The sequence below is a fragment of the Rahnella sp. PD12R genome (assembly GCF_019200965.1).
In the GTDB taxonomy this organism is placed as follows: Bacteria; Pseudomonadota; Gammaproteobacteria; order Enterobacterales; family Enterobacteriaceae; genus Rahnella; species Rahnella laticis.
This window is the reverse complement of the sequence record NZ_JAHTMS010000006.1, coordinates 288,358-346,028: the sequence shown is the minus strand read 5'-3', so window position 1 is coordinate 346,028 and position 57,671 is coordinate 288,358. Positions and strand designations below refer to the sequence as shown.

General features: G+C 53.8%; 46 protein-coding genes and 1 riboswitch (2 of these 47 only partly in view). Of the genes, 18 read left to right on the top strand and 28 right to left on the bottom strand.

The features are described from left to right. The 18 genes from ftsQ to leuO form a co-directional block, all read right to left on the bottom strand. On the bottom strand, window positions 1-207 hold the beginning of the coding sequence (gene ftsQ, locus KWG64_RS14450; protein WP_152325126.1) for a cell division protein FtsQ. The gene continues 633 nt to the left of window position 1, outside the view; 207 of the gene's 840 nt are visible here — the first part of the coding sequence; it begins with the start codon at window positions 205-207; its stop codon lies off the left edge, out of view. A 1-nt stretch (window position 208) separates the two neighbouring features. Beyond that, a complete protein-coding gene (locus tag KWG64_RS14445) occupies window positions 209-1,129 on the bottom strand; it encodes a D-alanine--D-alanine ligase (RefSeq protein WP_217153850.1) in 921 nt (306 codons plus the stop codon). Continuing rightward, window positions 1,122-2,597: a UDP-N-acetylmuramate--L-alanine ligase gene (gene murC, locus KWG64_RS14440; protein ID WP_218522258.1), complete on the bottom strand. Its 1,476-nt coding sequence runs from the start codon at window positions 2,595-2,597 to the stop codon at window positions 1,122-1,124. Before murC ends, KWG64_RS14445 begins: the two co-directional genes overlap by 8 nt. Window positions 2,598-2,675: 78 nt before the next feature. Further along, window positions 2,676-3,743, bottom strand: a complete 1,068-nt coding sequence (gene murG / locus KWG64_RS14435; RefSeq protein ID WP_218522257.1) for an undecaprenyldiphospho-muramoylpentapeptide beta-N-acetylglucosaminyltransferase — start codon at window positions 3,741-3,743, stop codon at window positions 2,676-2,678. Further along, window positions 3,740-4,942 carry a cell division protein FtsW gene (gene ftsW, locus KWG64_RS14430; RefSeq protein ID WP_370530255.1) on the bottom strand — a complete coding sequence of 401 codons (1,203 nt, stop codon included), beginning with the start codon at window positions 4,940-4,942 and terminating at the stop codon, window positions 3,740-3,742. Before ftsW ends, murG begins: the two co-directional genes overlap by 4 nt. Window positions 4,943-4,947: 5 nt before the next feature. Continuing rightward, on the bottom strand, window positions 4,948-6,264 hold the full coding sequence (gene murD / locus KWG64_RS14425; RefSeq protein ID WP_218522256.1) for a UDP-N-acetylmuramoyl-L-alanine--D-glutamate ligase: 1,317 nt from the start codon (window positions 6,262-6,264) through the stop codon (window positions 4,948-4,950). A gap of 2 nt (window positions 6,265-6,266) precedes the next feature. Beyond that, window positions 6,267-7,349, bottom strand: coding sequence for a phospho-N-acetylmuramoyl-pentapeptide-transferase (gene mraY, locus KWG64_RS14420; protein ID WP_101075164.1), 1,083 nt, complete (start codon window positions 7,347-7,349; stop codon window positions 6,267-6,269). After that, entirely contained in the window at window positions 7,343-8,704 is a 1,362-nt protein-coding gene (gene murF / locus KWG64_RS14415) for a UDP-N-acetylmuramoyl-tripeptide--D-alanyl-D-alanine ligase (protein WP_218522255.1), read from the bottom strand. The genes mraY and murF overlap by 7 nt, the downstream gene beginning before the upstream one ends. After that, window positions 8,701-10,188 (bottom strand): UDP-N-acetylmuramoyl-L-alanyl-D-glutamate--2,6-diaminopimelate ligase, encoded by a 1,488-nt coding sequence (gene murE / locus KWG64_RS14410; protein ID WP_218522254.1) that lies wholly within the window; start codon window positions 10,186-10,188, stop codon window positions 8,701-8,703. Before murE ends, murF begins: the two co-directional genes overlap by 4 nt. Continuing rightward, window positions 10,175-11,938, bottom strand: coding sequence for a peptidoglycan glycosyltransferase FtsI (locus KWG64_RS14405; RefSeq protein WP_195823839.1), 1,764 nt, complete (start codon window positions 11,936-11,938; stop codon window positions 10,175-10,177). The genes murE and KWG64_RS14405 overlap by 14 nt, the downstream gene beginning before the upstream one ends. 27 nt (window positions 11,939-11,965) lie before the next feature. After that, window positions 11,966-12,286, bottom strand: a complete 321-nt coding sequence (ftsL, locus tag KWG64_RS14400; RefSeq protein WP_152325136.1) for a cell division protein FtsL — start codon at window positions 12,284-12,286, stop codon at window positions 11,966-11,968. Next, window positions 12,283-13,224: a 16S rRNA (cytosine(1402)-N(4))-methyltransferase RsmH gene (gene rsmH, locus KWG64_RS14395; protein ID WP_165058997.1), complete on the bottom strand. Its 942-nt coding sequence runs from the start codon at window positions 13,222-13,224 to the stop codon at window positions 12,283-12,285. Before rsmH ends, ftsL begins: the two co-directional genes overlap by 4 nt. 2 nt (window positions 13,225-13,226) lie before the next feature. Further along, complete coding sequence (gene mraZ, locus KWG64_RS14390) at window positions 13,227-13,685, bottom strand: division/cell wall cluster transcriptional repressor MraZ (RefSeq protein WP_104923345.1); 459 nt, start codon at window positions 13,683-13,685, stop codon at window positions 13,227-13,229. Between the two features lie 708 nt (window positions 13,686-14,393). Further along, entirely contained in the window at window positions 14,394-15,398 is a 1,005-nt protein-coding gene (cra, locus tag KWG64_RS14385) for a catabolite repressor/activator (RefSeq protein ID WP_195813719.1), read from the bottom strand. 167 nt (window positions 15,399-15,565) lie between these two features. Then, entirely contained in the window at window positions 15,566-16,057 is a 492-nt protein-coding gene (gene ilvN / locus KWG64_RS14380; protein WP_192938010.1) for an acetolactate synthase small subunit, read from the bottom strand. 2 nt (window positions 16,058-16,059) lie between these two features. After that, a complete protein-coding gene (gene ilvI, locus KWG64_RS14375) occupies window positions 16,060-17,778 on the bottom strand; it encodes an acetolactate synthase 3 large subunit (protein ID WP_195813718.1) in 1,719 nt (572 codons plus the stop codon). A gap of 419 nt (window positions 17,779-18,197) precedes the next feature. Then, the gene (locus KWG64_RS14370; RefSeq protein WP_218522253.1) at window positions 18,198-19,994 is read right to left on the bottom strand and encodes a long-chain fatty acid--CoA ligase; all 1,797 of its coding nucleotides are present in this window, start codon (window positions 19,992-19,994) and stop codon (window positions 18,198-18,200) included. 291 nt (window positions 19,995-20,285) lie between these two features. Beyond that, window positions 20,286-21,233 carry a transcriptional regulator LeuO gene (gene leuO / locus KWG64_RS14365; protein WP_195813716.1) on the bottom strand — a complete coding sequence of 316 codons (948 nt, stop codon included), beginning with the start codon at window positions 21,231-21,233 and terminating at the stop codon, window positions 20,286-20,288. A 748-nt stretch (window positions 21,234-21,981) separates the two neighbouring features. On the opposite strand from leuO, the gene leuA reads away from it, so the two are divergent. The 4 genes from leuA to leuD are packed head-to-tail and all read left to right on the top strand — an operon-like array spanning window position 21,982 to window position 26,680. Continuing rightward, on the top strand, window positions 21,982-23,571 hold the full coding sequence (gene leuA, locus KWG64_RS14355; RefSeq protein WP_218522252.1) for a 2-isopropylmalate synthase: 1,590 nt from the start codon (window positions 21,982-21,984) through the stop codon (window positions 23,569-23,571). Window positions 23,572-23,573: 2 nt separating this feature from the next. After that, a complete protein-coding gene (gene leuB, locus KWG64_RS14350) occupies window positions 23,574-24,665 on the top strand; it encodes a 3-isopropylmalate dehydrogenase (protein WP_218522251.1) in 1,092 nt (363 codons plus the stop codon). A gap of 1 nt (window position 24,666) precedes the next feature. After that, a complete protein-coding gene (gene leuC / locus KWG64_RS14345) occupies window positions 24,667-26,067 on the top strand; it encodes a 3-isopropylmalate dehydratase large subunit (protein ID WP_101075152.1) in 1,401 nt (466 codons plus the stop codon). Window positions 26,068-26,077: 10 nt separating this feature from the next. Next, window positions 26,078-26,680, top strand: coding sequence for a 3-isopropylmalate dehydratase small subunit (leuD, locus tag KWG64_RS14340; protein ID WP_195813714.1), 603 nt, complete (start codon window positions 26,078-26,080; stop codon window positions 26,678-26,680). A gap of 60 nt (window positions 26,681-26,740) precedes the next feature. Here the strand turns inward: leuD and KWG64_RS14335 are convergent, their stop codons facing one another. Next, the gene (locus KWG64_RS14335; protein WP_218522250.1) at window positions 26,741-27,904 is read right to left on the bottom strand and encodes an MFS transporter; all 1,164 of its coding nucleotides are present in this window, start codon (window positions 27,902-27,904) and stop codon (window positions 26,741-26,743) included. A 260-nt stretch (window positions 27,905-28,164) separates the two neighbouring features. Next, window positions 28,165-28,350, bottom strand: coding sequence for a glucose uptake inhibitor SgrT (gene sgrT, locus KWG64_RS14330; protein ID WP_218522249.1), 186 nt, complete (start codon window positions 28,348-28,350; stop codon window positions 28,165-28,167). A gap of 101 nt (window positions 28,351-28,451) precedes the next feature. Here sgrT and sgrR point away from each other — a divergent pair, with 101 nt between their 5' ends. From sgrR to thiQ, 4 genes are all read left to right on the top strand, one after another. Next, complete coding sequence (sgrR, locus tag KWG64_RS14325) at window positions 28,452-30,113, top strand: HTH-type transcriptional regulator SgrR (protein WP_218522248.1); 1,662 nt, start codon at window positions 28,452-28,454, stop codon at window positions 30,111-30,113. Window positions 30,114-30,153: 40 nt separating this feature from the next. Then, a riboswitch (TPP riboswitch) is annotated at window positions 30,154-30,408 on the top strand. A 43-nt stretch (window positions 30,409-30,451) separates the two neighbouring features. Continuing rightward, the gene (gene thiB / locus KWG64_RS14320) at window positions 30,452-31,435 is read left to right on the top strand and encodes a thiamine ABC transporter substrate binding subunit (protein ID WP_218522247.1); all 984 of its coding nucleotides are present in this window, start codon (window positions 30,452-30,454) and stop codon (window positions 31,433-31,435) included. Further along, a complete protein-coding gene (gene thiP, locus KWG64_RS14315) occupies window positions 31,411-33,021 on the top strand; it encodes a thiamine/thiamine pyrophosphate ABC transporter permease ThiP (RefSeq protein WP_218522246.1) in 1,611 nt (536 codons plus the stop codon). Before thiB ends, thiP begins: the two co-directional genes overlap by 25 nt. Beyond that, window positions 33,005-33,718 carry a thiamine ABC transporter ATP-binding protein ThiQ gene (gene thiQ / locus KWG64_RS14310; protein ID WP_195813709.1) on the top strand — a complete coding sequence of 238 codons (714 nt, stop codon included), beginning with the start codon at window positions 33,005-33,007 and terminating at the stop codon, window positions 33,716-33,718. Before thiP ends, thiQ begins: the two co-directional genes overlap by 17 nt. On the opposite strand, the gene KWG64_RS14305 is transcribed toward thiQ, so the two are convergent. From KWG64_RS14305 to KWG64_RS14295, 3 genes are all read right to left on the bottom strand, one after another. Continuing rightward, window positions 33,708-34,964 (bottom strand): nucleoside permease, encoded by a 1,257-nt coding sequence (locus tag KWG64_RS14305; protein ID WP_218522245.1) that lies wholly within the window; start codon window positions 34,962-34,964, stop codon window positions 33,708-33,710. The genes thiQ and KWG64_RS14305 overlap by 11 nt on opposite strands. 44 nt (window positions 34,965-35,008) lie before the next feature. Next, window positions 35,009-35,773, bottom strand: a complete 765-nt coding sequence (locus KWG64_RS14300; protein ID WP_195823848.1) for an outer membrane protein OmpK — start codon at window positions 35,771-35,773, stop codon at window positions 35,009-35,011. Between the two features lie 408 nt (window positions 35,774-36,181). After that, window positions 36,182-36,949, bottom strand: coding sequence for a DedA family protein (locus KWG64_RS14295; protein ID WP_195823849.1), 768 nt, complete (start codon window positions 36,947-36,949; stop codon window positions 36,182-36,184). 243 nt (window positions 36,950-37,192) lie between these two features. Between KWG64_RS14295 and KWG64_RS14290 the strand changes: the two genes are divergently transcribed. The 3 genes from KWG64_RS14290 (at window position 37,193) to rluA (ending at window position 43,489) form a co-directional block, all read left to right on the top strand. Then, a complete protein-coding gene (locus KWG64_RS14290) occupies window positions 37,193-39,598 on the top strand; it encodes a DNA polymerase II (RefSeq protein WP_218522278.1) in 2,406 nt (801 codons plus the stop codon). Window positions 39,599-39,821: 223 nt separating this feature from the next. Continuing rightward, a complete protein-coding gene (gene rapA, locus KWG64_RS14285) occupies window positions 39,822-42,719 on the top strand; it encodes an RNA polymerase-associated protein RapA (RefSeq protein WP_218522244.1) in 2,898 nt (965 codons plus the stop codon). A 68-nt stretch (window positions 42,720-42,787) separates the two neighbouring features. Then, window positions 42,788-43,489, top strand: coding sequence for a bifunctional tRNA pseudouridine(32) synthase/23S rRNA pseudouridine(746) synthase RluA (gene rluA / locus KWG64_RS14280; RefSeq protein WP_101075140.1), 702 nt, complete (start codon window positions 42,788-42,790; stop codon window positions 43,487-43,489). Between the two features lie 62 nt (window positions 43,490-43,551). Here the strand turns inward: rluA and djlA are convergent, their stop codons facing one another. Further along, window positions 43,552-44,373 carry a co-chaperone DjlA gene (gene djlA / locus KWG64_RS14275; RefSeq protein WP_195823852.1) on the bottom strand — a complete coding sequence of 274 codons (822 nt, stop codon included), beginning with the start codon at window positions 44,371-44,373 and terminating at the stop codon, window positions 43,552-43,554. 181 nt (window positions 44,374-44,554) lie between these two features. Here djlA and lptD point away from each other — a divergent pair, with 181 nt between their 5' ends. From lptD to apaH, 6 genes are all read left to right on the top strand, one after another. Beyond that, the gene (gene lptD / locus KWG64_RS14270; RefSeq protein WP_195823853.1) at window positions 44,555-46,930 is read left to right on the top strand and encodes an LPS assembly protein LptD; all 2,376 of its coding nucleotides are present in this window, start codon (window positions 44,555-44,557) and stop codon (window positions 46,928-46,930) included. Between the two features lie 85 nt (window positions 46,931-47,015). Further along, on the top strand, window positions 47,016-48,311 hold the full coding sequence (surA, locus tag KWG64_RS14265; protein WP_195823854.1) for a peptidylprolyl isomerase SurA: 1,296 nt from the start codon (window positions 47,016-47,018) through the stop codon (window positions 48,309-48,311). Further along, on the top strand, window positions 48,301-49,308 hold the full coding sequence (gene pdxA, locus KWG64_RS14260; protein ID WP_218522243.1) for a 4-hydroxythreonine-4-phosphate dehydrogenase PdxA: 1,008 nt from the start codon (window positions 48,301-48,303) through the stop codon (window positions 49,306-49,308). Before surA ends, pdxA begins: the two co-directional genes overlap by 11 nt. A 5-nt stretch (window positions 49,309-49,313) precedes the next feature. After that, window positions 49,314-50,141: a 16S rRNA (adenine(1518)-N(6)/adenine(1519)-N(6))-dimethyltransferase RsmA gene (gene rsmA, locus KWG64_RS14255; RefSeq protein ID WP_152325162.1), complete on the top strand. Its 828-nt coding sequence runs from the start codon at window positions 49,314-49,316 to the stop codon at window positions 50,139-50,141. Window positions 50,142-50,145: 4 nt separating this feature from the next. After that, window positions 50,146-50,523, top strand: a complete 378-nt coding sequence (gene apaG, locus KWG64_RS14250; RefSeq protein ID WP_152325163.1) for a Co2+/Mg2+ efflux protein ApaG — start codon at window positions 50,146-50,148, stop codon at window positions 50,521-50,523. Window positions 50,524-50,528: 5 nt separating this feature from the next. Continuing rightward, the gene (gene apaH / locus KWG64_RS14245; RefSeq protein ID WP_218522242.1) at window positions 50,529-51,383 is read left to right on the top strand and encodes a bis(5'-nucleosyl)-tetraphosphatase (symmetrical) ApaH; all 855 of its coding nucleotides are present in this window, start codon (window positions 50,529-50,531) and stop codon (window positions 51,381-51,383) included. Between the two features lie 72 nt (window positions 51,384-51,455). Here apaH and folA read toward each other — a convergent pair whose 3' ends face one another. After that, a complete protein-coding gene (gene folA / locus KWG64_RS14240; RefSeq protein WP_195813700.1) occupies window positions 51,456-51,941 on the bottom strand; it encodes a type 3 dihydrofolate reductase in 486 nt (161 codons plus the stop codon). A 416-nt stretch (window positions 51,942-52,357) separates the two neighbouring features. Here folA and KWG64_RS14235 point away from each other — a divergent pair, with 416 nt between their 5' ends. Beyond that, window positions 52,358-52,972, top strand: coding sequence for a LysE family translocator (locus KWG64_RS14235; RefSeq protein WP_195823856.1), 615 nt, complete (start codon window positions 52,358-52,360; stop codon window positions 52,970-52,972). Between the two features lie 57 nt (window positions 52,973-53,029). On the opposite strand, the gene kefC is transcribed toward KWG64_RS14235, so the two are convergent. From kefC to carB, 3 genes are all read right to left on the bottom strand, one after another. Then, window positions 53,030-54,880 (bottom strand): glutathione-regulated potassium-efflux system protein KefC, encoded by a 1,851-nt coding sequence (kefC, locus tag KWG64_RS14230; RefSeq protein WP_195813699.1) that lies wholly within the window; start codon window positions 54,878-54,880, stop codon window positions 53,030-53,032. Further along, window positions 54,873-55,427 carry a glutathione-regulated potassium-efflux system oxidoreductase KefF gene (kefF, locus tag KWG64_RS14225; protein ID WP_218522241.1) on the bottom strand — a complete coding sequence of 185 codons (555 nt, stop codon included), beginning with the start codon at window positions 55,425-55,427 and terminating at the stop codon, window positions 54,873-54,875. Before kefF ends, kefC begins: the two co-directional genes overlap by 8 nt. 125 nt (window positions 55,428-55,552) lie before the next feature. After that, on the bottom strand, window positions 55,553-57,671 hold the 3' portion of the coding sequence (gene carB / locus KWG64_RS14220) for a carbamoyl-phosphate synthase large subunit (protein WP_195813698.1). The gene runs 1,106 nt beyond the window's last position; 2,119 of the gene's 3,225 nt are visible here — the last part of the coding sequence; its start codon lies off the right edge, out of view; it ends in the stop codon at window positions 55,553-55,555.

Genomic DNA, 57,671 nt, shown 5'->3' with positions numbered 1-57,671 from the left:
ATGACGTTCTCCCGTAACCACAAGCTGGGATAACGGCAACCGGTTCGCATCCTGCATCCAGCCAATAACGGCCCACGCACTCCATAAAATAGTTCCTACCACCAACAGCAAGAACACAATCCCTGCCAGCTGGCCACCGTTACTGCGACGGCCGCTGTTGCTCTCGGCCGTCTCACGCTCTCGGGTATTCAGGGCGGCTTGAGACATATCAGTCAGCCAAAGCCAGAATACGGAAAACGAGTTGCGGGAAGCTCAGCCCGGAATGTTTAGCCGCCATCGGCACTAAGCTGTGGCTGGTCATTCCTGGCGAAGTATTCACTTCCAGCAAATTAAAACTGCCGTCACCGTCCTGCATCACGTCAACACGCCCCCAGCCACTGCAATCGAGTGCCTGATAAGCCTGCAAAGCCAGCGCAGATAACTGTTTTTCCTGCTCCTCGCTTAAACCGCTCGGGCAAAAATACTGTGTTTCGTCAGACAGATACTTCGCCTGATAGTCATAAAACGTTCCGGCTGGCTGGATACGGATTGATGGCATAACCTGATCGCCAACGATAGCTACCGTGTATTCCGGGCCACTTAACCATTTTTCAATCAGTACGTTATCGTCATGACGGAAGCCTTCCTGCAGTGCTGGCAACAACTCTTTTTCAGTTGTCACTTTGCTCATGCCAACGCTGGAACCTTCGCGGCTCGGTTTGACGATAACCGGCAGGCCTAACTCGGCGATTTTAGCCGCCAGAGCGCCCTGCCCTGCTTCTTCAATTTGTGAACGATGCAATGCCACGAACGGGGCAACTGGCAAACCCAGCGCCTGCCACACCAGCTTGGTGCGGAATTTATCCATGGTCAGCGCGGAAGCCATCACGCCGCTGCCGGTATACGGCAGGCCGATTTGCTCGAGCAGCCCTTGCAGCGTGCCGTCTTCACCGCCGCGGCCATGCAGCGCGATAAAGACTTTGCTGAACCCTTCTTCTTTAAGAAGCGCCACGTTAAATGTTTTGGTGTCGATGCCATGCGCATCCACACCTGATTCGCGTAAACCTGCCAGCACGGCAGCACCGGACTGCAATGACACATCGCGTTCTGCGGAAGTACCACCCAACAATACCGCTACTTTCTCAGACATGATGTTCTTCACCTTTTTTCACTGGCTGCAACTTTTGATCAGCCAATTTACGGGCCACTTTGCCAACGTTACCGGCACCCTGCACCAGCACTAAATCGTCACCTTCGAGGATCTGCGCCAGACTTTCAGGTACTGCGTCAATATCAGAAACCAGAATAGGATCCAGCTTGCCTCGCGCACGAATGGTGCGGCACAACGAGCGGCTGTCGGCCCCCGGGATTGGCGCTTCACCGGCCGGGTATACGTCAAGCATGATCAGCACATCGACCTGAGACAGCACATTCGCGAAGTCGTCGTACAAATCGCGGGTACGCGTGTAACGGTGAGGCTGGAAAATCATCACCAGACGCTTGTTCGCCCAGCCCGCACGCGCAGCTTTGATTGTCGCATCCACTTCTGTCGGATGGTGACCGTAGTCATCAACCAGCATTGCGCTTCCGGCTTTTCCGTTTACATTTTCCAGTGCGTAATCGCCCAGGAAATCAAAACGACGACCGGTTCCCTGGAAGCCTTCCAGCGCGCGCAAGATTGCGTCATCGCTGATACCTTCATCTGTCGCAACAGCAACGGCCGCAGCGGCATTCAGCGCGTTATGTCGGCCCGGTGCGTTCAAAGTTACGCTGATCAGCGGCAGATCCTGACGACGTATCGTAAAGTGCCCCTGCGCGCCAACCTGACGGTAATTCTCGATAATGACATCAGCGTCTTCGCTGAAACCGTAGGTCGTCATATGGCGGCCTACGCGTGGGATCAGCTCACGGATAACCGGATCATCAATGCACATCACCGCACGTCCGTAGAACGGCAGGTTGTGCAGGAAATTCACAAACGTCTGTTTCAGGTTTTCAAAATCGCCCTGATACGTATCCATATGGTCTGCTTCGATGTTGGTCACAATCGCCACCATCGGTTGCAGATGCAGGAACGACGCATCGCTTTCATCCGCTTCTGCAATCAGAAAACGGCTGGAACCCAGACGCGCATGCGTCCCCGCCGCTTTAACCAATCCGCCATTTACGAAAGTCGGATCCAGCCCGGCTTCTGCGTAAATGCTGGTGACCATCGCCGTGGTCGTGGTTTTACCGTGTGTCCCTGCCACGGCAATGCCATGACGAAAACGCATCAGCTCGGCAAGCATTTCCGCGCGACGGATAACCGGGATACGCGCTTCACGGGCAGCAACAATTTCCGGGTTATCGGAAGAGATTGCCGTCGAAACCACCACCACGCTGGCATCCAGCACATTCTCCGGGCGGTGATTGAAATAAATTGTCGCACCCAGTGCAGTCAGTTGCTGAGTGACCGCGTTCGGCGCTAAGTCAGAACCGCTAATCTGATAGCCTTCATTGGCCAACACTTCGGCGATACCACCCATGCCGGCACCACCGATGCCAACAAAGTGAATGTGCCGGACACGATGCATCTCGGGCACGAAGGTACGCAGTTTCGCCAATTGTTGTGTATTCACGTTTTTATTCACTATTTCAGGTTACTGATTAATCCGTTTCTTACGGCTGGGACCACGCTGCGCATGGCCCGTTCAATTTCATTTTTTGCTGACGGCGACCACTTCTGCGGCCACGCGCTCTGTCGCATCGGGAATAGCGGCTGCGCGTGCAGCGATAGCCATTTCCATCAGATGGGTTCTGTCCCATCCGGCCATCAGATCAGAGACGGCTGCGGCACTAAAATCTTTCTGCTCGATGATCTTCGCAGCACCGGCTTTTTCCAGCGGCAACGCATTCCAGTACTGCTGACGATCTTTATGCTGGAACGGCACGAAGATCGCCGGTAAACCCGCAGCGGCAATTTCGCTGACGGTCAGCGCACCGGAACGACAGACCACGACATCTGCCCAGGCATAAGCCTGTGCCATGTCATCAATAAATTCGGTGACCTTATGCTGAGTCTGACCGGCTTTTTCGTAAGCCTGATTCACCGACTCCAGCGCGCCTTTACCGACCTGATGCCACAACGTAATTTTTTCGCCCATCAGCGCCGCCACTTCCGGCATGGTCTGATTCAGCACCCGTGCGCCCTGACTTCCGCCAATGACCAGCACACGGATTGGACCTTCACGCCCGGCCAGACGGGTTTGCGGTAATTCCAGCGCCAGCACATCGGTGCGCACCGGATTACCGACCACGGCTGCATTCGGGAATGCGCCGGGAAACGCCTGTAATACTTTTTTGGCAATGTGCGACAAACCACGATTGGTCATGCCCGCAATACCATTTTGTTCATGCAGCACCACCGGAATACCCAGCGACCATGCCGCCAGACCGCCGGGGCCGGAAACGTAACCGCCCATACCTAAAACCACATCAGGCTGGAAGCTTTTCATGATGGCTTTCGCCTGGCGCCACGCATGATATATGCGAACAGGGGCAGTGAGTTGCGCTTTCAGACCTTTCCCACGTAATCCTGAGATTTTAATGAAATCAATCTCGATGCCATTTTTCGGCACCAAATCCGCTTCCATTCGATCTGCCGTGCCCAGCCAGCGAACTTCCCAGCCTTGCGCCATCAGATGATGTGCGACGGCCAGACCGGGGAAAACGTGCCCGCCGGTACCGCCTGCCATCACCATTAAACGCCGGGTATTGCCACTCATCGGGCGCTCCTTACAAACGCCTGGGCTTTTGCCAGACGCGTTTCAAAATCCACTCGCAGCAATAACACAATTGCCGTCGACATAATTAACAGACTCGAACCACCGTAACTGATGAGCGGTAAGGTCAGACCTTTCGTAGGTAACATCCCCGCCGCGGCCCCAACATTAACCAGCGCCTGGAAGCTGAACCACACGCCAATTGAGCAGGCCAAAAAGCCGGAAAAACGCTGGTCAATCTCCAGGGCGCGACGCCCGATGGACATGGCGCGAAAAGCGACGAAGAATACCATCAACAAAGCCAAAACCACACCGAAATACCCTAACTCTTCACCCAAAATGGAGAAGATAAAGTCGGTATGCGCTTCCGGTAAATACTCCAGTTTTTGCACCGAATTCCCGAGCCCCTGGCCCCAGAATTCCCCCCGACCAAATGCCATCAGTGACTGGGTTAACTGGTAGCCACTGCCAAACGGATCGGCCCATGGATTCCAGAAGGACGTTACGCGGCGCATACGGTACGGTTCAGCAAGAACCAGCAGCACAACGGCGAAAGCACCGGACCCGATGATGGCCAGGAACTGCCACATCTTTGCCCCCGCCAGGAACAACATCGCCAGCGTGGTAATAAACAGTACAACTACGGTACCGAGGTCAGGCTGAGCCAGCAGGAGAACCGCCAGAACCACCATTACGCCCATCGGTTTACAAAAGCCCCAGAAGTTACTCCGGACTTCATCGACCTTTCGCACCAGATAGCTGGCGAGATAACAAAACAGTGACAGCTTGGAAAACTCTGCGGGCTGAATACGCAATGGCCCCAGTGAAATCCAGCGCGATGCCCCGTTAACCGAACTCCCCACCACCAACACAACCAGCAACATCACCACGGAAAGCAGCAGCAGAACGTTACTGTATTTCTGCCAGATCGCCATTGGTACACGCAGCGTGACCAGCGAAAGTCCGAAGGCCAGTGCAAGGTAAATCGCATCGCGTTTAGCAAACAAAAACGGGTCATCAGCCAGACGCTGGCCGATCGGCATCGAAGCCGATGTCACCATCACGAAGCCGATAATCGCCAGACCAAAGGTCAGCCACAGCAGCGTCCGGTCATACAGCACCAGCGTCAGCGAGTCGTTTTCTTTCGACCCCATCACCCAGTCGTTAAATTTCCCGACGAGGCTCAGCCCCGGGATACGGATCCGCATCAACCCAGCTCCTTCGCCAGCGCAGTGAAAACATCACCGCGTTGTTCAAAACTGCGGAACTGATCAAGACTCGCGCAGGCCGGAGACAGTAAAACCATGTCGCCTGACGCCACACGCGTGCTGATATCACGCATCGCCTGTTCCATCGTTTCAAACAGAGAAGAAACTTCAGAACGTAAATCTGCCAGCTCCGCGCCGTCACGGCCAAAGCAGTAGATGCGCAGATTATCGCCCTGCAAATATTTCGTCAGCGGCGAGAAATCCGCAGATTTTCCGTCACCACCCAGAAGAAGATGCAATGTGCCTTCAACGTGCAGGCCGTTGAGGGCCGCTTCGGTGCTGCCCACGTTGGTCGCTTTGGAATCGTTGATCCAACGGACGCCATTGTGTTGCCACGCCACCTGAAAACGGTGTGCCAGACCGGTAAAGGTCGTCAGGGCTTTCAGGCCTGATGCATGAGGAATGCCCACGGCATCTGCCAGCGCCAGCGCAGCCAGCGCATTGGTATAATTGTGGCGGCCCGTCAGCGGCATTTCTTTGGTATTCAGAACTTTCTCGCCACGCACGCGCAGCCAGATATCGTCCTGCTGGCGTGTCAGGTGGTAATCGCCGACATCCACACCAAAACTCACACAACGCTTATCAGCGCCACGCACCGGCATTGTCAGCGCATCATCAGCGTTGACGACGCACAGCGCGGCGTTCTCATAAACTTTCAGTTTTGCCGCGCGGTACTGCTGCAAACCAAACGGATAGCGATCCATATGATCTTCGGTCACGTTGAGGATCGTCGCGGCCGCGGCGTGCAGGCTGTGCGTGGTTTCAAGCTGGAAGCTGGACAGTTCGAGCACAAACAAATCGTATTCATGATCAAGCATGGTCAGGACTGGCAGACCAATGTTACCGCCCACACCGACGCGCCATCCGGCAGCTTTCGCCATTTCGCCGACCAGCGTTGTGACAGTGCTTTTACCGTTAGAACCGGTGATCGCCACAATCGGCGTTTGCGTTTCGCGGCAGAACAGTTCGATATCACCGATTATTTCCACACCCGCATCGGCGGCAGCGCTCAGTGCAGGGGTGGCCAGCGCCATACCGGGGCTGGAGATAATCAGGTCCGCATCGAGCAACCAGTCTTCATTGAGCGAACCAAGATGACGCTCAATGTTATCCGCGAGTTTATCCAGTCCGGGCGGGCTGACGCGGGTATCAATAACACGCGGCGTCACGCCCCGTGCCACAAAGAAATCAACACAGGACAGGCCGGTCAGACCCAGCCCGATGATGACCACTTTTTTACCCTGATAGTCAGCCATAATTACCGCACCTTCAGCGTCGCCAGGCCAATCAGGACCAGCATCAGCGAAATGATCCAGAAGCGCACGATAACGCGCGGTTCCGGCCAGCCTTTAAGTTCGTAATGGTGATGGATCGGCGCCATACGGAAAATGCGCTGACCGCGTAACTTAAAGGACCCGACTTGCAAGATGACCGACAGCGTTTCAACCACGAACACACCGCCCATAATCACCAGTAAGAATTCCTGACGCAGCAACACGGCGATAGTCCCCAGCGCACCGCCCAGAGCCAGTGAACCGACATCGCCCATGAAGACTTGGGCCGGATAGGTGTTGAACCACAGGAAGCCAAGACCGGCGCCGACAATGGCGGTACACACGATCACCAGTTCACCCGCGTGGCGAAGGTAAGGAATGTGCAGGTAGCTGGCAAAATTCATGTTACCGGTCGCCCAGGCCACCAGCGCAAAACCGGCAGCGACGAACACGGTTGGCATAATCGCCAGACCATCCAGACCATCCGTCAGGTTGACTGCGTTACTGGTTCCGACAATCACGAAGTAGCTCAGCAGGATGTACAGCAGGCCAAGCTGCGGCATGATGTCTTTAAAGAACGGAACAACCAGCTCTGTGGCTGGCGTGTCTTTCCCGATGGCATACATCGTGAAGGCGGCGGCAAGTGCGATGACTGACTGCCAGAAGTATTTCCAGCGGGCGATCAGACCCTTGGTGTCTTTACGGACGACTTTGCGGTAGTCATCGATAAAACCGACAACACCGTAGCCCAGCAGAACAAACAGCACGCACCAGACATACGGATTAGACGGGTAAGCCCACATCAGGACGGAAATCGTGATGGAAGCCAGGATCATCAGGCCGCCCATCGTTGGCGTCCCGCGTTTACTGAAATGCGATTCAGGGCCGTCGTTACGGACAACCTGACCAAAAGACATTTTTTGCAGACGGGCAATCATCCGTGGTCCGATCCACAAAGACAGGAACAAAGCAGTCAGCAGGCTGACAATGGCGCGAAACGTCAGGTAGGAAAAGACGTTGAAGCCGGAATAATATTTGACCAAGTGTTCGGCCAGCCAAACTAGCATGTTGCATTCTCCTGTAACGCGCGTACTACCTGCTCCATTGCGGCACTACGTGAACCTTTAATCAAAACGGTAATTACCGCATGTTCAGACAGTAAGCTCGTTAAACGGGCCGTCAGGGCTGCCTTATCCTCTAAATGCTCACCACATCCGCTGGCATCGCTGATGATGCGGCTGTCGTGACCAATACTGAATACTTTATCGATACCTGCTGCCCGGATCGCTTCGCCGACCTGACGGTGACAGCTTTCGCTTTCAGCGCCCAGTTCAGCCATATCGCCGACGGCCATCACGCGGTAGCCCGGCATTTCTGACAGCACTTGTGCCGCTGCCGTCATTGAACCGACGTTCGCGTTATAGCTGTCATCGAGCAGGGTTTTGCCTTCGCTAAGGACAATCGGGAACAGACGCCCTTTGACGGATTGCAGGGTTTTCAGGCCAGCACGCACGTTTTCAAGCGAAGCGCCGACAGACAGCGCCAGCGCAGCCGCAGCCAAAGCGTTGGCAATGTTGTGGCGTCCCGGCACCGGCAACGAAACATCAATGCTGCCTTTTGGTGAATGAAGAGTGAAAGCGGTGTTCAGTGGGCTGAGTCTGACGTCGGTCGCGTTGAAATCGATGCCTTCATTTTGTGCAGAAGAGAACTGCCAGACGGTTTTTCCGGTCAGTTTGTGCTGCCAGTTTGGCCAGTCATTACTCTCAGCGTTGATCACGGCAATACCGTTTTCAGGCAATCCTTCAAAAATTTCGCCTTTTGCGCGGGCAACGCCAGCCAGAGAACCAAAACCTTCCAGATGGGCCGCAGAGAGGTTGTTGATCAGCGCCGTCTCAGGACGTGCCAGCGCGGTGGTATAGCCGATTTCGCCCGGATGGTTTGCGCCCATCTCAATGACGGCAAAATCATGCTCTGCGGACAGGCGCAGTAACGTCAGCGGTACGCCGATGTCGTTATTGAAATTGCCTGCGGTATACAGCACATTGCCGCACTCACGCAAAATTGCTGCGGTCATTTCTTTCACAGAGGTTTTGCCGGAAGAGCCGGTCAGGCCGACCACGCGGGCAGGAACCTGCTGGCGAACCCAGCCGCCGAGTTGCCCAAGCGCAATGCGGGTGTCAGCGACCACTAACTGAGGGACCTCCACCGGTAAGCGCTTACTCACCAGCAATGCCCCTGCACCGGCTTTAAAGGCGTCTGCCGCAAAATCGTGTGCATCGAATTTTTCGCCTTTCAGCGCCACAAACAGACAGCCGGAAGTGATCTGACGGGTATCCGTCGTCACGCTGTCAATTTGCGTATCCGCGCCGACAAGTTCAGCGTTGAGCGCGTCAGCCAGAGTTTGCAGAGAAACGCGGATCATGCGATCACCCCCAGCAAACGTGCGACAGTCACGCGATCGGAGTAATCAAGACGCTGATTTCCCACCAGCTGATAATCTTCATGGCCTTTACCGGCAATCAGAACGACGTCATCTTCCTTCGCCTGCATGATGGCGCTGGTCACCGCTTCCGCACGACCGTGGATTTCCTGCGCACGGCCTGCATCAAGCAATCCGGCAAGAATATCCGCCACGATGGCGCGAGGTTCTTCGCTGCGCGGGTTGTCATCGGTCACGATAACGCGATCGGCGAACTGTTCGGCGATCCCGCCCATCAGAGGACGTTTACCTTTATCGCGATCGCCACCGCAACCGAACACGCACCACAGTTGACCTTTGCAGTGCAAACGGGCAGCCGCCAACGCTTTTTCCAGCGCATCCGGCGTATGTGCGTAATCGACAACGGCGGTCGGTTTACCCGGCGCGTTGAAGACTTCCATACGCCCGCAAACCGGTTGTAACTGGGAACCCGTTGCCAGCAATTGTGCCAGCGGATAATCAAGGGAAAGCAGGGTCGCCAATGCAACCAGCAGATTGCTGACATTGAACGCGCCCATCAGGCGGCTCTCCAGCTTGCCTTCGCCCCAGCTTGAATCGATATTCACCGTCGCGCCGTTGTCGTGATAGTTCACGCTACGGGCAACCAGCCAGCGGCCTTTCCAGCCCGCCGGGAATTTGTCTTCCATGCTGACCGCAACGGAATCCGGTGTTTTCGCCAGCCAGCGGGCCCCGACTTCATCGTCAGCATTGATAATTTTCTGACCGACCGGATGCGAGGAGAAGAGCAGCCATTTGGCATCTTCGTAGCTCTGCATGTCACCGTGGTAATCCAGATGATCGCGGCTCAGGTTGGTAAACGCAGCGGCAGCAAACGGCAGCGCGGCGACACGATGCTGCACCAGCCCGTGGGAAGAGACTTCCATCGCGGCGAAGGTGGCACCCTGTTTTACTAAATCAGCCAGAATATGCTGGACCTGAACGGCAGAACCGGTGGTGTTTTCCGCCGGAACCACATTATCGAGCAGGCCATTCCCCACGGTTCCCATCACCGCGCTGGTTTCGCCCAGCAACTGACTCCACTGCGCCAGCAGTTGTGTGGTGGTGGTTTTACCGTTGGTGCCGGTCACGCCAACCAGACGCAATGATTTGCCTGGCTGCTGATAAAAACGTCCTGCCAGTTCGGAAAGCAAGACGTTCAGATCCTCAAGATAAATCACCGGTACACCATGCATCTGGCAGACCGTTCCGTGCTCTTGTTCACCTTTTGCTTCGGCCACGACGGCAGCGACGCCCTGGGCAATTGCCTGGGGAATAAAACGACGCCCATCACTGGTATGGCCTGAGACCGCGACAAACAGATCGCCGGCAGCCGCAAGCCGGCTGTCTAAGATCATGTCTTTTAGCGCTACTGCCGGGGCTTCACTCACCCAGGGCGCTAAGATGTCGCGCAAATTACGATCTGCCACCTGTTGCCTCTTTTTGATTATTTACTATGTCTGCATTTTCATCGGCAGTCAGCGCGTCAGGTTCAACGTTCATGGTGCGCAATACTCCGCCCATGATGGCGCCAAACACCGGTGCGGAAACGGCCCCACCGTAATACTTCCCTGCCTGCGGATCGTTAATCACGACCACCAGGGCAAATCTTGGGTTGCTTGCTGGCGCAACGCCGGCGGTATAAGCAATGTATTTATTAACGTATTTGCCGTCCGGACCGACTTTCTTCGCAGTACCGGTTTTAATCGCAATACGGTAACCCTTGATCGCGGCTTTCACGCCGCCGCCGCCCGGCAACGCAACGCTTTCCATCATATGAACGACAGTGCGCACCAGAGGTTCAGGGAACACGCGTTCGCCGGAAACCGGCGGATCAACACGTGTGATCGACAACGGACGATAAATGCCCATACTGCCGATCGTGGCATAGACTCGCGCTAACTGGAGAGGTGTCACCATTAGCCCGTAGCCGAAAGAGAAGGTGGCCCTCTCTATGTCAGACCACCGTTGTTTTTTAGGGTATAAGCCACTGCTTTCTCCAACCAGCCCCAAATTGGTTGGTTTTCCCAATCCGAATCGCGAGTAAGTGTCTACCAGCTCTGCGGATGGCATCGATAACGCCAGTCGTGAAACACCGACGTTACTCGACTTCTGCAAGATACCCGTCACGGAAAGCTCCGCGTAACGGGCCACATCTTTAATCTCATGGCCGTTGATCCGGTACGGCAGCGTATTGAGCACGCTGTTCTCACGAACCACGCCATTTTTCAACGCGGTCATGACGACCATCGGTTTAACGGTAGAACCCGGTTCGAAAATGTCAGTAATCGCGCGGTTACGCATCACGTCTTTCGGCGTATCCGGCATGTTGTTCGGGTTATAGGACGGACTGTTAGCCATCGCCAGCACTTCACCCGTTTGCACATCGACCAATACCGCAGTGCCGGATTCCGCTTTGTTGAAAGCCACGGCGTTATTCAGCTCGCGATACACCAGCGCTTGCAGACGTTCATCAATGCTCAGCGCCAGATTGTGTGCAGCCTGGCTGTCGACGGTGGAGATGTCTTCAATAACGCGGCCAAAACGGTCTTTACGGATGGTACGTTCACCCGGTTTACCGGTCAGCCAGCGGTCGAAACTCTTCTCAACGCCTTCGATGCCTTCGCCGTCAATGTTAGTGACGCCAATAACGTGCGACGTAACCTGCCCGGCCGGATAATAACGGCGGGATTCCTGACGCAGGGAAATGCCCGGCAGCTTGAGTTTATGGACATATTCGCCAACGGCCGGATTCACCTGACGCGCCAGATACACAAAGCGGCCTTTCGGATTCGCATTGATTCGGGCTGAAAGCTGATCCAGCGGCATGTTCAGCGCGTCGGCCAGTGCTTTCCATTTCGTATCAACCGTGATGCCACCGCGATCGTTAATTTCTTTCGGGTCGGCCCAGATCGCATTGACCGGGACGCTCACCGCCAGAGGACGGCCTGAACGGTCGGTGATCATGCCGCGAGATGTTGGGATGGTCTGGACGCGCAGGGAACGTAAATCCCCTTCTTTGACCAGTCTGTCAGGGTTAATAACTTGCAGATAAGCCACACGCAACATCAGGCCAACCAAAGCCAGAAGGATACAGGCGCACAACAACGCAAAACGCCAGCTGATAAAGCTGGCTTGATCTTCGGGACGCTTTAACTTCGCGGTGCGTGTTGCTTTCATTAGCTGCCTGTATTCTCCGTGCGCATTTTAAGGCTGAACCACAATAATTTCTTGAGATGGATCAACGTGCTGCATCTGCAATTTCTCCGTTGCGATGCGTTCTACCCGGCTGTGATCGCCGAGAGCGTTCTCTTCGAGGATCAGGTTGCGCCATTCAATGTCCAGCGCGTCCCTTTCCAGTACCAGTTGTTCACGCTGCGCCGTCAGTAAACGCGTGCGGTGCGCCGTGGTCACAACGAATATTGCGCTGACCAGAACGGCGATCAGCAGAATCATTGGGATCTTGCCGTTGCGAAGAATATCGCTGGCAATGACCCCCACCAGTCCGTGGCGTTCGTTGCCAATCACGCGCTCGTTCTCTCAGCAAAACGCAGAACAGAGCTGCGTGCCCGCGGATTCTCCGAAACTTCCGCTTCGGACGGCATCATTTTTCCAACAGATTTCAGGGAACGTCCGCCGAGTTCAGCGATCTGCGCTTCGGTCATCGGGATACCCGCCGGAACCTGAGCGCCACGACTGTGCTGGCGGATAAAGCGCTTCACGATACGGTCTTCCAGCGAGTGGAAGCTGATCACGGACAAACGCCCTTTTGGTGCCAGAATTTCCAGCGCGCCGTCCAGCGCACGTTCAATTTCTTCGAGCTCGCTGTTGATGTAGATACGGATCGCCTGGAAACTGCGCGTAGCCGGATGCTTATGCTTTTCACGAAACGGTGAGGCATTCGCAATCAAATCCGCCAGTTCTTTGGTACGGGTCATTGGCAATTCACGGTTACGCTCAACAATCGCGCGCGCAATACGCTTCGCGAAACGCTCTTCGCCAAACGTTTTCAATACCCAGGTGATGTCTTCTTCTTCCGCTTTCATCAGCCATTCTGCGGCTGAATAACCCCGGGTTGGATCCATACGCATATCCAGAGGCCCGTCGCGCATGAAAGAGAAGCCGCGTTCGGCGTCGTCCAGCTGCGGTGAAGAAACACCCAGATCCAGCAGCACGCCATCAATTTTGCCTTCAAGGCCACGATCGCGGACATACTCTGCAAGATCGGAAAACGGCCCGTGAACAATCGAGAACCGTGAGTCTTCAATAGCTTCTGCGGCTTTGATCGCCTGTGGATCGCGGTCAATCGCCAGCAAGCGTCCGTCCGGCCCAAGCTGGGACAGAATCAGACGTGAATGGCCACCACGGCCAAAAGTTCCGTCTATGTAAATGCCGTCCTGTCGAATGTTGAGGCCGTTGACGGCTTCATCCAGCAAAACGGAAGTGTGTTTGTAGTTTTCAACCATGCTTATAATGACAAGTCCTGTAATCTCTCAGAAAGCGGTTCCTGAGACGATTGTTCAGTGTCGATGTCTTCCTTAACTTGTTGATACCAGGTCTGTTCATCCCACAGTTCAAACTTGTTGAACTGTCCAACCAGCATCACTTCTTTTGCGAGCCCGGCGTGCTGACGCAGTGTGGTTGCAATCAGTAAACGTCCGGCATTATCCATCTGACATTCACTGGCATGCCCGAGTAAAAGGCGCTGAATGCGGCGCTCGACGGGATTCATGCTCGACAGACGGGACAATTTTTGTTCGATAACTTCCCATTCAGGGAGGGTGTAAAGGAGAAGACATGGGTGATGGAGGTCTATGGTGCACACCATTTGACCTTGCGATTCTTCGCTCAGCAAATCCCGATAACGGGTGGGTACGGCAAGTCGCCCTTTGCTGTCGAGGTTAACCATCGTCGCGCCACGAAACATGACCGATCTACCCCTCTATGACCCTTTTCACCACTTTCCCCCACAAATTCCCACAGAAAAGAGTTTACGGATGGTTTTAAAACCTTGTCAAGCCAGAGCAGAGGCGGTTTGGCAATATTTACGCAGGTAAACGAAAGTACTGCGCATTGTAGTGAGGTGTTTTAGAGGAGGGATAGAAAATAACGTCATGATTAGTTGAAGAAATTTCGCAGGGTTAATAATTTCGTTTAAAAAAAAACCAAACTGAACATTATTTAACTATTTATATTCTTCTGCTATCTAACTCTCATTTCTTGACCGGTTTGCCATAAAAAAAATCATTCTCAATTTTTTTCTGGCTATCACTGCTAAATCATCATCATTTTGTATGCCAGCCCGCATGGCATAAGCCTTTGAGGCGTTTTAAAAACCATCAGCGTTCTTCAAAACGCATGCTGAGGGAAATTAAGCGGGGAATTCTACAGCACTTTTGCAGGCAGCATTAACGTATTTTAGAAATTGATTGGGAGGTTTATATCGGCAACGGAAGCGCGAAAACATTTCTTAATAATTCAGTTGTCTGGGAATGCTCCTAAATTATCCATTCATCTACTATGGGAATTTTCATAATTGTATTATCCACAAGAATAAGTCGAATTAGCTGAAACACAGATTGGGACGTGCGGTGAGGAAAGTGACGGGCACTCAGGAAGAATGCCCGTTGGGGTTTTACTTGCGGCTCAGACGGCCACGGCGGAACAGATTACGGCGGATCCGCGTCAGTCCGGCTTTCGGTTTCTTCGGCTCATCAAGGCAAGCCAGCACCAGTTCAAGCACGCGTTCAGCCACGTCACGATGACGCTGAGCGACCGCCAGAACAGGACATTCAAGGAAATCGAGCAGCTCGTTATCGCCGAAAGTCGCAATCGCCAGATCCACCGGCAGACGCCCTTCGGTTTTCAGCGTCACATCCATCACGCCCTGCAACAGCTGGAACGATGTGGTGAACAACGCCTGCGGCATCGGGTTGGTTTTCAGCCACTCGGCGAAAACAACCGCCGCTGATTCACGATCGTACGCGTTGGCGTACAGATATTTTGGCTGGCGTGAATCTTCGGCCCACGCCTGGCGGAAGCCCTGCTCACGCAGGAAACTCACAGAAAGCTCAGGCAACGCGCCCAGATACAACACCGATTCAGCCGGGAATGTGCGCAGTTCCTGTGCCAGCATCAGAGCGTCGTCCTGATCAGCGCCCACGACGCTGATGAAATGCTCAGGATCCAGTGCGCGGTCGAGTGCAATGATCGGGAAATCATCGTTGGCCCAGCGCTGATAGAAAGGATGTTCCGGCGGTAAAGATGTGGAGATAATTATCGCATCGACCTGTCGCTGAAGCAGATGTTCGATGCAGCGCATCTCGTTATCCGGCTGATCTTCAGAACAGGCGATCAGCAGCTGATACCCGCGCTGTCTGGCCTGACGCTCAAGGAAATTTGCGATTTTGGTGTAGCTGGTGTTTTCCAGATCGGGGATCACCAGACCAATAGAACGTGTACGGCCGGCACGCAAACCGGCTGCCACCGCATTCGGGTGATAGTTATGTTCCTTCACAACAGCCATGACTTTTTCGACTGTCTTATCGCTGACACGATACTGTTTCGCCTTGCCGTTAATGACATAACTGGCCGTCGTACGCGAAACGCCCGCTAACCTCGCGATCTCATCCAGCTTCACTGAGAAAACCCCTTAATAAAGATAATGCTTTATCTAACCCCAGAAGCCATTGCCGGGCAAGGTGTTTTACCGAATCGCTTCACCTGGGGCGCAAAAAAGAAAGCCCAACGAAAAAGTTGGGCTTTTATGAGGCAGATAAATTTTACATCCTGCTGATTATTTACGCTTTAGCGCATGATTTTCTCACCGCGGGAAACGCCGACAACGCCGGAACGGGCAACTTCCACAATTTCAGCCACATCACGTATACTGGCTAAGAATGCATCAAGTTTATCGCTGGTTCCCGCCAGCTGAACGGTGTAAAGCGTTGCAGTAACATCCACGATTTGCCCGCGGAAAATCTCTGTCGAACGCTTCACTTCTTCACGGCCATAACCCGAAGCCTGCACCTTCACCAGCATGATTTCACGTTCAACGTGCGCGCCCTGGATCAGTTCGGTTACACGCAGTACGTCAACCAGCTTATGCAGCTGCTTTTCGATTTGCTCCAGCACTTTGGCGTCACCCACGGTCTGAATCGTCATGCGGGACAACGTCGGATCATCGGTCGGGGCCACGGTCAGGCTTTCAATGTTATAGCCACGCTGAGAGAACAGGCCGACTACGCGGGACAACGCGCCCGATTCGTTTTCCAGTAATACTGATAAAATCCGGCGCATGATCAGGTCCTCTCCGTTTTGCTTAACCACATTTCGTCCATCGCACCGCCACGGATGTGCATCGGGTAAACGTGTTCTGTTTCATCAATGCTGATATCAACAAATACCAGACGATTTTTCTGTTCCAGCGCCAGCGCCAGTTTGCTTTCCAGCTCTTCCGGTTTGCGGATAGCAATACCCACATGACCGTAAGCTTCCGCCAGTTTGACGAAATCAGGCAGGGACTGCATGTAAGACTGGGAATGGCGGCCGGAATAAATCATGTCCTGCCACTGTTTCACCATGCCGAGATAACCGTTGTTCAGGTTGACGACAATCACCGGCAAATCGTATTGCAGTGCGGTAGAAAGCTCCTGAATATTCATCTGGATACTGCCGTCGCCGGTCACACAAATCACCGTTTCGTCTGGCAGGCCCAGTTTCACACCCAGTGCGGCCGGTAAGCCGAAACCCATCGTGCCCAGACCGCCGGAGTTGATCCAGTGGCGCGGTTTGTCGAATTTGTAATACAGCGCAGCAAACATCTGGTGCTGGCCGACGTCAGACGTCACATACGCTTCGCCTTTGGTCAGACGATGCAGCGTTTCGATAACCGCCTGCGGTTTGATGGTGCCGGTATTTTTGTCATAGCTCAGGCACTCGCGCCCGCGCCAGTTCTCAATATTCTGCCACCAGTCGCGCAGCGCATCGAACTCCTGCTTCTCATCGCTTTGCGCCAGCAGTTCCAGCATCTGAACCAGCGTCTGCTTCGCATCGCCGACAATCGGGATGTCCGCATTGACTGTTTTGGAGATAGAAGTCGGGTCGATATCAATGTGCATGACCGTCGCATTCGGGCAGTACTTCGCCAGATTGTTGGTGGTCCGGTCATCGAAACGCACGCCCACACCGAAGATCAGATCGGCATTGTGCATCGCCATATTGGCTTCGTACGTACCGTGCATGCCAAGCATGCCGAGGCTCTGACGGTGCGTGCCCGGGAACGCACCCAGTCCCATCAGGGAACTGGTCACCGGCAGATTCAGTTTCTCGGCCAGTTGCAGTAACTCAGCATCACATTCAGAGTTGATCGCGCCGCCGCCGACATACAGCACCGGTTTTTTCGCACCCAGCAGAGTCTGAACCGCACGTTTGATTTGCCCGCGATGGCCCTGCACGGTCGGGTTATACGAACGCATCGTAACCTGCTCGGGATAGGCGTACGGCAGTTTGATTTGCGGGTTCACCACATCTTTAGGTAAATCGACCACCACCGGACCAGGTCGGCCGGTTGAGGCCAGATAAAACGCTTTTTTCAATACAGTCGGAATATCTTCCGCGCGTTTTACCAGAAAACTGTGTTTCACCACCGGGCGGGAAATCCCTACCATGTCGCATTCCTGGAACGCGTCATATCCAATGAGTGAACTGTGTACCTGGCCGGATAGCACCACAAGTGGAATGGAATCCATATAAGCCGTGGCAATACCGGTGATAGCATTGGTTGCGCCGGGACCGGAAGTCACCAGCACCACGCCCACATCGCCTGTGGCGCGCGCATAACCGTCAGCCATATGAACAGCACCCTGTTCATGTCTCACCAGCACATGATCAATCCCACCGACCGTATGCAGGGCATCATAGATATCCAACACCGCTCCGCCGGGATAACCGAATACGTGCTTAACGCCCTGGTCGATTAACGACCGGACGACCATCTCGGCTCCTGACAACATCTCCATGGTTTTGCCTCCAGGCTTTTTGCTTCTTTTATAGGATGACTTTTCTTTCAGCTAGCTGTTCTATCAGGCAACGATTTAATGATAAATCGCTGAATTTTAGGACTTTCTGTCGGGCTTAAAAAACCCTGCTGTTCTTATTGGCGTTCACGAATCTAACTCAGTACCTTAGCGTCAGAATCTGAGTCAGGCAAACGCCAAAAATTGTCCGGAACGGTTGTTTTTTTGCCTCACGCTGCCTTCATTCACCCGTTCGGGACAAAACACTGCCTGCGTGCGGGAACCAGTCAGAAATATCAGGAAGGTCGGAAAAATTACAGTATTAAATTATGTCCGGGGCTGACATAAAAATCAGGAAGAAACCGGCAAACGGGCGTCGGCCGGTATTTTTAGCAGAAAAGCAGCAAACGGCAGGTTCGCCGTTACTCGCGATAAAGCTGATCGATTTCCTGCTGATAGCGGCTGAAAATGATCTTCCGTCGCAGTTTGAGCGTTGGTGTCAGTTCACCGGCTTCCATCGTGAACGGTTTGGTCAGCAGCACGAACTTTTTCACCTGCTCAAAACCGGCCAGATCGTGCTGGATCTCACGCAACTGATGCGCAAAGAGCGACAGGATCTGTTCGTTTTTCACCAGCCCGGCGCGGTTGAAATAATCAATGTGATGCGCCTGCGCATACATGTTCAGCACATCAAAATCGGGCACGATCAGCGCGGAAACAAAATGCCGCTCATCGGCAATTACCGCCGCCTGTTCAATGTAACGATCCTGCACCAGCGTGCCTTCGATCCGTTGCGGCGCGATGTATTTCCCGCCCGACGTTTTCATCAGATCTTTGAGGCGTTCAGTGATGAATACGTTGCCCTGCTCGTCCATTTTCCCGGCATCGCCGGTTTTGAACCAGCCATCAGCGGTAAAACTGGCGGCAGTTTCTTCCGGCTTATTAAAGTAACCTCGCAGCAACGTCGGGCCACGCACCTGGATTTCATTTTCATCCCCGATGCGCACTTCTATCTCAGGTAACGCCGTTCCTACTGAGCCAAATCGAAAATCTTTTTCTTCCCAGCAGGTCACCGTGGCGCAGGTTTCCGTCAGACCATAACCGTATTTAATGTGCAGCCCGAGAGATTCGAAAAACAAAATGACATTGTCATCCAGGCTCGCACCGGCCGCAGGCAGAAAACGCAGATTACCGCCGAGCAGGCCACGTAGTTTTTTCAGCACCAGTTTGTCCGCCAGAAAATGAGCCGGAGAAAGCCAGAACGAATAACGTTCGCCGCGACGTTCCGTCAGATACTTTTCTTTGCCCTGCGCCACCGCCCAGTGGAAAAGCCGTTTTTTCAGCGAGCCAGAACGCGCAACTTTATCGTGGATCGCACTGAAGACTTTTTCATAGAAGCGCGGAACGGCGCACATGACCGTTGGTTTAACTGCCTGCAACGCATCGCGAACCAGATCGGTTTCCCGCAGGAAAACATTTTGCGCGCCGGAGTGGAGCACAAAAAAACTCCAGGCCCGTTCAAAAACGTGCGCCAGCGGCAGAAAACACAGTGAAACATCGCTGTCCGAAATGCTCAGGCGTTCTTCATGTTGCCGGAGTTGCGTCGCCATGCTGGTGTAATCGAGCATGACGCCTTTCGCCTCGCCGGTTGTGCCGGAGGTGTAAATCAGCGTGAACAAATCATCCAGATTACTGGCATTGACACGGACTTCACGTTCGGCTGCCAGCAGTCGGTCCTGCGGAACGAATTGGGAAACGTGCCGCGCCATCGCGATACCGCGCAGGTCAACGCTGCTGTCCAGCACCAGAATATGTTTCAGCTGCGGACACAAATCGCGTAGAGCAACCGCCGCGTCATACTGTTTCTGGCCCACAACAAACAGAATGCGGATATCGGCATCATTGAGCACATACGCCGACTGGGAAGGCGTATTCGTGGCATAAATGGGCACGGTCACGGCACGTAACTGGAGGATCGCCAGATCTGCAATGGCCCATGCCATGGAGTTATTTCCACAAATCGCGATGCGTTCCTGAACACTCACCTGTTCCTGCAATAACACGTCGGACAGGGCATCCACTTTTTCGCCAAGCTCACGCCAGGTCAGGGAGGTTTCTGCCGCAGGGGACCATTCACGGAAAGCAACTTGCTCAGCACGGGCACTGACTTGCTGGCGAAAACGGGTAATCAGATGATAGTTTTTTAAGGTTGGATTCATTGAGTGTTTGTACCGGCATCCAGCGTAATCAGGAAAGGAGGAGGATCTGACTGCATAGCGTCATTACAAAAATTTAACGCAGTCTACCGGCAAACCGTGCACGGTGAAATTAAATTGTGGGTGCGCAACGCGGTTTTGGAAAGGGGAACGGACGTTTTTTATTGCAAAAAAAAACCTGCCAGCTTTTAACGAGGTGAAAAAAACAGGCAGGATAAAAAACTCCAAAGAACTTCATAAACAGCCACTTTTACTTCAGCCTGAGCCTCAGTAAAAGTGTGATTCGTTGGCTTACTACAAGGACAGAACGCATTGGCTTAATAAAGATTTCATCCACATATTCCCTTTATCTTTGCTGGAAGATTCATGCCAGGAAAGGTAGCAGGTCAGATGATTTTTCATCCACGGCAAAGGGATCACGGATAAATTGAGCATTCCGGCATTTGATTGTGCCAGCCAGCGTGGAACCAGGGCGACCATATCGGTCTTCGATACAATTTCCATTACGCTGAAAAGATCGGTTCCCTGATAAGCAATCAGAGATTGCAACTCAGGATCGTCGTAATAAGCCGAACTGAATGAATAGAAACGATCCAGAACCATCACGGCGTGTTTTTCTTTCAGATATTTTTCATCTGACATATGCGGACTAATACGCGGATGATTTTTCGCGGCGACCAAAACGAGTTCGTCATTAAATAATGCCTGATTACAAAAATCGGCACGTTCAAATTTACGATAGCTGATCATAAATTCAATATTCTGATAACGCAGCTGGTGCTCGATATTATCATTGACGATGGTCTGCAATTTAATGCTGACACCGGTTGATAATGTATCAATGGCATTTAAAACCTGAGACGTCAGGCGCTTATCCAGCGGGCTGCAAATTGCCACATTAAACTGGCGCATGCTGATATTGGGATCAAAACCTGCACCCGGCAACTCATTCATGACCAGCTGCAAAGCCTGACGGACAGGTCCGAAGAGCTGACGGGCGCGCATGGTGGGCTGAATACCGCGGCCATAACGCACAAATAAATCATCATTGAACATCACTTTCAGCCGGGCTACGGCATTACTGACTGCGGGCTGGGACATTCCCAGCATATTGGCAGCGCGGGTAATATTCTGTAATTGCATTACAGCATCGAATACCGTCAGTAAATTCAAGTCCACATTACGAAGATGTGTTTCGGCTTCCGGCTGCTTAGTTTTAATTTCTGTAGTGATATCTGACATGAAGTTCTCCATCAAAATTACTCCAATAAAAGGAGTAATGACGTTAATAACTTTCTTTATAAAAACAGGACACGGAGGAATATCAGACCTGCAGAAACAATGACCGGTAATTCCGTGGAATTTCATCATGTTAATTAGGAAAGGATATAGAAACGCATTTCCTAATAATCATAAAGGGAAATATGAATCTCACTTCCCCCTTAAAAACTGATGATATAAGACAATAAAATAGTTGGGTAAACAACATGCGAAAAATGAATAATAAGTTAAGCAGAACTACATCATCCCTAATCACCTGTATTAGAAAGGTAATTTAGCTCGTTGTTTAAAAATGGTGTCTCTTTTTGACCTTTTTATATACGCAGAGTGAGGGAAAAACCCGCAAAAAGCTTTGCGCCGGACAGACTCCTGCAACCAGTTTTTTATGCTAAATGAGATAAAATATCATTTGCAAGGTTTTTAGCGATTTCCACACAGTGAAGGTTGACATACAAAGGACATTCCCGTATCACTTTAGGCACTGTTTGAACGATATCCGTTCTGACCACCCGATTATGAGAAGCTGAAAACATGTTCATGATTACCCGTCTCCTAGGCCTACTACTCAACGCAGAAAATTTGCGCGGTAAGCCTGTGGGCGAAAATCAGAACTGATTTCAACTTCCACAGACAATAAACCCGCGCCGATGCGCGGGTTTTTTTTTATCTCCCCGCAGGGCGCGAAAATAAAACAGACAAGGAATAACCCATGAGCGAGCAAGTCATTATTTTCGATACCACGCTGCGTGATGGTGAACAGGCGTTACAAGCCAGCCTGAGTGTTAAAGAGAAGATTCAAATTGCAATGGCGCTGGAAAGAATGGGCGTGGATGTCATGGAAGTCGGCTTCCCGGTCTCTTCTCCCGGCGATTTCGAGTCTGTACAAACCATCGCGCGCCAGATTAAAAACAGCCGCGTTTGCGGTCTGGCCCGTTGCGTAGACGGTGACATCGATGCCGCAGCCGAAGCGTTGCGCGTAGCTGAAGCGTTCCGTATCCACGTCTTTTTGGCAACCTCTACCCTGCACATTGAATCCAAACTGAAGCGTTCGTTTGATCAGGTGTTGGATATGGCGGTTCACTCGGTGAAACGCGCCCGTAATTATACCGATGACGTTGAATTCTCATGCGAAGATGCAGGCCGTACGCCGCTGGACAATCTGTGCCGCGTCGTGGAAGCCGCCATCAAAGCCGGTGCGACCACCATTAATATCCCCGACACCGTCGGTTACACCACGCCAGTTCAGTTCGGCGGCATCATTACTAACCTGTACGAACGCGTACCTAACATCGATAAAGCGATTATCTCCGTACACTGCCACGATGATTTGGGCATGGCGGTCGGTAACTCCATCGCCGCCATTCAGGCCGGTGCGCGTCAGGTAGAAGGCACGCTGAACGGTATCGGCGAACGCGCCGGGAATACCGCGCTGGAAGAAGTGATCATGGCAATCCGCACCCGTTCGGAATACATGAATGTTCACACCAACATCAATCACAAAGAAATCTACCGCACCAGCCAGATTGTCAGCCAGATCACCAACATGCCAATCCCGGGCAACAAAGCGATTGTCGGGTCTAACGCGTTCGCACACTCCTCCGGTATTCACCAGGACGGCGTGCTGAAAAACCGCGAAAACTACGAAATCATGACCCCGGAATCTATCGGTCTGAACCAGATTCAGCTGAACCTGACTTCCCGCTCCGGCCGCGCGGCCGTGAAGCATCGTATGGAAGAAATGGGCTATAAAGAATCCGATTACAACATGGATCATCTGTATACCGCATTCCTGAAGCTGGCCGACAAAAAAGGTCAGGTTTTCGACTACGATTTAGAAGCACTGGTCTTCATTAATAAGCAGCAGGAAGAGCCGGAATTCTACCGTCTGGATAACTTCAGCGTACAGTCAGGCTCCAAAATCACCGCAACGGCGTCTGTGAATCTGGTCTGTGGCGAAGAAATCATGACCGAAGCCGCCACCGGCAACGGCCCGGTTGATGCTGTCTATCAGGCCATCAACCGCATCACCGGCTACCAGATTGAGCTGGTCAAATACCAGCTGAGTGCAAAAGGCCAGGGCCGCGACGCACTGGGCCAGGTCGACGTTGTCGTCTCCTTTAATGGCCGCCGCTTCCACGGCGTGGGTCTGGCGACAGACATCGTTGAATCCTCCGCACAAGCGATGGTGCACGTACTGAACAACATCTGGCGCAGCAAACAAGTTGAGATTGAAAAACAACGCTTGCAGCAGGAAAGTCAGCAATACAACAACATTCAAAATAATCAGGAAACGGTGTGAACATGAGCAAGACCCATCATATTGCCGTCTTACCCGGAGACGGAATTGGCCCTGAAGTTATGGCCCAGGCCTATAAAGTTCTGGACGCAGTGCGTCAGCGTTTTGGCCTGAAAATTACGACCAGCGAATATGACGTCGGTGGCGCAGCCATCGATAAACACGGCAGCCCGTTGCCGGAAGCTACCGTTGCGGGTTGCGAACAAGCTGATGCCATTCTGTTTGGCTCCGTCGGCGGCCCGAAATGGGAACATTTGCCACCTAACGATCAGCCGGAGCGCGGCGCATTATTACCGCTGCGTAAACACTTCAAATTATTCAGTAACCTGCGCCCTGCCCGTCTTTATCAGGGTCTGGAAGAGTTTTGCCCGCTGCGTGCCGACATTGCCGCAAGAGGCTTCGACATTCTGTGCGTACGCGAACTGACTGGCGGTATCTACTTCGGTCAGCCGAAAGGCCGCGAAGGTCAGGGTCAGCACGAAAAAGCGTTTGATACCGAAGTCTATTACCGCTTTGAAATCGAACGTATTGCACGTATCGCGTTTGAATCTGCGCGTAAACGCCGCAGCAAAGTGACCTCCATCGATAAAGCCAACGTGTTGCAGACCTCGATTATGTGGCGCGAAGTGGTTAACGAAATCGCGAAAGATTACCCGGATGTCAGCCTGAGCCACATGTACATCGACAACGCGACGATGCAGCTGATTAAAGATCCTTCCCAGTTTGACGTGCTGCTGTGTTCCAACTTGTTCGGCGACATCCTGTCTGACGAATGCGCGATGATCACCGGTTCTATGGGCATGTTGCCTTCTGCCAGCATGAATGAGCAGGCGTTTGGTCTGTTCGAACCGGCAGGCGGTTCTGCACCGGATATCGCCGGTAAAAACATCGCTAACCCGATTGCACAAATCCTGTCTGCGGCCCTGTTACTGCGTTACAGCCTGGGCGCGGATGACGCGGCAAATGCAATCGAACAGGCCGTGAATAAAGCGCTGGAAGCAGGTCACCGCACCGGCGATCTGGCGAACGGCCAGCAGGCGTTGGGCACCAGTGAAATGGGCGACATTATTGCCCGCTTTGTGAAAGAAGGGGCATAACATGGCCAAGACTCTGTACCAAAAATTGTTTGATGCTCACGTGGTTTACGAAGCGCAAAACGAAACGCCATTGTTATATATAGACCGCCATCTGGTTCACGAAGTGACCTCTCCGCAGGCATTCGACGGCCTGCGCGCGATGGGTCGTCCTGTGCGCCAGCCGGGAAAAACCTTTGCGACCATGGATCACAACGTATCCACGCAAACCAAAGACATCAATGCGAGCGGCGAAATGGCGCGCATTCAGATGCAGGAATTAATCAAAAACTGTGCGGAATTTGGCGTGCAGTTGTATGACCTGAACCACCCGTTCCAGGGCATCGTTCACGTCATCGGCCCTGAGCAGGGTATGACATTGCCGGGCATGACCATCGTGTGCGGCGACTCCCATACCGCCACGCACGGCGCGTTCGGCTCACTGGCTTTCGGTATCGGCACCTCTGAAGTTGAGCACGTTCTGGCGACGCAAACCCTGAAACAGGGCCGCGCGAAAACCATGAAGATTGAAGTCACCGGCGAAGCCCCTGCGGGCATCACGGCGAAAGACATTGTGCTGGCAATTATCGGTAAAACCGGCAGTGCGGGTGGTACCGGCCACGTGGTGGAATTCTGCGGTAAAGCGATTGAAGCGCTGAGCATGGAAGGTCGTATGACCCTGTGCAATATGGCGATTGAAATGGGTGCAAAAGCCGGTCTGGTTGCGCCGGATGAAACCACGTTTGCTTATCTGAAAGGCCGCCAGTTTGCGCCGAAAGAGCAGAACTGGGACGCCGCGGTAGAATACTGGAAAACCCTGAAAACCGAAGACGGCGCGAAGTTCGACACCATCGTGACGCTGGACGCCTCTGAAATTGCCCCACAGGTGACCTGGGGCACCAACCCGGGCCAGGTGATGGCCGTTAATCAGGTGATCCCAAATCCTGCTTCATTTGCCGATCCGGTAGAACGCGCTTCCGCTGAAAAAGCGCTGGCGTATATGGATTTGCAGCCGGGCATTAAACTGACCGACGTCGCCATCGACAAAGTCTTTATCGGTTCCTGCACCAACTCACGTATCGAAGATTTACGCGCCGCCGCAGCTATTGCCAAAGGCCGCAAAGTAGCGACCGGCGTGCAGGCGATTGTGGTGCCAGGCTCCGGTCCGGTCAAAGCGCAGGCGGAAGAAGAAGGTCTGGATAAGATCTTCATCGAAGCCGGTTTTGAATGGCGTTTGCCGGGCTGCTCCATGTGTCTGGCGATGAACAACGACCGTCTGGAACCGGGCGAACGCTGCGCGTCTACCAGCAACCGTAACTTCGAAGGCCGTCAGGGCCGTGGCGGACGCACGCATCTGGTCAGCCCGGCAATGGCTGCCGCAGCAGCGGTCACCGGCCACTTCGCTGATATCCGTGAACTGAACTGAGGAAAACACCATGGCTAAATTTACCCAACACATCGGTCTGGTGGTTCCGCTGGATGCAGCAAACGTCGATACCGATGCGATTATCCCGAAACAGTTTTTGCAGAAAGTGACCCGCACCGGTTTCGGCCAGCATCTGTTCAATGACTGGCGTTTTCTGGACGACGCCGGTCAGGTGCCTAACCCGGATTTCGTGCTGAACAAACCGCGCTACAAAGGCGCGAGCATTCTTCTGGCACGCGAAAACTTCGGTTGCGGCTCGTCCCGTGAACATGCGCCGTGGGCACTGACCGACTACGGTTTCCACGCGGTCATCGCACCGAGCTTTGCCGATATCTTCTACGGTAACTCGTTCAATAACCAGTTGCTGCCCATCACGCTGAGCGAAGCGGAAGTTGACGAGCTTTTCCAGCTGGTGAAAGACAACGAAGGCATTCAGTTCGAAGTGGATCTGGAAGCGCAAACCGTGAAAGCCGGGGACAAAAGCTATCCGTTTGTCATCGACAGCTTCCGCCGTCACTGCATGATTAACGGTCTGGACAGCATCGGCCTGACCTTGCAGCACGAAGAGAACATCTCCGGCTACGAGAAAAATCAGCCTGCATTTATGCACTGATGACCATGTTTCAGGCGTAAAAAAACCCGCGAACTTCGCGGGTTTTTCTTTTCAGTGCGGTCAGACGTCTTTGACTTTACACATCAGGCCGAGCGCCAGAACCGCCAAAACGGTCGCCGCCCAATACACCGGATAATGGCCAAAGTTCTCCACGATCACGCCCTGAAGCAAACCTGCGCAAATCACGCCGGTCGAGATACTGTTGGTGAATAACGTGGTCGCCGAACCGGCGCGCCCCGGCATCAGATCCTGAAAATACAGCATCCCGATACCCGCCACGATACCAATGAAAATCGCGTTAAACAGTTGCAGGATCATCAGCGCGGCTTTGAACGGGAACGCCACCAGACCGGCATAGAAAATCACCCCGCTCGCCACCGCGTAAAGCATCAGTTTGCGTTTACCAAAACGTTTGACCAGATAGCCGGCCACCAGCATCGCCGGGATTTCCAGCCCTGCCGCCGTTCCCATCAGCAAGCCCGCCAGCCCTTCCGGCAAACCTAACTCGCTGGTGATATACAGCGGCATATCAATGATGTACATGATATTGCACGTCCACATCAGCAATGATGCGAAAAACAGCAGACGGACATCTTTGTTCCGCCACGCGCTGACCGGCACGACTTTTTCATCCACCGGCTGTTCGAGGCGTGGCACGGACGGCAGGAAAAACGCAATCATCAGTATGCTGCCGATAAACACCGCGGCCGCACTCAGATACATCGGCGTGAAACCGTAATTCAGCGCCAGCATAAATGACAGCGGCGGCCCCAGCACCCACGCCAGCGAGAGCATCGCACGCATCATTGAGCTGAACATGACGACTTCGCTGGATGAACGATCGGCGTGTTCGCGCGCCAGCGCAAACAGCTGCGGCATCGCCGCATTCCCGATGGCTGCCAGCAAAACCCCGACGGTAATCAGCACCAGATAATCACGGCTGAAAGCAAACACCAGAGTGTTGCCGATGGCCATCAGGCAGCAAAACATCAGCAACTTGCGGCGGTCGCCTTTGTTATCCGAACGATTCGCCAGCAGAAAGCTGATCGCAATCCCGGCAATCGCGTTGACGGTATAAAAGAAACCGACCCACATCGGCCGGACTTTCACTTCATTGGTCAGAAACAGGCTAAGCGTCGGCGCCTGCAACGCGCCCGCGACACCACACAGCAAGGACACCACCAGAAAGGTGACATAAATTGCATTAATACGAGGTTTAGACATAACGCCATCCCTGAGAAATGAAAGTCTTACAACGAAACATACAGTGTATACCCAAAACAATTCGAGTTGCAGGAAGGCGGCAATCGCGCGAATCCCGATGAGCTGACATGAGTCAGTGATTCGGGTGAGCAAGAGCGGCCAACGCATCTGCGGCTCGAAGTGTGAAGGGGATAATCAATAGAAAAAAACCAGTGAGTTACCCCACTGGCTGGTGACATTACACCATTACTCAGAAAATCGAATCTGGCCGCAACTGCGGGTTATAAATGACGGCGGTATTGTTCATCATCCTGCGAGGCGATGTCCCACTGCGTCAGGCGGGAGAGAATGTCTAAACGGTATTCCACCGGAACCCATGACAGCCAGTCAGCATGATTTCTGGCCGCATTTCTGCTGATGGCAGCAAAGTAGCGCTGGTAGAAACGGGCAGTTAGAGCGTTTTTCATGATGACCTCCTGACCTTCATGACTGGCTTTCGTTGGAGTTCAGTATCGGGGTAATATGAGGAAAGATAAATTGATGAGATTTCCTCCGGAGTTCCTCTTTTATGACCTCGTCCCGTTTGCAACAGCAGTTCATCAGATTGTGGCAAAGCTGCCACGGTGAAGAAACCGAAACCACTTTGCTGGCGTTATCGGAAATCCTGAACTGCTCGCGGCGGCATATGCGGTCTCTGCTCAGCACCATGCAGGATCAGGGCTGGCTCAGCTGGGATGCCGAAGCCGGTCGCGGTAAGCGGTCAAAGCTGACTTTTTTGTACACCGGCCTGGCGCTCCAGCAACAACGCGCCGAAGAACTGCTTGAACAGGACCGGATCGATCAGCTGGTACAGCTGGTTGGCGATAAAAGCATGGTGCGCCAGATGCTGTTATCCCAGCTGGGGCGCAGCTTCCGTCAGGGTAAACATATTCTGCGCGTGCTGTACTATCGCCCGCTGTTTAACCTGCTGCCTGGTACTATGTTACGCCGCTCGGAAACGCACATCGCGCGACAGATTTTCAGCGGACTGACGCGCATAAATGAGGAAAAAGGGGAAGTAGAAGGCGATCTGGCCCATCACTGGCAAGAAATATCTCCGCTGCACTGGCGGTTTTATCTGCGTCCGGCCATTCATTTTCATCATGGTCGTGAGCTGGAAATGGCCGATATTATTACCACCTTCGCGCGTCTCAAATCACACCGCTTATTCGGCAATATCGTCTCAGTGATCTCGCCGACGCCAAACGTCATCGACATCCATCTGAACGCGCCCGACCACTGGCTACCGTGGCTGTTCGGGAATATCCACGCAACAATCCTGCCGCAGGAATGGGAGTCATTGCCCGATTTTGCCCGCCATCCGGTGGGAACCGGGCCGTATGCCGTGGTACGAAATCAGAAAACGCAGCTGCGGATCCGTGCGTTTGACGAATATTTTGGATTCCGGGCGCTGATCGATGAGGTCAATATCTGGGTTTTACCTGAACTCAGCGAGGAACTGGTGCATTCCGGCGTCCAGCTTCAGGCTGACGAATCCGGCAAGAGTGAGCTTGAAAGCCGCCTTGAGGAAGGTTGTTATTTTCTGCTTTTCGACCAGCGTTCGCCGGTCGGCCAAAACGCACAAACGCGCCAGTGGCTGTGCGATTTGTTCAATCCGATTGCGCTGCTCAACGCCGCCGAGCCGGTTTACCAGCGTTACTGGTCACCGGCGTACGGCCTGTTGCCGCGCTGGCATCATAAAGCGCTGCTGCCTCGCCCGCCCAAACCTGACGGTCTCACGCAGGTCACGCTGACGTTTTATAACGAACATTCGGAACATCACGCCATCTGCAATGCACTGCGCCCGCTGCTGGCGGCAGAAGGCATTGAGCTGGTGATTCAGATTGTCGATTATGCGGTGTGGTATCGCGGCGGCGTTAAAACCGATCTGTGGCTGGGCAGTGCCAACTTCACGTTGCCGTTGGAGTTTTCGCTGTTTGCCTCGTTCTACGAACTGCCGCTGCTGGCGTATTGCTTCCCGCAAACAATGGATGAAGACGCCGCGTTATGGCACGCCGGAAAGCTCTCGATTGCCGACTGGAGTCAGAAGCAGATCGCCAGCCATCATATTCATCCGCTGTTCCATCACTGGCTGGTTTTGCAAGGCCAGCGCAGTATGCGCGGCGTGCGGATGAACACCCTCGGCTGGTTCGACTTCAAATCTGCCTGGTTCGCGCCGCCCGACAGCTAATCGGACTATCGCATTGCGCCGTTAATCTCTAGAATGACATCCGTTCTCAACGGGGTGCCCGAGTGACTTCTTTTGTAATAAAGAATGACCTCGATTTTTAAACGCCGCGAGCGCGTGTTCAGCGGGTGAAGTCCAGCGCACAGAAAGCGGAGCGTACACAAAGTACGTGAGCATTTCGGGCACTGCACGACGCCCGATCTACACACGCGCAGCACGTTTAAATATGGCTGAGACCTGATACCCGTCGAACCTGATCCGGTTAACCCCGGCGGAGGGATTTGAGACTGTGCAATGCTCACTCAAAATCCTTTGCCCCTTTTCTTTTTTGGAGCGCAAAGTTGAAAAAATTATTGTCCTGCCTGCTGTTACTTTCTGCACCTGCCTTTGCTGCAAAACCCGTTCTGACGGTTTATACCTACGATTCCTTCTCTGCCGACTGGGGCCCCGGCCCGGCGATCAAAAAAGCCTTTGAGGCACAGTGCGGCTGCGAACTGAAATATGTCGCGCTGGAAGATGGCGTATCTTTGCTGAACCGTCTGCGGATGGAAGGCAAAAACACGAAAGCGGACGTGGTGCTCGGTCTGGATAACAACCTGTTGCAGGCGGCTGAGCAAACCGGCCTGTTTGCCAAAGCACCGGAAACCGATGCTAAACTGACGGTGCCGGGTGGCTGGAATAACACGACGTTTGTGCCTTACGACTACGGTTATTTCGCGTTCGTGTATGACAAAAACAAACTGAAAAACCCGCCAAAAAGCCTTGATGAGCTGATCAACAGCGACCAGAAATGGAAAGTGATTTACGAAGATCCGCGCACCAGCACGCCGGGTCTCGGCCTGATGCTGTGGATGCAAAAAGTCTATGGCGACAAAGCGCCTGAAGCGTGGCAAAAACTGGCGGCGAAAACCGTGACCGTCACCAAAGGCTGGAGCGAGGCTTACGGCCTGTTCCTCAAAGGCGAAAGCGATCTGGTGCTGAGCTACACCACTTCTCCGGCGTATCACATTGTCGAAGAGAAGAAAGACAATTATGCCGCCGCTGACTTCACCGAAGGTCATTACATGCAGGTGGAAGTCGCGGGCCAACTGGCCAGCAGCAAACAGCCAAAACTGGCTGAACAGTTCATGAAATTCATCACTACTGAAGATTTCCAGAAAGTCATTCCGACCGGCAACTGGATGTATCCGGTGATCAGCACGCCACTGCCTGATGCCTTTAAACAGCTGACCGTACCGGCAAAATCCCTGCAATACAGCGCACAGGATGTGGCTTCTCACCGCAGCGAATGGATTCAGGCATGGCAGAACGCCGTCAGCCGTTGATCCCCCGCTGGCTCTGGCCGGGCGCGGTGGCGTCACTGGCGATGCTGCTGGTCGCCGCGCTGGCATTAGGCTCGCTGTGGCGTCATGCGCCACAAATGAGCGGTGCGTCCGCGTGGCAGGATCCGTATCTCTGGCACGTTATCCGCTTCACTTTCTGGCAGGCGCTGCTTTCGGCGCTCTGCTCGGTGCTGCCCGCCATTTTGCTGGCACGTGCCCTCTTCCGCCGCCGTTTTCCCGGCCGTCAGTTGTTATTACGATTGTGCGCGATGACGCTGGTATTGCCGGTTTTAGTCGCGGTGTTCGGCATTCTCAGCGTATACGGAAGACAGGGCTGGCTGTCGCAGATTTGCGGCTGGCTGGGCGTGGATTACCATTTTTCGCCGTACGGTTTACAGGGCATTTTGCTGGCGCACGTATTTTTCAATCTGCCGCTGGCAACCCGTCTTTTATTGCAGGCGCTGGAAAATATCGCAGTTGAGCAGCGTCAGCTGGCGGCTCAGTTGGGGATGAACGCGTGGCAGCAGTTTCGCTTTGTCGAATGGCCCGCGCTGCGTCGTCAGATTTTCCCGGCGGCGGCGCTGATTTTTATGCTCTGTTTCGCCAGCTTTGCGACCGTCCTTTCCCTTGGCGGCGGCCCGCAGGCGACCACCATTGAGCTGGCGATCTTTCAGGCGCTGAGTTACGACTACGATTTAGGCCGTGCCGCCACGCTGGCGCTGATCCAGCTGTTTTGCTGTCTGGCGCTGGTCTTGCTCAGTCAGAAACTGAGTCAGGCGCTGCCGGTCGGGCAAACGCAGGCTCAGCGCTGGCGCAATCCGGACGATTCCCCGCTGCGCCGCATTACCGACGGTCTGCTGATTGGTCTGGCTTTACTGCTGATCCTGCCGCCGCTGCTGGCCGTGGTTATCGATGGTATAAATCGCGCCGCCGTCAGCGTGCTGCAACAGCCCGCGCTGTGGCAGGCTTTATGGACGTCAGTCCGTATCGCGCTGGGCAGCGGATTATTGTGCGTGTTGATGACGATGATGTTGCTGTGGAGCAGCCGCGAGCTGCGTTTACGCCAGAAAAATGGCTGGGCGCAGGCAATGGATCTCAGCGGTATGCTGATCCTCGCGATGCCGGGCATCGTGCTGGCCACGGGCTTTTTCCTGCTGCTCGGTGACACCACCGGATTGCCGCAATCGCCGTGGCCGCTGGTCATTTTAACCAACGCACTGATGGCCGTGCCTTACGCTTTAAAAGTGCTGGATAACCCGATGCGCGACGTGGCCGAACGCTACAATCCGCTGTGCCTTTCGCTGGATATGCACGGCTGGCAGCGGTTGCGCCGCGTCGAACTCAGTGCGCTGAAACGCCCGATTGCGCAGGCACTGGCGTTCGCGTGCGTGCTGTCGTTCGGGGATTTCGGCGTAATAGCGCTGTTTGGCAATGAGAATTTCCGCACGTTGCCGTTTTATCTGTATCAGCAGATAGGTTCCTATCGCAGCCAGGACGGTGCGGTCACGGCGCTTTTACTCCTGCTGCTATGCTTCCTGTTATTTACCCTGATTGAGAAATTGCCGGGCCGCCATGCTGACGCTGAATAAACTGACCTACCTGTACGAGCATTTGCCGATGCGCTTTGATTTGCGCGTCGCGGCGGGTGAACGTGTGGCGATCCTCGGCCCGAGCGGCGCGGGGAAAAGTACCCTGCTCAGCCTGGTGGCGGGTTTTCTGACGCCGGTCAGCGGGCAAATTTTACTGAACGGTGCCGATCACAGCGCAACGCCCCCGGCGAAACGTCCGGTGTCGATGCTGTTTCAGGAAAACAATCTGTTCTCGCATCTGACCGTACGCCAGAACATGGGGCTGGGGCTGCATCCGGGGCTGAAACTCAGTGCACAGCAAAAGCAGGCATTAGAGGAAATCGCCCGGCAGGTCGGGCTGGAAGACTGTCTGGAGCGTCTGCCGTCGCAACTTTCAGGCGGGCAGCGTCAGCGCGTGGCACTGGCGCGTTGCCTGTTACGCAGTCAGCCGGTTTTGCTGCTCGACGAACCGTTTTCTGCGCTCGACCCTGCGCTGCGCAGCGAAATGCTGAGTTTGCTGGATAAAGTGTGCGGGCAGCGTAATCTCACGCTGCTGATGGTGTCGCACAATCTGGACGATGCGGCGCGGATTGCACCGCGCACCTTGCTGATTGTGGATGGCAGGATTTTCTACGATGGCCCGACGCAGGCGCTGGCTGACGGCACCGCGCCGGAAGCCAAAGTGCTGGGCATCCGGCGGCCGGATATCAGTGGCTGAGAACCGGTTTGGCGAATTCTGCCGGGTTATGTTTGTACTTAAACGTGAAGGCAAACACGATCACCAGAGCCACGGTATAAGCGGCAAAGGAAAGCCAGATACTTTGCCAGTCTTTCACGCCATCCACCGTAAAGTGATCAACTACATGCCCGCTGGCTATGGCGCCGACATACGCCCCGACGCCGTTCACCATCGTCATAAATAAGCCCTGAGCGCTGGCACGGATGTTATGCGCCACTTCTTTTTCAACAAAAATCGCCCCTGAAATATTGAAGAAGTCGAACGCGCAGCCGTACACCAGCATCGACAGCAACAGGAAAATCATCCCGCCAAACGACGGATCGCCGAAAGCGAACAGTGCGAAGCGCAGCGTCCAGGCCCCCATGCTGATCATCATGACCCGCTTGATCCCAAACCGGGACAGGAAGAACGGGATGGTCAGAATAAAGAAGACTTCGGCGATCTGGGACATCGACAACAGAATGGACGGATACTTCACCACCAGGCTGTCGTGGAACAGCGGATTGCGGTAGAAATCATGCATAAACGGGCTGGCAAATGTGTTGCTGATTTGCAGGGAAACACCCAGCAGCATGGCGAACAGGAAGAAAACGGCCATCTTCTTCTGGCGGAACAACACAAACGCGTCAAGCCCCAGCAAGCTCACCCACGAGCTGCCTTTTTTCACGCCGGACGTCGGGCAAGCCGGCAGCGTTAACGCGTACAGAGCCAGCGCCACCGAGATGCCCGACGCGATATACAGCTGAATATTGCTGAGCTCAAAACCGGAAAGGCTGATTACCCACATTGCAAAAATAAACCCGACCGTGCCAAACACGCGCACCAGAGGGAAGTTTTTCACCGTATCCAGCCCGGCTTTCTCAAGGCAAATATAGGAAATGGTATTGGATAACGCGATGGTCGGCATATACACCATGGCATTAAATAGCATCGCAAAGAACATCAGATGGGGATCAGCAATGCCGGCCGCCGTAAATAAGGCAACCGCACCGAAGAAATGACACAGCGCATACAGTTTATTGGCCTTTACCCAGCGGTCCGCAATAATACCGACGATGCCGGGCATAATAATACAGGCAATACCTTTAGCGCCGTAAACTAAACCCACCTGCGCTCCTGTAAAATGCAATGTGTTGATCATATAAGAACCCAGCGTCACCAGCCAGGAACCCCAGATAAAGAACTGAAGGAAGAACATAATTTTCAGCCGGATTTGTATTGTCATTTTATTTCCTTTCAGGAGAGCATGAACAATGCGATACGAGCAGATCAGAAGTTATATTTTATGGAGTAGATAATTCCGTCCTGGAGGAAACTTTCACCCAATTTATTATCCGCATAGCGATACTGTAATCCGACCGTCAGGCTGGGATTGGGCTTCCACCAGAAGCCTGCGCCACCGTTGACGCCTTCTTTACCGCCGTTGCCGGCAGCATATTGGTCGGCACGGTCAAACTCATATTCCGTCCAGTTGGTCAGGCTGAAATTCTCGCCCCACGCGGTGAAGTCATAACCGGCGGCCCAGCCAAATACATAGCCATTATCGCCGGTGTAATACGTCTGATCGGTATAACGTTTGGCGATAAAAGGCTTATACCAGAAGTTACCCGCCTTAATGTTGTAGCCTATTCCGTATAGCGCCATGACATCATGGAAATGCACGCCGAGTGGCGCGCCGTAGGTGCCATATAAATGGCCGTAAAGATTAAAACCTGAATTACCCAGATAGAACCGGTTGGTGCTTTTAAAGGTATAGCGCTGTTCATCTCCCGGCTGGTCATGTTCTTTATTCAGCGGATTTTCCAGATCGAAGAAACCGTAAGTTTCGCCCCAGGTAAATCCCGCACCGCCTTCCAATTCAAGATAGAAAAAGTCATCTTTATGCGATTTCATTCCGGTCCGGTGCGTGGTGTTTTGTGTCCAGTCCAGATAATGCAAACCGGTATCAAAGAAACCCCATAAATATTCAGCCTGAGCGCCAGGCGCTAAGAATGTTAATGTCAGAGGTAATGCATATTTAATTAATTTCTTCATCGCGCTTAATTCCCTTAGCCAGAAATGCACATTCCTGAACACAGTGCATGTAAGATTCAAATGTCAGAGCGCTGGGAGTATTCACGATGAGGAAAGGGCTAAACCAATATTGATTTGGCGGTGCATTTATAGCTTTTACCTATAAATACCCAAAAAAGGATTTTTATCTATACAAAACAATTAATTATAAAACCTAACAAAGCAGTGAAACTGAAAGGATAAATAAACTATCGGCCAGATATGAGAGTGAGTTCAAATTAAGGAAATAAAGTCAATATTAAACAGTAAAGCGAGAGGTTTACGGAGACACGTTATCACGAACAATTAGCAGACGATATTATTTTCACGCAAACCGAAATAATGCGGCAATATCCTGCACAAGACTTTTGCAGGATATTGCCGTTCCCGTCAGCGGGTAATCACTTTCCACAGCAAATGACCGTAGACCGGCATCATCGGCTGTTTGCTGAGCATCACGATGCTCACCGCCGTCGCGACCAGACTCAGCACGCAAACCACGCGCAGGCGCGGCAGCGGCAACCATTTTGTCATCGCGTCCGGCGCGGCTTTTCCGGCACGGAACCAGCGCCAGAGAAGCCAGGCGCTCAGCCAGATCAGCACGAAAGCCGCAAACAGCATCCATTTGAAGACCGCGCTGTTGTGGCCGGTCGGAATGTCGATCGCGACGCCGGCCAGAATTCCCGGCAGGAAGTAGACCGGCGGCCAGGTGATGCAGCCGATGATATTCGGCGGTGCAAATTTATACGGCGGCAGGTTGAGCATACCGGCAGCCAGCGGCACCAGCGGACGCGTCGGGCCAATGAAGCGGCCAATAATCACCGTTGCAAAGCTGTGGCGATCAAGCGCGTGCCCGGTTTTATCAAGCAATGACTGATAGCGTTGCAGGAATTTCCACTGATGCAGCGGTTCTTTAAAACGCCGCCCGATGAAGTAAGACGCCCAGTCGCCAAAGAAGCAACCGAGCCCGGCGGCCAGCCACGCTTCGTACAAGCCGACCTGACCGCTGCCGATCAGCGTCCCGAGTGTCGCCATCATCACCGTGCCGGGCAGAATCAGCCCGACCAGCGCCAGCGATTCGAAAAAAGCTACTACGGCGACAATAATTAAAGCAAAGCCCACCGACTGAGCGACCAGATGTTGTAAATAGGCTTCCATAAATTCCCAGTAATTGTGACGCAAAAGGCATAGAGCATCAGTACGGATAAATAATGAGACTAGTGTCAGTTTTCTGAACTTTGATTGTAGTAAATACATCAAGCGGCTGAATTGTCAGCGCCTGAAGTATTGCCGTCAACCCAGTAATTGTATGCGTATTTGGCAGAATCCAGAGTCGTGGACAAAGACTGTATAAATAACCATACTCTGTCATTGATTTTTCATTCCGCTTGCGAGGCGCTTATTAACGCACAATCCACTCCCTCCGCCGCACACACCACTGACACCTCGCCGCGTCAGGGATTCGTGCTGACCCGCCACTGGCGCGACACGCCGCGTGGCACGGAAGTGGAACTGTGGCTGGCGACTGACGACGGCCCACAGAAAGTTCGTCTGCCGTTGCAGGAGTCGGTGGCCTTTATTCCGGCGGAACAGCGCGCGCAGGCTGAACGTCTGCTGGCCGATGAAAAAAATGTCAGTTTGCGCGAATTACCGTTGCAGGATTTCCATTCACGGCCGGTTCTCGGCCTGTATTGCCCGCAACACCGGCAGTTAATGCGCATTGAAAAGCAGTTAAAAGAGAATGGCGTCAGGGTGTATGAAGCGGATATCCGCCCGCCTGAACGTTTTCTGATGGAGCGTTATATCACCGCGCCGGTGTGGTTCAGTGGCAAACCGGGGCCGGGCAATCTGCTGCTCGACACGAAGATGAAACCGGCGCAGGAATACCGCCCGCCGCTGAAACTCTGTTCTCTGGATATCGAAACCAGCGGTAACGGCGAATTGTATTGCATCGGGCTGGAAGGCTGCGGGCAGCGCCACGTTTATATGCTCGGGCCGCCGAACGGTGACCCGGACAGTCAGTTCGATTTCAATCTGGAATACGTCGACAGCCGTCCGCAACTGCTGCAAAAGCTCAACGAATGGCTGGAAACTTACGATCCGGATGCGATTATCGGCTGGAGTGTCATACAGTTCGATCTGCGCGTTTTACAAAAGCATGCCGACCGCTACAAAATCCCGCTCAAATTCGGGCGTGGCGGCGGTGAGCTGGAATGGCGCGAGCACGGCTTCAAACAGGGGCATTTTTTTGCCGCCGCCGCAGGCCGCCTGATTATCGACGGCATTGAAGCCCTGAAATCCGCCTTCTGGAACTTCAATTCCTTCAGTCTTGAATTCGTCTCGCAAAGTTTATTAGGCGAAGGGAAATCCAGCGATAACCCGTATCAGCGTCTGGCCGAAATCGAACAACGTTTTCGTGAAAACAAACCCGCGCTGGCACGTTACAACCTGAAAGACTGCGAGCTGGTCACGCGTATTTTTGCCAAAACCGAGCTGATGCCGTTTCTTCTCGAACGCGCGTCGGTAACCGGGCTGGCCGCCGACCGCAGCGGCGGTTCAGTCGCCGCCTTTACCCACCTTTATTTACCGCGCATGCACCGCGCCGGTTATGTCGCGCCAAATCTGGGCGAACTGGAAGGTGAAATGAGCCCCGGCGGATTCGTGATGGATTCCCGCCCCGGCCTATACGATTCCGTGCTGGTGCTCGATTACAAAAGTCTGTATCCGTCGATTATCCGCACATTTCTGATCGACCCGGTCGGGCTGGTGGCCGGGCTGCAACAGCCGGACGATGAACATTCTGTTCCCGGCTACCGCAACGCCCGTTTTTCACGGGAAAAACATTGCCTGCCGGAAATCGTCAGCCAGATCTGGCAGGGGCGCGAAGCCGCGAAAAAACACAACAATAAACCGCTGTCGCAGGCGCTGAAAATCATCATGAACGCCTTTTATGGCGTGCTTGGCTCGAGCGGCTGCCGGTTCTTCGATCCGCGCCTGGCTTCTTCTATTACGCTGCGCGGGCACGACATCATGCGCCAGACCCGCGAGCTGATTGAGGCCGAAGGTTATCAGGTGATTTACGGCGATACGGATTCCACCTTTGTCTGGCTCAATAAAGCGCATACGCAGGAAGACGCCAATGTCATTGGCCGACGTCTGGTGGAGCAGGTGAACGCCTGGTGGAAACAGCATTTGCAGCAGGAATACGGGCTGGAAAGCGCGCTGGAGCTGGAATTCGAAACGCATTATCAACGCTTTCTGATGCCGACAATCCGCGGTTCCGAAACCGGCAGTAAAAAGCGTTATGCCGGGCTGGTGAAAGATGCCGGCGGCGAACACATCGTTTATAAGGGGCTGGAAACGGTGCGCACCGACTGGACGCCGCTGGCGCAGGAGTTTCAGCAGGAGCTGTATCAGCGGATTTTCCATCAGAAACCGTATCAGGATTATGTCCGCGATTATGTGGCGCGCACGCTCAACGGCGAGCTGGACGACAAGCTGGTGTACCGCAAACGCCTGCGCCGCAAGCTCAGTGATTATGAGAAAAATGTGCCGCCGCACGTCCGCGCCGCCCGGCTGGCGGATGAGTATAATGTGCAGCATGGCCGCGCAAAGCAGTACCAGAACGGCGGGTGGATAAGCTACGTGATGACCACCTCCGGGCCGGAACCGCTGGAGAACTGCCAGTCACCGGTCGATTACGATCACTACATCGAACGCCAGCTGGAACCGGTGGCCGATGGCATTTTGCCTTTCCTTCATGACGATTTTGCTACACTCATTACAGGTCAGATGGGGTTATTTTAAGCAAAAGAAGGCGCTGCGGATGTGATTCTAAGGTGACGAATCGCTTACCTTCCATTACCATAGCGCCCTTTCCCATTTCTGAATCATCCTCACACAGTGAATCACTTCCCGCCTGCTGACGGGAAAAGAAAACTATTGCCCAAGCATTATCAGAGGCATGGCGAGCAATGCGCAGTCGCTGCCGCAGTTGTCGTACACAGAGCAAATAACACAGAGAGAGATTATGCCGTTTACATTGGGTCAACGCTGGATAAGCGATACGGAAAGCGAATTAGGATTAGGAACCGTGGTTGCGCTGGATGTGCGCATGGTTACCCTGCTTTTCCCCGCCACCGGTGAAAACCGTTTGTATGCCCGAAATGATTCCCCGATCACCCGTGTGATGTTCAATCCCGGTGATACCATCAGTTGCCACGAAGGCTGGCAACTGCAAGTCGATGAAGTCATTGAAGACAAAGGTTTACTGACCTATATCGGTACCCGTCTGGATACAGAAGAAACCGGCGTTGCCATGCGTGAAGTGCTGCTCGACAGCAAACTGACATTCAGCAAACCTCAGGATCGTCTGTTCGCCGGTCAGATTGACCGCATGGATCGTTTTGCCCTGCGTTTCCGCGCACGTAAATATCAGCGCGAGCAGTTCCGTCTGGAATTCGGCGGTCTGCGCGGTATGCGCGCCAGCCTGATCCCGCACCAGTTGCACATCGCTTACGAAGTCGGCCAGCGTCATGCGCCGCGCGTTTTACTGGCCGATGAAGTCGGTCTGGGTAAAACCATCGAAGCCGGCATGATTATTCATCAGCAATTGCTGTCCGGCCGCGCCGAACGCGTGCTGATCGTGGTGCCTGAAACCCTGCAACATCAGTGGCTCGTTGAGATGCTGCGCCGCTTCAACCTGCGTTTCTCTCTGTTTGATGACGACCGCTATGCCGAATCCGTGCATGAAGCAACGAACCCTTTTGAAACCGAGCAACTGGTTATCTGTTCTCTTGATTTCGTGCGCCGCAATAAGTCCCGCCTCGAGCAGTTGTCCGATGCGTCCTGGGACATGCTGGTCGTCGACGAAGCGCACCATCTGGTGTGGAGCGAAGACGCGCCAAGCCGCGAATATCAGGTTATCGAGCAGCTTTCTCAGCAAATCCCGAGCGTCCTGCTGCTGACCGCCACGCCGGAGCAACTGGGCCAGGAAAGTCACTTTGCGCGTCTGCGCCTGCTGGATCCGGATCGTTTCCACGATTACGAAGAATTCATTGAAGAACAACAGCAATATCAGCCGGTCGCGGATGCCGTGACGCTGCTGCTTAATAAAGAGCCACTGACGCCGGAAGCGCTGGCCTTGCTGGGCGAAAGCGTTGGGAATGCAGACACCGGCGCGCTGCTGACCGCCGCCAATAAAGGTGATGAAGCCGCCGCGAAACAGCTGGTTTCCATGCTGATGGATCGCCACGGCACCAGCCGCGTGCTGTTCCGTAACACCCGTAACGGCGTAAAAGGTTTCCCGGAGCGCCATCTGCATTCGGTGAAACTGCCGCTGCCGACGCAATATCAGACCGCGATTAAAGTCTCCGGCATTATGGGCGCGAAGAAAACCGCCGAAGCCCGTGCGCACGACATGCTGTATCCGGAGCAGATTTATCAGGAATTCGAAGGCGAAAACGCCACCTGGTGGAACTTCGATCCGCGCGTGGAATGGCTGCTCGGTTATCTGACCGCCAACCGTGACGAAAAAGTGCTGGTGATTTGCGCCAAAGCCGCCACCGCGCTGCAACTGGAGCAGGTTCTGCGTGAACGCGAAGCGATCCGCGCCGCCGTGTTCCACGAAGGTTTGTCGATCATCGAACGTGACCGCGCCGCCGCGTACTTCGCTTCGCAGGAAGAAGGCGCGCAGGTTCTTCTGTGTTCTGAAATCGGCTCCGAAGGCCGTAACTTCCAGTTCGCCAGCAAGATGGTGATGTTCGATCTGCCGTTCAACCCGGATCTGCTTGAGCAGCGTATTGGCCGTCTGGACCGTATCGGCCAGCAAAACAATATCGACATCATGGTGCCTTACCTTGAGCAAACCGCGCAGTCCGTGCTGGTCCGCTGGTTCCATGAAGGTCTGGATGCGTTCGAACATACCTGTCCGACCGGCCGGACGATTTATGACAGCGCTTACGATCAGCTGATTACGTTCCTCGCCACACCGGCTGAGCAGGAAGGTCTGGACGACTTTATTCTCAAATGCCGCGCAGAACATGACGCGCTGAAAGAGAAGCTGGAAAATGGCCGCGACCGTCTGCTGGAGATGCATTCCAACGGCGGCGAACGTGCGCAGCAACTGGCGAAAGAAATTGGCGAGCAGGATAACGACGTCAATCTGGTGAATTTCGCACTGAATCTGTTCGATATCGTCGGCATCAATCAGGACGATCGCAGCGATAACCTGATCGTTCTGACGCCGTCCGATCACATGCTGGTGCCGGATTTCCCGGGCCTGCCGGAAGACGGTTGTACGGTGACGTTTGACCGTGAACAGGCGCTGTCGCGTGAAGATGCACAGTTCATCAGTTGGGAACATCCGATCGTACGCAACGGTCTGGATCTGATCCTGTCCGGTGATACCGGCAGCTGTGCGGTGTCGATCCTGAAAAACAAAGCGCTGCCGGTCGGTACGCTGCTGGCAGAGCTGATTTACGTGGTCGAATGTCAGGCGCCGAAACACCTGCAACTGACCCGCTTCCTGCCGCCAACACCGGTGCGCATGCTGATGGATCGCAAAGGCACTAACCTTGCCGCGCAGGTAGAATTCGAGAGCTTTAACCGCCAGCTTAACGCCATCAACCGTCATAACTCCAGCAAGCTGGTGAATGCCGTGCAGCAGGACGTTCACGCCATGTTGCAACAGGCTGAAGCGGAAATTGCTGAGCAGGCGCGTGCGCTGATTGAAGCGGCGAAAGTTGAAGCGGACGAGCAACTGACGAAAGAGCTGGATCGTCTGAAAGCGCTGAAAGAAGTGAACCCGAACATTCGCGATGACGAACTGGAATCGGTAGACTCAAACCGTAAGCAGGTGCTGGCCAATCTGAACGACGCCAGCTGGCGTCTGGATGCGATCCGTCTGGTGGTCGTCAGCCACCAGTAAGCCTGTCGGGATGCAGCCGCTTCTGCATCCCTTCTTTTATTTCACCCTGAATGCAGACTGAAACCGCTATGAGCGAACATCAACCGACAATGCCTGAACCGTCCAAAACCCGGCCGCTGGAGAATTACAATCCGCCGACCGATCCCTGGTTGCAGGTGATTTTCCAGGATGAACACATCATGGTGGTCAATAAACCAAGCGGGTTGCTTTCAGTGCCGGGGAAATTAGCCGAGCATCAGGACAGCCTGATGACGCGCATTCAGCAGCAATATCCGGAAGCGGAATCGGTGCATCGTCTGGATATGTCGACCAGTGGCGTGATTGTGGTGGCGCTGACCAAAGAAGCTGAGCGTGAGCTTAAACGCCAGTTCCGCGAACGCGAAACCAAGAAAGTGTATATCGCGCGCGTCTGGGGACGGGTCGAAGAAGATTACGGCATTATTGATTTGCCGCTGATTTGCGATTACCCCAACCGGCCTAAGCAGAAAGTTTGCCATGAGACCGGGAAGAAAGCGCTGACGCAGTATGAAGTGATGTCCTGGGATGAAGACGGCACGACGCGCGTCAAACTCCGGCCGATTACCGGGCGTTCGCACCAGCTGCGCGTGCACTTACTGGCCCTCGGGCATCCGATTCTGGGCGATAAGTTTTACGCACATCCGCAGGCGCTGGCCGCCGCTGACCGTCTGCAACTGCATGCGCAGGAGCTGTCGTTTTACCATCCGATCACTGATGCGCCTCTGGTATTTAACTGCGAGCCGGATTTTTAAGTTTCCGGAAGACACAAAAAAGGCGCTGAATTCAGCGCCTTTTACTTTTGCGTCGGAGAAGATTACTTAAAACCTTTCTCTCTTTTGATCAGGTCATACGCGGCCTGAATCGACTGCGCTTTCTCTTTCGCCATTTCCATCATTTCCGGCGGCAAACCTTTCGCAACCAATTTGTCCGGGTGATGTTCGCCCATCAGTTTGCGGTACGCCCGTTTGATGGTGGTCGCGTCATCCGTGGCATTCACGCCCAGCACTTTACAGGCATCGGCCAGCGTCGGGCCTTGCTGTGTCTGGTGATAACCGCCGCGATAAGAGTGACCGCCCTGCTGATTTCCGCCGAACTGTTGTCCGCCTTCCATCATGCGCAGGAACTGATCGAACTGCATGCGGGAGATCCCGAGTTCCTCGGCAATCACATACAGCACTTCGCGCTCGTTCGGGTGCAAAGAGCCGTCGGCATACGCCGCCTGGATCTGGATTTCCAGAAAAGTCCGGATCAGATCAAAGCGGCCAAAACATGCAGTACGCAATGCCCGCATTTTTTCCCGCAACGGGTAATTCGCATCTTTCCCGTCGCGAAAGGCGCGCTGGGCGGCTTCACGCTGCTCACCGTGCAACTGCATACGTTCCATGTAAAGACTGGCGATTTGTATATCCGCCTCGGTCACTCTGCCTTTTGATTTAGTCAGATTCCCCATCACTTCAAATGTGGTGCGGAAAAAGATGGTTTGACGTGTCTGTTGATCGGCGAAATATCCCCGGCGTTTCGCGGAACGCGCGGTATCAAACATATGCCCTATCAACACCCCTGAAACAATTCCCCAGAAGCCTAAACCGGACCATAAGCCCAGGATAAGTCCGAGCAGTTTTCCCCAATACTGCATATACTCCTCAATTCGCCATGCCGTCGCTTAAAAATTGCTTTATCATAACCGGCATTTATCGTTGTGCCTAACGGCGGCAACGTAATAGGTTGGATTTAACACTAGCGCAACCATGATGAGTGAGATAGTCTCTGACCGTTTGCCGGCATGATGCCTCTGATGACGGAACACCATTTTACGTATGAAAAACAGACGTCTGAAAACACGCTTACCCACAGTGCTGGCTGCCACAATCTGGTCAGTATTGTACAGTCACGGCGCAATGGCCGACCTCGCGCAACAATGTATGCTCGGCGTTCCGACCTATGACAAACCTTTGGTGCAGGGTGATCCTAATTCACTGCCTGTGACCATCAATGCCGACAAGGCCACCGGAAATTATCCTGACAGCGCGCTTTTCAGCGGCAACGTGAATATCGTTCAGGGTAACAGTACGCTCGATGCCGATCATGTTCAGCTCAACCAAATTGCCAACCCGAATCAGCCCACTCCGACCCGTACCGCCACGGCGACCGGGAACGTGCGTTATAACGATAATCAGATCAAGCTGAACGGGCCAAAAGGCTTTGCAAACCTGACCACCAAAGATACCGATGTTCAGAACGGTGATTACCAGATGGTAGGCCGTCAGGGCCGCGGTAATGCCGACAAGATGAAGCAGCGTGACAACAACCGCTACACCATCATGGATAACGGCACTTTCACAACCTGTCTGCCTGGTGATAACAGCTGGAGCGTGGTGGGTTCAGAAGTGATTCAGGATCGCCAGGAAGAAGTGGCTGAAATCTGGAACGCGCGTTTCCATATTGGCCCGGTTCCGGTGTTCTACAGCCCGTATATGCAGTTGCCGATCGGTGATAAACGCCGCTCGGGCTTCCTTATTCCGAACGCCAAATACAGCAGCAACAATGGCTTCGGCCTGACCGTTCCCTGGTACTGGAACATCGCGCCAAACTACGATGCCACGATCACGCCGAACTACATGAGCAACCGTGGTCTGCAATTGCAGAACGAATTCCGCTATCTGACCGTGGCCGGTGCAGGTCTGATGGAGTTCGATTATCTGGGCAACGATAAGAAAATCGATCAGCAGTACGTGGATGATGAGAACCGGACCAGCGATAAGACTAAGCGCTGGATGTACTACTGGCGCCATGCCGGTGTATACGATCAGGTGTGGCGCTTCAACGTCGACTACACCAAGGTCAGTGATCCGTACTACTTCACCGATTTCGATTCGAAATACGGTTCAAGTACTGACGGCTATTCCACCCAGAAGTTTAGCGTAGGTTATGCCAACGAAAACTGGGATGTGACGCTGGCCAGCAAACAATTCCAGGTGTTCTCGGACTACGGTAACAGCAATGCTTACCGCGCCCAGCCACAGCTGGACATTAACTATTACAAAAACGATGTGGGGCCTTTTGACCTGCATCTTTATGGTCAGGCGGTGAAATTCACCAGCGTTAACCCTGATAACCCGGAAGCGGTGCGTACGCACTTCGAACCGACCCTGAGCCTGCCACTGAGCAACGCCTGGGGAAGTCTGGATAACGAAGTTAAGCTGATGGCGACACACTATCAGCAGGATATTCCGGATGCGTATTACGATGCGAACCCGAATACCAAACTGCGTTCTTCAGTAAACCGCGTTATGCCTGAGTTCAAAACCGACGGCAAAATGGTCTTCGACAGGACGATGGACTGGAACAGTGATTACACCCAGACCCTCGAACCACGCGCACAATATTTGTACATTCCGTATCGTAACCAGAGCGGGATTAATACCTATGACTCGACGCTGTTGCAGTCCGACTATACCGGTCTGTTCCGTGATAAAAGTTACAGCGGCCTGGACCGTATTGCTTCGGCAAACCAGGTGGCAACCGGTTTAACCACCCGTATTTATGACGAAAATCTGGAAGAGCGCTTTAATGCGTCTGCCGGTCAGATTTACTACTTCCAGCCACCGCGCACGGGTGACGTGAACAGTGTTCTGGACAAAAGTGATGACAGAGGCAGCCTGGTTTGGGCCGGTGACAGCTATTACAAAATCAATGACTTCTGGGGCGTTCGTGGCGGCGTGCAGTATGACACCCGTTTAGATGCGCTGGCGCTGGGCGATGCCGTTCTGGAATACCGCGCTGACTCAGAAAGAATGGTTCAGTTGAGCTACCGTTATGCCAGCCCGGAATATATTCAGGCGACACTGCCGAGCGTGACCAACCCGGGTTATCAGGATGGTATTTCTCAGGTGGGCGGCATCGCCAGCTGGCCAATTGCTGACCGCTGGGCGATTGTTGCGGCCTATTATTACGACACGAAAGCACAGCAATCTGCCGATCAGCTGATTGGTTTGCAGTACAACACTTGCTGCTGGGCCATCAACGTGGGCTACGAACGTAAGATCACCAACTACGATACTGTTAAGTCCGAAAGCAAGTATGACAATAAGATTGGATTCAACATTGAACTTAGAGGCCTGGGGAACAATCAAACCCTCGGAACGAAAGAAATGTTGGCCAGCGGCATACTGCCTTATCAACGCGCTTTCTAAGCCGATACCACGATTGATGAGTTAAGACTCTACGAACTCAGTGAACTTGAAACCCGCGCTTGCGGATTAGACAAATGGAAAAAGTATGAAGAACTGGAGAACACTTCTCCTCGGCGTGACGCTTTGTGCCAGCACTGCGTTTGCAGCCCCTCAGGAAGTTGATAAAGTTGCCGCCGTCGTCAACAACGGCGTCGTATTGCAAAGTGACGTAGACAGCCTGTATCAGTCAGTAACGCAGCAGGCCAAGCAAGCGAACCAACAGCTGCCCGATGAAGCAACGTTGCGCCACCAGATCCTGGATCGGCTGATCATGGATCAGATCCAGTTGCAGATGGCGACCCGCATGGGTATCACGCTGACCGATCAGGATGTGGATAAAGCGATTGCCGGTATTGCACAGCAGAACAATATTTCCGTTGACCAGCTGCGTAGCCGTCTGGCTTATGACGGTCTGAACTACAGCACTTATCGCGCCCAGATCCGCAAAGAAATGCTGATCAGCGAAGTCCGTAACAGCGAAGTTCGCCGTCGCGTGACGATCCTGCCTCAGGAAGTGGATCAGCTGTCCAAACAGGTTGCGGCTCAGAACGGCAGCAGCGCTGAATTTAACCTCAGCCATATCCTGTTGCCATTGCCGGAAAACCCAACACAGGATCAGGTTGATACAGCTGAACAGCTGGCGAAGAAAATCGTTGCCGATCTGAACAACGGCGCGGACTTCGGAAAACTGGCTATCACCTACTCTGCCGATTCCCAGGCGCTGAAAGGCGGCAACATGGGTTGGGGCAAATTGCAGGAATTACCTTCCCTGTTCGCTCAGGCGCTGAGCACTGCGCAGAAAGGTCAAGTCATCGGTCCGATCCGTTCAGGCGTGGGCTTCCACATCCTGAAAGTGAACGATATCCGTGGTGATAACAAAAGCGTTTCCGTCACTGAAGTCCATGCACGCCATATCCTGATCAAGCCATCCGTTGTGATGACCGATGCTCAGGCGCGCGCGAAACTGGAACAGGCTGCGGCGGATATTAAGAGCGGCAAAGCAACGTTTGCTGATGAAGCGAAACAGCTTTCTCAGGATCCGGGTTCTGCAAATCAGGGCGGCGACTTAGGTTGGGCGTCTCCGGATATGTACGATCCTGCGTTCCGCGATGCGCTGATGAACCTGAAAAAAGGTGAAGTCAGTGCGCCAGTTCATTCTTCGTTCGGCTGGCACCTGATCCAGTTACTGGATACCCGTCAGGTTGATAAAACAGATGCGGCACAAAAAGAACGTGCTTACCGCATGCTGTTCAACCGTAAATTTGCGGAAGAAGCCCAGACCTGGATGCAGGAACAACGTGCTGAAGCGTACGTGAAAATTATGGACGGTAATGGACAATAAAACACTGACAACGAAATCTGTCGTCATCACCCCCGGCGAACCTGCCGGGGTTGGGCCGGATCTGGTACTGGCGCTGGCTCAGCAGGCATGGCCTGTTGAGCTGGTGGTGTGTGCCGATCCGGCCCTGCTGCTTGAGCGCGCTGAAAAACTGGGTCTGAAGATCCAGTTGCGCGAATACCAGAAAGACAGCCCGGCAGAACCTCAGGCCGCGGGGACATTAACGGTTTTACCGGTCAGCACAGCTGTGCCTGTCACGCCCGGTAAACTGGATGTCGCCAACAGCCAGTACGTGGTAGAAACGCTGGCCCGCGCCTGCGATGGCGCAATCAGCGGTGAGTTTGCCGCGCTGATTACCGGCCCTGTGCAAAAGAGCATCATTAACGATGCCGGTATCCCGTTTATCGGTCATACCGAATTCTTTGCTGACCGCAGTCACTGCAACCGTGTTGTGATGATGCTGGCAACGGAAGAACTGCGCGTCGCGCTGGCGACCACGCATTTACCGCTGTTAGCCGTACCGGGTGCGATCACGCGCGAATGTCTGCACGAAGTCATCACCATTTTGAATCATGATCTGAGAACCAAATTCGGCATCGCCAAGCCGCAAATCTACGTGTGTGGTCTGAATCCGCACGCCGGAGAAGGCGGTCATATGGGTCATGAGGAAATAGACATCATCATCCCTGCGCTGGAAGAACTGCGCCAGCAGGGAATGCATCTTATCGGTCCGCTGCCCGCTGATACGTTATTCCAGCCTAAATATCTGCAACACGCCGATGCTGTTTTATCGATGTATCACGATCAGGGCCTTCCGGTGCTAAAATATCAGGGATTCGGTCGCGCCGTGAATATCACGCTGGGCCTTCCCTTTATCCGGACTTCCGTTGATCACGGCACCGCCCTTGAACTCGCTGCAACCGGCACCGCCGATGCAGGCAGTTTCAAGACAGCAATAAATCTCGCCATTCGTATGGCAAATAACAGCAACGATAAATAACAACAATGAATAGTAGAGTCCACCAAGGTCACTTTGCCCGTAAACGTTTTGGGCAAAACTTCTTAACCGATCAGTTTGTTATCGATAGCATCGTGTCGGCCATTCATCCTATGCCGGGCGAATCTGTCGTCGAAATCGGTCCTGGCCTGGCTGCATTAACTGAGCCCGTCGCTTCACGTCTGGACAGCATGACGGTCATCGAACTCGACCGCGATCTGGCTACACGTCTGGAAAACAATCCGAAGTTTCAGGGCAAGCTGCGCGTCATTCAGTCTGATGCCATGAAAATCAATTTTGGCGAGCTCTCCGAAGAGCTTGGCCAGCCGCTGCGCGTATTCGGCAACCTGCCGTATAACATTTCCACGCCGCTGATGTTCCACCTGTTCACCTACACCAACGCCATCAAAGACATGCATTTCATGTTGCAGAAGGAAGTGGTAAACCGCCTGGTTGCAGGCCCGAACAGCAAAGCGTATGGTCGTTTAACGGTGATGGCGCAGTATTACTGCAACGTTATCCCTGTACTGGAAGTGCCGCCGGAATCCTTTACACCGGCGCCAAAAGTGGAATCCGCCGTGGTGCGTTTAGTGCCGCATGACGTGATCCCTTATCCGGTTTCTGATATCCGCATTCTGAGCCGCCTGACTACCGACGCGTTCAATCAGCGTCGTAAGACTGTGCGTAACAGCCTCGGCCATCTGTTCACTCCTGAGCAAATGACGGAGCTGGGCTTAGATCTCAGCATGCGTGCTGAAAATATTTCGGTTGAGCAATACTGTAAACTGGCTAACTGGTTGTCCACGCGGCCTAAAACCCCGGAACCTCAGGAGTAGCGTTATGCTTAATTCGCCCCGTGTTTGTGTTCAGGTGCAAAGTATCTACGTAGAGTCACAGTCGATACCGGAAGAAGAACGTTTTGTTTTCGCCTACACCATCACGATCCGCAATCTGGGGCGTTTTAATGTGCAACTGCTTCGCCGTTACTGGCTGATCACCAACAGTAACGGCCGCCAGACCGAAGTTCAGGGCGAAGGGGTTATCGGTGAACAACCGCTGATCCTGCCCGGCAATGAATTCCACTACACCAGCGGCGCTGTTTTAGAAACGCCACTGGGCACGATGGAAGGCCATTACGAAATGGTCGCGCACGACGGTGAAAGCTTCCGCGTGCCGATCCCGGTCTTCCGCCTCGCCATCCCTACGCTGATAAACTAATCCACATGTCGACATATCTTATTGGTGATGTTCACGGCTGCATCGATGAACTCAAGGCGCTATTGGCGCAGGTGGATTTTGATCCGCAAACTGATGTTCTCTGGCTGACGGGCGATCTCGTCGCGCGCGGGCCGTCTTCTGTTGAAGTCCTGCGTTTTGTCAGTGGTTTGGGCGACTGCGTGCGAATGGTGCTCGGTAATCACGATTTGCATCTGCTGGCGGTTTACGCGGGCATCAGCTTTAACAAGCCGAAAGATCGCATTACGCCGTTACTTGAAGCAGAAGATGCCGATGAGCTGATCAACTGGCTGCGTCGTCAGCCGGTATTGCAGGTAGATGAAGATCTGAAACTGGTGATGGCTCATGCCGGGATCACACCGCAATGGGATCTCAACACTGCAAAAATGTGCGCCCGCGAAGTCGAAGCCGTGCTGAGCAGCGACACTTACCCGCTGTTTCTCGATGCCATGTACGGCGATATGCCGAACAACTGGCATCCGGAGCTGAGCGGTCTGGCGCGTTTGCGATTCAGTACCAATGCGTTCACCCGCATGCGCTACTGTTTCCCGAACGGGCAGTTGGATATGATTTGCAAAGATGTACCCGAGAACGCGCCGAAACCCCTCAAACCCTGGTTTGATATTCCGGGCCCGGTGCAGGAAGCGGGTTACAGCATTGCGTTTGGCCACTGGGCATCGCTGGAAGGAAAAGGCGCGCCGGAAGGCATTTACGCGCTGGACACCGGTTGTTGCTGGGGCGGGGATTTAACGATGCTGCGCTGGGAAGATAAAACCTATTTCACCCAGCCGTCGAACCGTCATAAAGAAAAAGAGCAATCTGAGCTGCCGAAAGCGCTGTAGTTTTTGGGCGGGATAAAAGTCAAAAGGCACCCCTGAAAGGTGCCTTTTTGCTTTACGCGTCAGCCTGAAAAATCAGGCGCGACGGTCAAGGATTTCGAAGCAGTAGCCATGAGAGTTTTGCTCATCAGCGTCATGGAATTCGCTGAAAGTGCTTTCCCAGTCATCCGGCTCGTAGTCAGGGAAATGCGTATCCCCTTCCACTTCCGCATCAATATGGGTCAGGTATAAACGGTTCGCCTTCGGCAATAATTGCTCGTATACGCGGCCACCGCCCATCACCATCACTTCTTCCACATCACCGGCTGCGGCCAGTGCGGCCTCCACAGACGTCACCCAGGTCACGCCGTCGTGCTCACCAGGCTTTGAGCTGATGACGATGTTCAGCCGGCCAGGTAACGGTCGCCCAATCGACTCGAACGTCTTGCGCCCCATGATGACAGGTTTGTTGAGCGTATTACGCTTAAACCAGGCCAGATCACCGGGTAAATGCCAAGGCATTGCGTTTTCCATGCCAATAACGCGATCGGTCGCCAGTGCGGCGATCAGGCTGATAATCATTATGAAGCCCTGTGTTGATTAAAGAGACTCAAAAAAAGAGCCCACACTATACGGAAAGCCCAATCAACCGTCGATAGGGAGACTCACGCTTTACAAAGATATAAGAGCGCTCTTACCCTGACGGGATTTTACCCGCCCGATGTGCCAGTTTCTGGCCTGAAAGGGGGTTAAAAACCGGAAGAATTTTCATTTACCCAGCCGAAAATGCTGGAAACGCGATCTGTAGTTTGCCTCTCCGATCGCGCTTGTACAACTGCGCTTACACACCGGGGCGATTACGGTACAGTCACCGCCCTTTCCACCATTAACCGAAATGTCAGTCCGGCAAAAAAAGCCATAAGAGTGATTTATATTGCCGGGGATTGGCGTATCATGCGGCCTTCATTTTGTTCTGAACATTAACGACGGTTATTTCCATGCTTGAAACCACCCTTTTTGTTGCCAGTATTGCGTTCCTCGGCATGCTTTCTCCCGGCCCCGATTTCTTTCTGGTCATCAAAAATGCGGCCCGATACCCGCGCGTTGCGGCACTCATGACGTCACTGGGGGTTATTTGCGGTGTCATCACGCACATGTCTTACTGCGTGGCCGGTCTGGCGGTGGTGATCACGACCACGCCGTGGCTGTTTGATTTGCTGAAATATGTCGGCGCCGCCTATCTGATCTGGGTCGGCATTCAGGCATTGTTCTCGCGCAGCAACAGCAAAATGAATCTCGACGGGCTGGAACCGCAGCAGGTCAAACTGCGTACCGCGTTTGTGCAGGGTTACTTGTGTAACCTTCTGAACCCGAAAGCGACGCTGTTTTTCCTGGCGATGTTTACGCAGGTCTTGCAGATCAACTCGACCCTGGGCGAAAAGCTATGGTACGCGTCGATTATTGTCAGCTTATCCGTGGTCTGGTGGCCTTCGCTGGCGCTGTTAATCCAGAGCGCGCCGGTTCGCCGGGGTCTGGCGAAAGCGCAGAAGATTATCGATAAACTGCTGGGCGGCGTGCTGATTGGTTTGGGCATTAAAGTGGCACTGAGCTGATCAAAAAAGCCGGCAAATCTGTGCCGGCTTTTTGTTCTCTCTCTGATTCCTCAGAGTTTATCCTTTCGCTTCAATCACATCCTTTTCCGGCGCTTTACCATCAATACTCCCGCGCCAGCCAGACTGAACCGATGACAGACGCTCCTGATCCTGCTCGATGGCCGCGGTTAGCATGTCCTTCGCACGTTGCATACTGGCGATACGGAATTCAGTATCCTCGTAATTCTCGATAGTAGCTTCGAGCATTTTCAGGTTATAGCGACGGAACAAATCGGCTTTTTCCCGCGCTTCATACGCATCCAGCCCGAGTTCTTCCAGCACGTCACGCCCCACGCGCAGTGAACCTTCAAACAATTCCCGCTCCGGCGCTTCCACGCCCAACTGACGCAGCTGATACCAGTGGTCAACGTCGCGGGCACGCGCAATCACCTTCAGGTTCGGGAAATGCTCTTTCGCCAGCGCCGTCAGTTGCAGGTTAGCTTCAACGTCATCGATGGCGTTAATCAGCACTTTGGCCTGAGCGGCGCCTGCCGATTCGAGTAAATCCACGCGGGTCGCGTCACCGTAAAACACTTTGGTGCCGAATTTACGCAACGTTTCGATATGATCCGGATCGTGGTCCAGAACGACGGTATGAACATTATTGGCCAGCAACAAACGACCGGCAATCTGCCCGAAACGACCAAACCCCGCGATTATCACCTGCGCATTTTCTTCGTCAATGGTGTCCTGCGGACGGTCATCTTTCGGCGCATTGCGCTCCATGCGGTTCGCAATCACCAGCAGCAGCGGCGTTACGGCCATTGAGAGCGCAACGGCGAGCGTCAGCGCTTTCGACCATTCGTCAGGCATCACGCCAGCCATTTTCGCAGCACTGAAAATTACGAAGGCGAATTCACTACCCTGCCCGATTAAGATCGCAAAAAGACCACGCTGTTTTTTCGGTACGCCCAGCCACGGCGCAATCAGCCACAACAGCGCCGCCTTGAGCGCCATAAAGCCCACCAGCAAGGTGGCAATCAGCAACGGCTGATGCACCAGCGTGCCGAAGTCGATAGACATCCCGACACCGATAAAGAACAGGCCAAGGAGCAAACCTTTGAACGGCTGAATATCGCTTTCCAACGCGTGACGGTATTCCGAACTCGCCAGCAATACGCCCGCCAGAAACGCGCCCATCGCCATCGACATGCCGGCCATTTCAAGCAGAATGCCGAAACCGAACACCAGGAAAAGTGCCACGGCGCTGAACACTTCGCGCATGCCGGAACGGGCAACAAAATGCAGCAAAGGCCGCGTAACGTAACGTCCGAGCAACACCACCAGCACCAGCGCACCGGCCACTTTTGCCGCCGACAGACCAAAACTCAGGAGCGTTGTGGCTTCGCCGGTGCTGGCTAGAAGCGGGATCATCGCCACCAGCGGGATCGCCGCAATATCCTGGAATAACAGCACGGCAAACGCGCTGCGGCCAATCGGTGACGGCGTCAGGCTGCGTTCGCTCATCGCCTGCATGGCAATCGCGGTGGAAGACAGCGCCAGCGTCATGCCAATCAGCAAGGCAATTTTCCAGTCCAGACCGAGGAAATAACAAAACGCACTGAGCACGATGCCGCAACCGGCCATCTGTATGCTGCCGCCGCCAAAAACGGAGGCGCGCATTGTCCACAGCCGTTTCGGATCCAGCTCAAGACCAATCACGAACAGCATCAGAACCACGCCGATTTCCGCAAACGTCAGAATCGACTCGGCGTCAGAAACCAGTTTCAATCCCCACGGCCCGATAATGCAGCCCGCGATCAGATAACCCAGTACAGAGCCGAGCCCGAGCCGGACTGCTATCGGCACAAACAGCGCCGCGGAGCCAAGATAAATCAGCCCCTCAATCATCAGGTTATGGTTATCCATGATTCACCTCCGGCGGGCAGCCTTCTTTCAGACTCAGGCAGGCCGTCAGGCGTTGACGGTATTCTTCACCGGCTGCTTTCAGCGCCACTTCGTCGCAAATGAACGTGTTATGTACCGCAAAGTACGGCAGCCAGCGCATGCCGCAGTAAACCGCCGTCGCCTGTAACGGCTGCGCAAGAACATCGAAATTCGGATGATCGCCCAGTTCGAAGTGATGTTCATTGCCGCCGGTCGTCACCGCCCACAGGCAATGTTTTCCGTTAAGCGCGTTGCCTTCGTGACCATATGCCCAGCCATGTTCCAGCACTTTATCTATCCATAATTTCATCAGCGGCGGCAGGCCGTACCACTGGATCGGATGCTGGAAAACCACCAGATCGGCGCGCTCGACGGCTTTCTGTTCTGCGTCAATGTCGATATTGAAATCGGGGTACAGGTCGTAAAGTGAACGGACTTCGACGTTGGGTAAATCTGATACTGCCGAGAGCAGTCCCTGGTTGGCCCGCGAATGGCGCGGATAAGGATGGGCGTAAATTATTAATATCATGCAGGTCTCTTGTCTTATTTCATTTACTTCAGCATACGCAATTTTCGGCTTTCTGGAAAAAAGCCCTGCGTATAAAAGACGAAAGGCGCAGCTTTCGCCACGCCTTTTGCCAATCAATTATGCCATTAGCCTTTGATTTTCGCGTGCATTTCCTGCACCGACGTCACCTGCTCTGTCGGGTCAGAAGACAGCGCCATCGCCGTGGCGAAACCGCCGTTCAGCGTGGTGTCGTAATGCACTTTATATTGCAGCGCACTGCGGCGGATCAGCTTGGAGTCTTCAATCGCCTGACGGCCAGCCGTGGTGTTGACGATGTACACATACTCACCGTTTTTAATACGGTCCTGAATGTGCGGACGACCTTCATGCACCTTGTTGACCAGGCGCGGGTTAATCCCGGCTTCGCCCAGCACAACGGCAGTCCCGTGCGTCGCATCCAGCTCGAAGCCGCGTTTCAGCAGTTTCGCGGCCAAATCCACGACGCGGCCTTTGTCGCCTTCACGCACTGACAACAGCGCGCGGCCGGCTTTCTTCATGCCTGAGTTGCTGCCCAGCTGCGCTTTCGCGAATGCTTCTGCGAAGGTGCGGCCAACACCCATGACTTCACCGGTAGAACGCATTTCCGGCCCGAGAATCGGGTCAACGCCGGGGAATTTGTTGAACGGCAACACCACTTCTTTGACGGAGTAGTAAGGCGGAATGACTTCTTCCGTCACGCCTTGCTGTGCCAGCGTCTGGCCTGCCATGACGCGGGCGGCCACTTTCGCCAGCGCCACACCGGTCGCTTTAGACACGAACGGGACGGTACGTGCGGCGCGCGGGTTGACTTCAATCAGGTAGACTTCGTTGTTTTTCACCGCGAACTGAACGTTCATCAGGCCGCGAACGCTCAGCTCGAAGGCCAGTTTCTCGACCTGCTGACGCATCACATCCTGAATTTCCTGGCTCAGCGTGTAACAAGGCAGAGAACATGCGGAGTCACCGGAGTGAACGCCAGCCTGCTCAATGTGTTCCATGATGCCGCCAATCAGCACGCGCTCGCCGTCGCAAATTGCATCAACGTCCACTTCAACAGCGTCATCCAGGAAACGGTCAAGCAATACAGGCGCATCGTTGGACACGCTGACCGCATTCTGGAAGTAACGACGCAGGTCGATTTCGTCGTAAACGATTTCCATTGCGCGGCCGCCCAGAACATACGACGGACGAACCACCAGCGGATAACCGATGCCTGCAGCTTTTTCGACAGCCTGTTCGATGGTCGCTACCGTGGCGTTAGCCGGTTGTTTCAGGCCCAGACGATTAACCGCCTGCTGGAAACGTTCGCGGTCTTCGGCACGGTCAATGGCGTCCGGGCTGGTGCCGATAATCGGTACGCCAGCGGCTTCCAGCTCACGCGCCAGTTTCAGCGGAGTCTGGCCGCCGTACTGCACGATGACGCCTTTCGGCTGCTCGATGCGCACGATTTCCAGCACGTCTTCCAGCGTGACCGATTCGAAGTACAGACGGTCAGAAGTGTCGTAGTCGGTAGAAACCGTTTCAGGGTTACAGTTGACCATGATGGTTTCGTAACCGTCTTCACGCAGCGCCAGTGAGGCGTGTACGCAGCAATAGTCGAACTCAATGCCCTGACCGATACGGTTCGGACCGCCGCCCAGCACCATGATTTTTGGCTTGTCGTTAGTCGGGTTGGATTCGCACTCTTCTTCGTACGTGGAGTACATGTACGCCGTGTCAGTCGAGAATTCCGCCGCGCAGGTATCCACACGTTTGTAAACCGGGTGCAGATTGTATTTGTGGCGCAGTTTGCGCACTTCACTTTCGGATACACCCACCAGTTTAGCCAGACGCAGGTCAGCAAAGCCTTTGCGTTTGAGCATACGCAGGTAGTCATGGGTCAGGATGTTGAAACCGCCTTCGGCGACTTCATTTTCCAGTTTCACCAGCTCTTCTATCTGCACCAGGAACCAGCGGTCGACATTGGTCAGGTTGAAGATACCGTCAACGGACATCCCGGCGCGGAAAGCGTCAGCGATGTACCAGATACGCTCCGCGCCCGCTTCTTTCAGCTCGCGGCGTATTTTCGTCAGCGCTTCCGGGTCGTCCAGGCTCACTTTCGGGTCGAAGCCGCTTGCGCCCACTTCCAGACCGCGAAGGGCTTTTTGCAGCGATTCCTGCTGCGTGCGGCCAATCGCCATCACTTCGCCAACAGATTTCATCTGCGTGGTCAGACGGTCGTTTGCA

What these genes read in the sequence shown, in the direction of transcription:
- kefF (WP_218522241.1), bottom strand. Translation starts at nt 55,427, where the DNA reads ATGATATTAATAATTTACGCCCATCCTTATCCGCGCCATTCGCGGGCC.
- apaG (WP_152325163.1), top strand. Translation starts at nt 50,146, where the DNA reads ATGCTTAATTCGCCCCGTGTTTGTGTTCAGGTGCAAAGTATCTACGTA.
- KWG64_RS14300 (WP_195823848.1), bottom strand. Translation starts at nt 35,773, where the DNA reads ATGAAGAAATTAATTAAATATGCATTACCTCTGACATTAACATTCTTA.
- murG (WP_218522257.1), bottom strand. Translation starts at nt 3,743, where the DNA reads ATGAGTGGCAATACCCGGCGTTTAATGGTGATGGCAGGCGGTACCGGC.
- ilvN (WP_192938010.1), bottom strand. Translation starts at nt 16,057, where the DNA reads ATGCGCCGGATTTTATCAGTATTACTGGAAAACGAATCGGGCGCGTTG.
- surA (WP_195823854.1), top strand. Translation starts at nt 47,016, where the DNA reads ATGAAGAACTGGAGAACACTTCTCCTCGGCGTGACGCTTTGTGCCAGC.
- thiP (WP_218522246.1), top strand. Translation starts at nt 31,411, where the DNA reads ATGGCAGAACGCCGTCAGCCGTTGATCCCCCGCTGGCTCTGGCCGGGC.
- rapA (WP_218522244.1), top strand. Translation starts at nt 39,822, where the DNA reads ATGCCGTTTACATTGGGTCAACGCTGGATAAGCGATACGGAAAGCGAA.
- sgrR (WP_218522248.1), top strand. Translation starts at nt 28,452, where the DNA reads ATGACCTCGTCCCGTTTGCAACAGCAGTTCATCAGATTGTGGCAAAGC.
- murF (WP_218522255.1), bottom strand. Translation starts at nt 8,704, where the DNA reads ATGATCCGCGTTTCTCTGCAAACTCTGGCTGACGCGCTCAACGCTGAA.
- KWG64_RS14305 (WP_218522245.1), bottom strand. Translation starts at nt 34,964, where the DNA reads ATGACAATACAAATCCGGCTGAAAATTATGTTCTTCCTTCAGTTCTTT.
- pdxA (WP_218522243.1), top strand. Translation starts at nt 48,301, where the DNA reads ATGGACAATAAAACACTGACAACGAAATCTGTCGTCATCACCCCCGGC.
- KWG64_RS14405 (WP_195823839.1), bottom strand. Translation starts at nt 11,938, where the DNA reads ATGAAAGCAACACGCACCGCGAAGTTAAAGCGTCCCGAAGATCAAGCC.
- leuC (WP_101075152.1), top strand. Translation starts at nt 24,667, where the DNA reads ATGGCCAAGACTCTGTACCAAAAATTGTTTGATGCTCACGTGGTTTAC.
- djlA (WP_195823852.1), bottom strand. Translation starts at nt 44,373, where the DNA reads ATGCAGTATTGGGGAAAACTGCTCGGACTTATCCTGGGCTTATGGTCC.
- murD (WP_218522256.1), bottom strand. Translation starts at nt 6,264, where the DNA reads ATGGCTGACTATCAGGGTAAAAAAGTGGTCATCATCGGGCTGGGTCTG.
- KWG64_RS14295 (WP_195823849.1), bottom strand. Translation starts at nt 36,949, where the DNA reads ATGGAAGCCTATTTACAACATCTGGTCGCTCAGTCGGTGGGCTTTGCT.
- KWG64_RS14335 (WP_218522250.1), bottom strand. Translation starts at nt 27,904, where the DNA reads ATGTCTAAACCTCGTATTAATGCAATTTATGTCACCTTTCTGGTGGTG.
- KWG64_RS14235 (WP_195823856.1), top strand. Translation starts at nt 52,358, where the DNA reads ATGCTTGAAACCACCCTTTTTGTTGCCAGTATTGCGTTCCTCGGCATG.
- KWG64_RS14445 (WP_217153850.1), bottom strand. Translation starts at nt 1,129, where the DNA reads ATGTCTGAGAAAGTAGCGGTATTGTTGGGTGGTACTTCCGCAGAACGC.
- leuD (WP_195813714.1), top strand. Translation starts at nt 26,078, where the DNA reads ATGGCTAAATTTACCCAACACATCGGTCTGGTGGTTCCGCTGGATGCA.
- rsmH (WP_165058997.1), bottom strand. Translation starts at nt 13,224, where the DNA reads ATGGTTGAAAACTACAAACACACTTCCGTTTTGCTGGATGAAGCCGTC.
- sgrT (WP_218522249.1), bottom strand. Translation starts at nt 28,350, where the DNA reads ATGAAAAACGCTCTAACTGCCCGTTTCTACCAGCGCTACTTTGCTGCC.
- apaH (WP_218522242.1), top strand. Translation starts at nt 50,529, where the DNA reads ATGTCGACATATCTTATTGGTGATGTTCACGGCTGCATCGATGAACTC.
- KWG64_RS14370 (WP_218522253.1), bottom strand. Translation starts at nt 19,994, where the DNA reads ATGAATCCAACCTTAAAAAACTATCATCTGATTACCCGTTTTCGCCAG.
- mraZ (WP_104923345.1), bottom strand. Translation starts at nt 13,685, where the DNA reads ATGTTTCGTGGCGCGACGATGGTTAACCTCGACAGCAAAGGGCGACTT.
- thiQ (WP_195813709.1), top strand. Translation starts at nt 33,005, where the DNA reads ATGCTGACGCTGAATAAACTGACCTACCTGTACGAGCATTTGCCGATG.
- folA (WP_195813700.1), bottom strand. Translation starts at nt 51,941, where the DNA reads ATGATTATCAGCCTGATCGCCGCACTGGCGACCGATCGCGTTATTGGC.
- lptD (WP_195823853.1), top strand. Translation starts at nt 44,555, where the DNA reads ATGAAAAACAGACGTCTGAAAACACGCTTACCCACAGTGCTGGCTGCC.
- leuB (WP_218522251.1), top strand. Translation starts at nt 23,574, where the DNA reads ATGAGCAAGACCCATCATATTGCCGTCTTACCCGGAGACGGAATTGGC.
- mraY (WP_101075164.1), bottom strand. Translation starts at nt 7,349, where the DNA reads ATGCTAGTTTGGCTGGCCGAACACTTGGTCAAATATTATTCCGGCTTC.
- ilvI (WP_195813718.1), bottom strand. Translation starts at nt 17,778, where the DNA reads ATGGAGATGTTGTCAGGAGCCGAGATGGTCGTCCGGTCGTTAATCGAC.
- kefC (WP_195813699.1), bottom strand. Translation starts at nt 54,880, where the DNA reads ATGGATAACCATAACCTGATGATTGAGGGGCTGATTTATCTTGGCTCC.
- rsmA (WP_152325162.1), top strand. Translation starts at nt 49,314, where the DNA reads ATGAATAGTAGAGTCCACCAAGGTCACTTTGCCCGTAAACGTTTTGGG.
- leuO (WP_195813716.1), bottom strand. Translation starts at nt 21,233, where the DNA reads ATGTCAGATATCACTACAGAAATTAAAACTAAGCAGCCGGAAGCCGAA.
- leuA (WP_218522252.1), top strand. Translation starts at nt 21,982, where the DNA reads ATGAGCGAGCAAGTCATTATTTTCGATACCACGCTGCGTGATGGTGAA.
- rluA (WP_101075140.1), top strand. Translation starts at nt 42,788, where the DNA reads ATGAGCGAACATCAACCGACAATGCCTGAACCGTCCAAAACCCGGCCG.